Source organism: Stenotrophomonas maltophilia group sp. msm1 (assembly GCF_032025805.1).
Lineage (GTDB): Bacteria > Pseudomonadota > Gammaproteobacteria > Xanthomonadales > Xanthomonadaceae > Stenotrophomonas > Stenotrophomonas hibiscicola.
In genome coordinates, this window is the sequence record NZ_JAVSKH010000001.1 from 630,001 (window position 1) to 687,473 (window position 57,473).

A 57,473-nucleotide genomic window follows, 5' to 3' on the forward strand; every position below is an offset into this window, starting at 1 on the left:
GGGGGCGAATTCTAGAGATCCTGCAGATTTCGTCAAGGCTTTTTTTTCATGGTGATGACAGAAGCGCCGCGACTTCAGGCATGACGTACGCTCGAATATCACTGCGGCGTTGCCCGCGCGTTGCGCGGTCAACGCCGCAACGGCTATCAATGCACGGATGCAACAAGGAGAGACGGCAATGAACATGCAGGTGCGGCAAGCATGGTGGCGCGACCTTTCAGTGCCGGCCGTGGTCGCCGGCTTCATCACCGTGCTGGTCGGCTTCGCCAGTTCCGCAGTGATCGTGTTCCAGGCCGCACAGGCTGTCGGTGCCGACCAGGCACAGATCGCCTCATGGATGTGGGCACTGGGACTGGGCATGGGTGTCACCTGCATCGGGCTGTCGCTGCGCTATCGCGTGCCGGTGGTGACCGCATGGTCGACACCGGGCGCGGCGATGCTGGTGGTCGGTGCTGGTGGCGACTCGCTCGCTGAAGCCACCGGCGCATTCCTGCTCGCTGCGGTGCTTGCCATGCTGGCAGGCTTCTCCGGGGTGTTCGCACGATTGATGCAGCGGGTGCCGATGGCGCTGGCCGCCGGCATGCTGGCCGGCGTGCTGCTGCGCTTCGGTCTGGACGTGTTCGTGGCCATGAATTCCCAACTGGTACTGGCACTGGCAATGTTCGCCACCTGGCTGGCGGGACGCCGCTTGTTCCCGCGCTATGCGGTCATCGCCACACTGCTGGTCGGCATCGCGGTCGCAGCCAGCCGTGACCTGCTGCACGCACAGCAGGTGCAGCTGCAGCTGGCGGTGCCGCAATGGGTGACCCCGTCCCTGTCCTGGACTGCGGTAGCCGGCATCGCCCTGCCCCTGTTCGTGGTCACCATGGCCTCGCAGAACATCCCCGGTGTGGCAGTGATGCGTGCCTCCGGCTATGACGCGCCGGTGTCGCCGCTGATCGGCTGGATCGGCGTGGTCAATACGTTGCTGGCGCCGTTCGGTGCCTACGCACTGAACCTGGCCGCGATCACGGCCGCGATCTGCATGGGCCGTGATGCGCACGAGGATCCGGCACGGCGCTACACCGCCGCCATGGCCGCTGGGGCTTTCTATATTGTCATCGGGCTGTTCGGTGCCACCGTGGCCGCCCTGTTCGCGGCTTTCCCAAAGGAGCTGGTGGCCTGCGTGGCCGGTATCGCGTTGTTCGGCACCATCGCCAACAGCCTGGCCAGTGCGCTGGCAGTAGAGCAGGACCGCGAGGCGGCACTGGTCACCTTCCTGGTCACCGCCTCCGGCGTCTCACTGGCCGGCATCGGTTCGGCGTTCTGGGGCCTGGTGGCCGGTGCGCTGTGCCTGCTGGTGCTGCGGCCGCGTCAGGGCCGCTGACCTGTCCTACCCCGCCAGTGCGGCGCCGACGGTGCTCAACACCACCGAGATGACGATGGCGGCCAGTGTGGCGACCACGCTGGTGCCGCCGCGTGCGGTGAGCTCGCTGCGCAGCCGTGCGTCATCGCCGCCGCTGACGGCACGGGCTTGGGCGATCAGGCGTTGGCAGTGTGCCAGATACCAGGTGTTGCCAAAGGTGCCGGTGGTGACGCTGAGCGCGATGGTGATGACCAGCGACACGCCTTCGGGCACATCCAGCAAGGTCTCCACCACGCTGATCAGCAGCAGCAGGCCGACCCACATTGCCGCCAGGCGGTACATCCTGCGGTACATCATCCAGATCGGGCCGAGCAGGAAGGCCGGCCAGTGCCAGGTTCCATTGGCGGTGGCAATGCCCTGATCCAGTCGCCAGCGCTGGCGATAGATCGGGAAGTTGCCGCCGACCACGCTGGCGTACAAGGCCATCTCGCCCTCCAGCCCCGCGGCGGCAGCCGTATCCGGTGCAGCGGCGGGGGCTCGATACGGATCGGACGGATCGCCGACACTTGGCGCAACGACCTCAACCGGTGGGGCTGTGTCGATATCCGGAGCCGGCGACATCTCGATGGGCGTTGAATCCTGTTCCAGCTCCGCCAAGGGGCGCCACGAGGGCATGCCTTCGCGCCACAGCAGCGTGCGTGCCGTCACCGTGCCGTCCTGCTGCAGGCGACGCAGGGCGGCCAGGTCAACCGGTCCTTCGCTCTGCCTGCTGTTGGCGTACCACCACTGTGCGTCCTGCATGAAAACATCCTTGCTGCGTTGATTCGTTACCGGGTTACCGGTGTCCACGGTGCCGCGGACAATGTCTGTGACAGCACATGGCTGCCACCCGGCGGCAGGGTCACCACGTCGGGTCCGGCGTTGGCCGCTTCCAGGCAGACGTAGTCGCGCCAGCCCTCACCCACATCTGCCATCTTCGCTGCAGCCTCGGCACCGGGATTCCACGCCACCAGCGAGCGGCTTCCTTCCGTACGGATGTCGATGCGGCGTTTCAGCACCGGATCACGCAGGACATAGTGACCCTTGGCCTGCGTGTAGATGCGGTCGCTGCGCCCGGGATCACGGGGATCGCGCAACGTCCAGGCGCCCTGCTGCCGACGCGGCGTCGCATAGTTCTCGAACTTGTCCAGATAGTCCAGTCCGTCCACGCCGTCCACATCCACCGCGCTGGCATCACCCACGCGGAAATAGTTGTGCAGCGCCTGGGTGATGCTGGCAGGGGAACTGCCGACGTTCTCGGTGATCAGTCGCTGGGTCAACTGGCGGCCTACGCGCACAGTCATCCTCAATCGCAGGTCCAGGCTCTGCAGCACCGGGGGTGCCAGCGTGAGCTCGATGCTGCCGTCGTCCAGGCGACGGGCCTGTTGCAGTTCCCACGGCACGGTACGGACGAAACCGTGGGCGGGCACGTCGTTGCCCTGGCCTTGGCGGCCGAAGTACGGCCAGCAGACGGGGCTGCCTCCGCGGATCGGCGTGGGCAGTTCGGCGCGCCGGGGGGACAGCCACATCAGATCCGGCTGGCCCTTGGGCACGAAGGAAAGCAGCTGGCCGCCAAACACACTGATGGCCGCGCTGGCGTCGCCGGTTTCCACCAGCCAGGCATCGAGCCCCTGGTACTGCCCGCTGCGTACACCCTGGATCTGCTGCACGTGGGATCGACTCCGTATGGCCGGCGATTGCACGGCACTGTAGTTGCTGGGAAGCATGAAACGCGTGGGCACCGGTGCAGTGCGCGGCGCGTTCTGCAGAGTGCGAAGGATACGCTGTCCCGCGCGCCCATCTGCGTTGGCCCAGCCCAGGCGCTGCTGCTCGACCTGGATGGCGCGACGCGTGGCCGTACCGATCATGCCGTCGGCGCTTCCGATGTCGTGGCCGCGGGCCAGCAACAGGGTCTGCAGCTGGCGGCGCTCATCGCGGCCGATACCGGGATCATCGGTCGGCCAGGCCGTGGCCAGGCCCGTGCCGCCACGCAGCTGGTCGGCCAGCGTGGCGATCGCCAGCGCGTAGCTTTCGGCAGCGTTGTAGCTGTAGATCGCGTCGTAGTTGCGGAACACCAGCAACCCCGGGCCCTTGCCGCCCGCCGGCAGCAGCAGGGCCGCGCGCGCGTCGGCAGGCAGGTTGGCCGGGGCCAACGCGCTGCCATCCAATGCGGTCACACCTTGCGCACGCCAGTCGGCCAGCGCCCGACGCTGGGTACGCCCGGCCTGGCTGGCGTCGAAACCGGGCGGGATACGCACTTCCATGCCCCACGGCTCTCCGCTGCGCCAGCCGGCGCGCTTGAGGTAATTGGCGGTGGAGGCCAGCGCATCGGGAATGCTGCCGACCAGATCGCGGCGGCCATCGCCATCACCGTCCACGGCGATGCGTGCATAGGTGCTGGGCATGAACTGCGTATGCCCGAAGGCGCCGGCCCAGGAACCGGTGAGCCCCTGTGCCTGCAGGTCGCCGCGGTCGATCAACTTGAGCAGGGCCAGCAGCTCACCACGGAAGAAGGGCTGGCGGCGGCCGGCACAGGACAGCGTGGCCAGCGACTGCAGCAGCGGGCGCTTGCCGAACACACGGCCGTAGTCGCTCTCCACGCCCCAGACCGCGACGATGGTGGCCGGGTCGACGCCGTACTGGGCCGACACCCGATCAAGCAGGGCCCGATGCTGCTGCAGCAGGACGCGCCCATCGTCCACGCGCTGGCGATCGACCAGCGCGGCCAGGTAGTCCCAGATCGGCGTGGTGAATTCCGGCTGCGCGTCGAGCAGGCCGAGCACGCTGGGATCGGGGGTGAGCCCGGCGATAATCCCATTGAAGCGGTCGGCACTGATGCCCTGGCTGGCGGCTGTCGATTGCAGGACGGCCAGGCAGCGGCTGAAAGCGGCATCGCTGCTGGCCGCAGGCGCTGCTGTCGAAGCGGGTGCCGCGGCGAGCACGGCCGCCAGGCCGAGCGTGGTCAGAATGGGCATGGCGTCCTCCGTGTTGCCGTTGCAGGGCCATCTTAGGCGCAGCGTAGGCGAACCTGAAGCAGCGCGGGCTGGCGGCGGCTAAAGGGCGCGAAGCAGGCGCAGGCCATAGGCCGGGCTTTCAGCATCCCAGCGCCGCACGACCTGCAGGCCCGCTGGCAGCAGCAACGCTTCGAAGCTGTCGTCGGTGTACTTGTGGCTGTATTCGACGCGGATCGGCTCGTCGGCCTGGAAGTGGAAGGTGCGGCCATCCAGACGGACGTCCTGTGCGCGCTGGCTGACCAGATCGGTTTCGATGCGCAGCCGCGCGATGCTGTAGCGGGCGCGGTGGCGGAAGCCGTCCAGATCGAAGTCGCTGCCGATCTCGCGGTTCAGGCGCGCCAGCAGGTTGAGGGTGAATGCAGCAGTGATGCCCTGCACATCGTTGTAGGCGGCTTCGATCAATGCCGGGTCCTTGTGCAGATCGATGCCGACCAGGGCCAGGCCATCGCGGCCCATGGTCTGGCGCATCGCGCGCAGCAGTGCGACGGCATCCTCTTCGACGAAATTGCCCAACGTGGAGCCCGGGAAGAACAACAGGCGCCGCGCAGGCTCGCGTTCCGGTGCCGGGACGGCGACCGCGCGGGTGAAGTCGGCACAGACCGGCAGCATCTCGACGTCCGGCAGCGCCGGGGCCAGATGGTCGATGCTGGACAGCAGCGCGGCGCGCGAGATCTCGATGGGGGTGTAGGCCACGGGGTCCTGCAGTGCCGCCAGCAGCAGCGCGGTCTTGCGGCCACTGCCGCTGCCCAGCTCCACCACAAGAACATGAGGACCGACGCTGCGGGCGATGTCCGGCAGCACCCGCGCCAGCAGCGCCAGCTCGGTACGCGTGGGGTAGTACTCGCAGGTCTGCGTGATCTGCTCGAACAGGCGTGAGCCGCGTGCATCGTAGAAATACTTGGATGGCAGCTGGCGCGGTGTGCGCGACAACCCGGCCACCACGTCGGTGAGGATCTGCTGGCGGCCGGGGGTGAGGTCGGTCAACGCCTGCAGCGCGTCGTGCACGGTGCTCATGTGAGGTCCCTGGCCAGGCGCAGTCCGGAGAACTGCCAGCGCGCCGGCGGCATGAAGAAATTGCGATAGCTGGCGCGCACATGGCCCCGTGGCGTGACGCAGCTGCCGCCGCGCAGCACCCATTGGCCGCACATGAACTTGCCGTTGTACTCACCGAGGTTGCCCGCGAAAGGGCGGTAGCCGGGATAGGCACCATACGCGCTGTGAGTCCACTCCCAGACATCACCGAACAGCTGGCGCAGGCCGCTGCCCTGCCCCGCCTGCGGGTGCAGGTGATCGTCATCGGCAAAGTGGCCCCGCACCGCCTGAGACGCGGCGGCGGCCTCCCACTCGAACTCGCTGGGCAGGCGTGCCCCGGCCCAGCGGGCACAGGCATCGGCCTCGAAGTAGCTGAGATGGCAGACCGGCGCATGCGGATCCAGCTCGCGCCAACCGCCCAGGGTGTATTCGCGCTGCAGGGTGTCATCCCAGTACAGCGGGTGCTGCCAGTCCTCGGCTTCACGCAATGCCCAGCCTTCACTGAGCCACCAGCGCGGTTCGCGGTAGCCGCCGGCATCGATGAAAGCACGGTACTCGGCATTGCTGACGGGACGTTCGGCCAGAGCATGTGCCGGCAGCAGCACGCGGTGCGGCGGCGATTCGTTGTCGTAGGCAAACGCAGCGTGCTGCGGCCAGGCTGCAGCGCCGACGGTAACGATGCGCTCGGGTGATTCGATCCAGCCCTGTGCACTGGCAGCGCCAGGGGGGGTGGGCAGGTCCTCGCGGTAGGCCGGCTGCAGCGGATTGCACCAGAACGCGTGCTTGATGTCGGTCAACAACAACTCCTGATGCTGTTGTTCGTGCTGCAGGCCCAGCTGCAGGTTGTGCAGCGCGTGTGGGTCCAGGTCACCTGCCGATAGCCGCGACTGCACCTGTGCATCGACCTGCTGGCGATAGTCATGCACCTGCTGCAGCGAGGGCCGTGAGAGGAGGCCGCGCTGCGGCCGGGCATGGGCGGGGCCGATACTCTTGTAGTAGCTGTTGAACAAGTAGTCCCATGCAGGGTCATGTGCAGGCGCAGCCGGGAAGCCGGCCAGCACGAAGCGTTCGAAGAACCAGGTGGTGTGGGCCAGGTGCCACTTGCTGGGGCTGGCATCGGCCATGCTCTGCAGCATGGCGTCCTCGGCGCTGAGCGGGCCGGCCAGTTGCATGCTGCGCGCACGCACGCGTGCGAACTGGTGGGCGAGATCGTGCTGCGGGGCAGCGACGGCGGTGGGTACGCTGTCCATGCCGACAGCATCGGTGCCGGCGGGTGAGTGCGATGTCATGGTCCGGCGTCACTTCGTTCACATGGATGGGCCTGCCGCATTCAAGAAGCCGCCCCGAACGCCGCTAACGGCAATGCTGCGGCCGCGTCGTCACCGCGCTGGAATTCCTGATTGCCCCTGCATCCGCTCCGCCAGCCTGCGCACTACCTGTTCGTGCTGCCCGCCGTGCTGGTTGCCGTGGTGCTGTGGGCGGCGTTGGGCAACGAAGACGTGGCCAGTCCGGCCCAACGCGTTCTGCCCTGGCTGCTGGCCTGCCTCGGTGCCGGCCTGGCCCTTCTCTACCACCAGGTGCGTGCGCTCTGCCTGCTGTTGGTGGTGGCAGTCATGTTCGCGATGCTGCACCAGGATGTCGGCGGCTACCTGCGCAGCGGCCATGTCAGCGCGCTGACACCGCTGCGCTTCCATGCCATCTCGGCGTGGCTGCCGTTGCTGTTCGCCGGCCTGTCATTGTGGCCGGAGCGTGGGCGGCGCAGGCACGACCTGCTGTTGCGCTCCGTCGCCAGCAGTACGGCATTGCTGATCTTCCTGCTGCTGGCCGCGCAGCAGCCGCGCGGCATGCATGATCTGCTGTCGAACCGTCATTGGGCGTGGATCCCGGCCGACTGGAACGCGCTGGCGCAGCTGCCGGCGCTGCTGTTCCTGCTGGCCACGGCGGCGCTGGGTTGGCAGGCATGGCGGCATCCGCGGCCGCTGCACACGGCTATGCTGCTGGCGCTGCTGTGCCTGTGGTGGATGCTGCCGAGGGTCTTCCTGCAGCCGGTGCTGTTGCCTGCGCTGGCCAGTGCGGCCCTGCTGCTGATGCTGGGCGCGATGCTGCAGGAGTCGTTCCACATGGCGTTCCGCGACGAACTGACCGGCCTGCCGGGGCGCCGCGCCTTCAATGAGACCCTGCAACGGGCGCGCGGCACCTACAGCATCGCGATGGTGGACGTGGACCACTTCAAATCGTTCAACGACACCCACGGCCACGACACCGGCGACGACGTGCTGCGCCTGGTGGCCTCGCGGCTGGCGCGGGTCGGTGATGGTGGACGTGCGTTCCGCTACGGCGGCGAGGAGTTCGCGGTGGTGTTCCTGGGCCAGCCGGCCGACGCCTGCATGGATGCCGTGGAAGCCTTGCGGCAGAGCATCGAGGACACCCGCATGCAGCTGCGCGACCGCAGCACCCGCAGCCGCGACGATGACGCCGGGCGTCAGCAACGCGGGCGCGGCGGCAGCGGCCCGGTGGTGCAGGTGACGGTGAGCATCGGCCTGGCCGACAGCCTTGTGGACCCGCGCCCGGCAGCGGTGGTCAAGGCCGCCGACCGGGCGCTGTACGCAGCCAAGGACGGCGGCCGCAACCAGATCCGGGCGAACGCCGGACAGCGGGCTGAGGATCAGACTGCGTCGAGGTAGTACCAGCGACCGTCGATGCGCAGGAAGCGGCTGTGTTCGGTCATCTTCACCGCGCTGCCGCCGCCTACCCGGTAGCGGGCGGTGAACCTCACCTCGGCGCTGTCAGCGCCGGTGACGGTGTGCTCATGGACGGTCAGGCCCAGCCAGTGCGTACGCTGCCCGGGCGCGTCATCCAGCGACAACTCGACCGGACGCGTGTCCGGATGCCAGCTCTGGCGCAGGTAGCCTGCCAGGCCCCGCACGTACGCGCTGTAGCGCGAACGCATGAGGCGTTCGGCGTCGGGGACGGTGTCGCCGGCATGGAAACGGCCACAGCAGGCGGCGTACTCCGCGGGAAGCCCGCAGGGACAGGGATCGGCAGGTTTTCGGCTCATGCGCGCATTGTCGCGCGGGGCGCCGCCAGCATCCATCGGCGAAGGGCGTATGCTGTCGCGCCCCCACCTTGATTGATCGCCGTGCTGGAACTGGTTCCCCCCGAGTTGTGGTGGCTGGTGGTGATCGCCTTCATCGCCGGTCTTGTGGATGCCGCCGTCGGTGGCGGTGGCCTGGTGCAGCTGCCGGGACTGTTCACGGTGCTGCCGCAGCAGACACCGGCGATGCTGTTCGGCACCAACAAGTTCAGTTCGATGTTCGGTACCGGTGCGGCTGCCTGGCGTTACGCGCGCAACGTGCGTTTCCCGTGGAAGCCGGTACTGTTCGCGGCTGGTACCGCCTTCATCTTCTCCTTCGCCGGGGCCACTGCGGTAAGCCTGCTGCCCAAGGACGCGGTGCGCCCGCTGGTGCTGGTCCTGCTGATCGCGATGCTGGCCTACACGCTGTGGAAGAAGGACTTCGGCGCGTTGCACCGGCCACAGGAGATCGGCCGCCGCGAGCTGGTGATCGCACTGGCGATCGGTGCGGCGATCGGCTTCTACGATGGATTCTTCGGGCCGGGTACCGGCAGCTTCCTGATCTTCCTGTTCGTACGCTTCTTCGGGCTGGATTTCCTGCGCGCGTCAGCGGCATCGAAGGTCGTGAACCTGGCGACCAACGTGGCAGCGATCTCGTTCTTCGTACCAACCGGCAACATCCTGTGGCTGTTCGCGCTGCCGATGGCGGCCGCCAACATCATCGGTTCGGTGGCGGGCACGCGCCTGGCGTTGAAGGGCGGCACGCCGTTCATCCGCAAGCTGTTCGTGGGGCTGGTGGTGGTGCTGATCGCGCGGATGGCGTGGGACACGTTCCGCGGTTCGTGAATGCGGTTGCCGGCCAGCGGCCGGCACAGCCGGGTCGTGAACCCCGCCCATGGGTGGTGCCGGCCGCTGGCCGGCATTCCCCATTCGATCGGCCGGGTCAGGCCTCGGCTTCTTCCGGTTCGTTGGCCTGCTGGCGACTGCGCTCGGGCAGCTTCAGGCGCTTGCCTTCTTCGTCGTACTCGATCAGCAACACCCCGGAGTCGTGGCGGCCGCTGATTTCGACGAAGCAGGCGCCACCGATGAACGGCTCCAGCGTCATCACCGACTTCAGCGGGGTGGCGACCACCATCTGGAAGCCGAAGTTGTCGAAGATGTTCATCGCCAGGGCGGTGAACTCGTTGTCGGCCTTGTCGAAGGCCTCGTCGAGCACGACCGCGGCGTAGCTGGGCAGCTGGCTGTCAGCGCCGCCAAGCTGGTAGCGCAGCGCTGCTGCCAGGCAGGTGGTGGCCAGCTTCTGGCGCTGGCCACCGGACTTGCCGGCGCCGCTGCGGTAGATCTCGACCTGCTGGCGCGTTTCCGCATCCAGCTCGACGCCGATGAACTCCACGTGCATGCGCACGTCCAGCACCAGCTCGCGCCAGCGCTTGTCCTCGCCTTCCTGCGAGCCGAGGCGGTTGACCAGCTGGCGCAGCACGGTGAACTGCGATTCGGCCAGCTCGCGCTGCTCGGTCTGCTGCTGCGACAGCACCTCGCGCAGCTGCAGGTGGAACTCAGCGACCTCCGGCAGGCGGCGGTCGCTCAGTTCGATGGTCAGCAGCGTGCCACGGTTGAACGGCACCTGCTCCAGGCTGGCGTTCACCTCGTCCAGGCGCTGGCCGATCGACTTGCGGGCCTCTGCGCTGTGGCGCTGCAGGGCCAGCAGGTTGTTCTTGCTCTGGTTCTGCAGCAGGTCGAAGAAGCGCTCTTCGTGCTGTGGCAGGCCGTCGCGTTCCAGCCGTTCGAGGCGTGCGAGGAAGTCCTCGGCCGAGGCCACCGACACGGTGAAGTCGCCCGACTCCTCCGGCCACTGCTGGATGAAGCGACGGAAGCAGCCGATCAGCTGGTTCTCGATGCGGTTGAGGTCCTGCTGCGAGGACGACAACTGCTCGTTCAGCGCGTTGCTGACCTGGCGCATGTGCGCTTCGAGCGTTTCCAGGCTGAGCGGACCCTGTTCCTGCAGGCGCTCGGCGAGGCCGGCTTCCTGCTCCTGGGCCAGGCTCGGCAGCACCAGTGCACGGCTCTGCTGGCGTGCGCGGTCCAGGCGATCACGTTCCTTGACCAGCTGGCCGCGCTCGACGCGGACGTCTTCATAGGTGCGGCGGGACTGCTCGATGTCGGCGCGCACGGCGTCGATCTGCTTGGCCAGCCTGGCGAGATCGGCGTTGCCTTCGCGCAGGTCGCGCAGGGTGGCTTCGATATCGCTCAGGCGCTGCTGCGGAGCGGCGATATCGATCTCGTTCCAGCTGATGCTGACCAGCTCGTGGCAGGCCAGGCGGCGTTCGTTGTCGCGATCACGCTGGCCACGCAGGCGCGCGATGTCGGTCTCGCAGCCGGCGATGCGCTTGGCCAGTTCCTGTGCTTCACGCTCGAAGGCGCCGACCTTGTCGTGGTTGTTGAAGCCGAGAATCCAGCGACGGCGGTCACCCACCGCACTGCGGTCGTCCTTCTCGAAGCGGTCGCCCGGATGCTTGACCTGGCCTTCGCGGGTGATGCCGCGATCGACGTTGCGCAGCTGCTTGGCATCGACGCACTCGTAGTCGAAGCGCTTGCCAAGCTCACGGCGCAGCCAGCTTTCGAACACGTGCTCGCGCAGTTCCAGCTTGTGCAGCAGCGACTTCGTCGACGGCTCGCGCGCGAACGCATCATCGTTGCGGCGCACGCGGTAGTAGGTGAAGCGCATGCCCAGGTGGGTGCGGTTCACCCACTCGGCGACGTCGTTGTAATGCTTGTCATCGACCAGCAGCGACAGCGCGAAACCGCCCAGCACGCGCTCGATGGCACCCTGCCAGCCCTGCTCTTCGGAGCGGACCTGGATCAGTTCGCCAACGAACGGCAACGCTGCCTCGGCGATGCCGGTCTCTTCGGCCAGGCGCGCACGCAGCTTCTGCATCGGCGCCGGGATGTTGGACGGTGTGCGCTGCATCGCTTCGAGTTCGGCACGGACTTCGCCGAAACGGCGCTCGTCATCGCGCTTGCCACCGAGGCGATCACTGATCGCATCGTCCAGTGCCGAGGAGGCACGCTGGCGGTCCTGCAGCTCGTTCTGTGCGCGCTCGACCAGTTCGGCGAAGCCATGGGCGTCGTCCGGCAGTTCGGCCCCCAGTTGCTGCGCCGCCTGGCGTGCCTGCTCGCGCTTGGCCTGGCGGCGGTCACGCTCAGCTTCGGCACGGCCCTGCTCGCGTTCCAGTTCCTCGATGCGCTCACCGCCCTGCTGGCGGCGCTGCAGCTCCAGTTCGGCCAGGCGTTCGGTGTGATTGTCCAGTGCGGCACGGCGCTGGGCTTCTTCGCCGAGCAGGCCGCGGTCACGCACGTCCATCTCGCGCAGGCGCGCTTCGATCAGCGCCTGGCGCCGGCTTTCGCGGAAGCTGTCGACACCCAGCTTCAGTGCTTCGTCGTCGCCACGACGGCGGTGCATTTCCTTCAGGTCGTTGTAGTAGGCGCGCGCCGGCAACAGGGTTTCCACCTGGCGGCGGGCAGTGACCACCGCCTGGTGCGCGCCATCAAGCTCGGCGAAGTCGCTGACCAGGCGCTCGGCGGCGTCGAAGGTCTTCGGCGTGTCGAGCATGAAGTCGCGCAGGAAGACGTTGAGGTCTCCCAGGTTCTTCGCCGACTGCGTCTTGTGCAGCAGGCGCAGCGCCATCTCGTTGTCGATGCCGAGCAGGTCGCGGAAGCGCTCGGCGTAGCCGGAGAAGGTGTCGAAGTGGTGCAGGTCGGACAGCTTCTGCTTGAGCTTGCGCAGGTCCAGGTCGAAACCGCCGAGGTCCTTGGCGATGTCGAACGGGCGCTCGGCGATCATGTAGTGCTTGCGCACATCACCGGCCGAGGTGCCGTTGCCGGAGATCCACAGCAGGCGCACCAGGCTGACCACGCGGCCATCACCAGCACGGTACTCCAGCACCAGTGCGGTCCAGGTCGCGCCCTTGCGCAGGTACTGGGTGGCGATTTCGCCGGTGCCGCTGTCCTGCTGGTCGGCCCACGCGCCGCGCACGTAGGACACCAGGTTGCGGTCGCGGCCACTGCGCTCGGCTTCACGCGCAGCGGCGTTGAAGTCGACGATGGCCGGCGGCGTCAGCAGCGCGGACATGGCATCGAGCAGGGTCGACTTGCCCGAGCCGGAGCGGCCGACAAACAGGAAGCCGCGCTCGGCGATCGGCACTTCGGTCAGGCCGTTGAAGGTGCCCCAGTTGTGCACCTGCAGGCGGCGCATGCGGAACTGCTGCAGGCGCGGGTCCGGCAGGCCTTCGTTGAACAGTGCGGGAGTGTGCTTGGAGATAGCCATGCGATGGTCGGGTCTCTCAGGCCTCGGCGGCCGGGGTTTCGCGCAGCTGGCGGTACACCGCCGAAAGCTGGGACACGTCTTCGGCGGAGAACAGCAGCTTCAGCGCCGGCGAGACTTCGTGGCGGTCATCCTGGCCGCTGAGGCGGGTCAGGATGTGGTTGTCCTTCATCTTCTGCACCGCCGAGGCAACGCGGCGGTTGAAGCCGGCGCGGTCGGTGGACAGGTTCTTTTCATAGATGGCCAGCGCTTCGGCCATCTCGGCGTCGGCGACCACCGCGCGGTTGCCGCGTGCATCGGCCTCGGCCAGCTGCTGGCGCAGGTACAGCAGCAGCACCGAGTCGATGAAGGTCAGCGGCGAGGTGCGCAGCAGCACCGGCGCATCAACGTCTTCGGTATCGGCCTGGCGGGTGAACGCCACGCCGCTGTCGCGGTCGAGCACCAGTTCCAGGAACAGGTCCGCCAGCGATGAGCGGATGGCCGCTTCGCTGCGGATCAGCGCGGGCCACAGCTTGGCGTGGCGCAGCTGGTCGATGCTGGGGCCGATCAGCAGCTGGCACAGCGCGCGGCGCGCATCCAGCGGCAGGCGCCCGGTGTCGCCGAGGTAGTACACGTCGTTGCCACGGCGGGGCTGCGCCATGGTCGCCGCCGGCTCGGCCTCGTAGGCGTCTTCCGCCACGTCGGCCTGCGGTGCTTCGATGGGATCTTCATGCCAGCTCATGGCGTCTCTCCTGGGTGAACCAAACCAGCGGGATGCGGGCGCGGCGGATCTGGCCGTCGCCACCGCGCCATTGCGCAAGCTCCTGCTCGCCGGCGACCACGTTGCCGAAACGCGTGCCCAGCGACAGGTAGCCGATGACGCTGCCGAGGCCCTGCGGCGCTTCGCGCTGCGACAGGGCCTGGGCGATGCTGAGCCGCGGCTGTGCATCGAGCAGGTCGTGCAGGTCGCGGCGCAGGGTGCGGAAGTCGATTTCGGACGAAGCGACCAGATCGCCGACGCTTTCCAGACTGATCGCGGCCGCGTCGTTGTACTCGACGTTGCCATCGACCTGGGCACTGCGCGGATCGTGCAGCTTCCATTGCGACCACGAACGCAGGCGGCTGGTGGTCAGCTGCAGGTCACGGCCGATGCCGCGTTGTGCGGGGAACTCGTCACGCAGCGCCAGCGCTTCGGACTGCGCCTGCTTGAGCAGCTGGTTGAGGCGGCGCTGCTCCAGATAGCCACGGCTCTGTACGAAGCCGCGCAGGCTGCGCGCGAAGTGCTGCAGCACGTCGTGCACCTGGCCACCGCGCTCGAGCATGGTGCTGGTGAAGCCGCGCAGGAAGTTGCGCTCGTTGCGGTCCAGGCGCCGGGCAAAGCCACGCGCCAGCACCGCTTCCAGCGCGGCATCGAGCTGGGCGCTCTGCTCGGCGTCATTGAGCAGACGCCAGAAGGCCTGGAAGCTGCGCCCTGCATCACTCTCGCCGATCACGTCCACGCCTTCGAACAGCTGCGACAGCACGTCGCCGCGCTCGCCTTCATCGTCGATGATGCGTTCGCGGAACTCGCGGTTGAGCTGCTCGAAGTCATCGCGCACGCGCCGGAAATCCTCGGTCAGCTCGTCGGCCAGGCCGATGATCTGGCGCGCACGTTCCAGGGCGCGCTTGCCATCCAGCGCGGTGACGCGGCCGGCGCCGACGCGGGCGATCTCGGCGTCGATGCGGTCGCGCTCGTCGCGCAGCGCCGAGAGGCGGGCATCGGGGTCGGACTCGGTCTGCGCGGCCAGCTGCGAGAGCTGTTCGATGACCAGTGCCAGGCGGCTCTCGGTGGCGGCCACGCGAGCCTGCTCGAGGCCGTCGGCGAAGCGGATCGCCTGTAGCGCTGCGGTCGACAGCTCGTACTGTTCCTGGTCGGCGCCTTCGGGCAGGCGGCGCTCCAACCAGCCTTGGGCCAGCCAGTGCGCGATGTAGGCCTGCGCGGTCCGCGGCAGCTCGCGCGAGAGTTCATCGCCGGCCAGCTGGTCCAGCGCGCGCTGCAGGCGCTCGTTGAGCACCGACGAAGGCAACGTGCGCTCGCCGTCCATCAGCAGGCCCTGCAACAGGCCGATGATTTCCGGGGCATGGTCGGCGGCAAGCAGCTTCCACTGGGGCTGTTCGCGCAGGTGACGGTAACGGGCAATGCGTTCGCGATGCTTCATGCAGCGAAAAGAGTCATGAGGTCTGGTGGGGACAAGCAGCCACCCACGGCGGCTGCGTGGGCAGCCGTGGGCATGCCGGCCACCAGGGGCCGGCGCGGTGCGGGCAAGCGGCTCAGCGCTTGCCGCCCACTTCGATGAAGCGCAGGAACTCGGCGCGGGTGCGCGCGTCGTCGCGGAAGCTGCCCAGCATCTTGGAGGTGACCATGCTGACGCCGCGCTTGTGGATGCCGCGGGTGGTCATGCACTCGTGGGCGCCTTCGACGACCACGCCGACGCCGATCGGCTGCAGCACGTCCTGGATGCACTGGGCGATCTGCGCGGTCATCTTCTCCTGCACCTGGAAACGGCGGGCGTAGGCTTCGACGACGCGGGCCAGCTTGCTGATGCCCACCACCTTGCCGGCCGGCAGGTAGCCGACATGCACGCGGCCGATGATCGGCGCCATGTGGTGTTCGCAGTGGCTTTCGTACTCGATGTCACGCAGGACGATCAGTTCGTCGTAGCCGGCCACTTCCTCGAAGGTCCGCTCCATGTAGGCGCGCGGGTCGTCGCGGTAACCGCTGAACCAGTCGCCATAGGCTTCGGCGACACGGCGGGGCGTATCCAGCAGGCCTTCACGGGACGGGTCCTCACCGGCCCAGCGCAGCAGGGTGCGCACGGCATCCTCGGCCTGGTCCTGGGTCACGTCGCCCTGCGGGGCGGCCTTTTCGTTGTTCTTGCTCATTGCGTACAGCGTCCCGAACGGGGGGCGAGCATCGTACCCGACCGGGGGGTGGGTCGTCCTGTGGGGACGGTTCATCGGGGGGCGGGCGGCGCCTTGTTTGGTATCGGCTTGGATGGGGAAGGGCGGCAGGGCAGGACACGCCGTAAACCCATCCATGGGGGCTCGGTCGGCGCATCCATGCGCCTCACGGTCCTGCCCTGCCGCCCTTCCCCATCCCTGACAGTTTCCTGCGGGCGCGGCCGGACCGCCCGAAAGCGGGGGCAAAGGCGGGGGTTCATGGCTTCGGAAGCAGCGCGCCGCTGCTGTGGTGTCTTCTGCTTTGGTGGGTGCGGACCGTTGGTCCGCACTGCTTCTGCTCTTGCTTCCAAGAGCCAACCCACCGCGCTCGCGGGGTGATGGGAAGGCAGCGGGGGCCGGGCGGGGCAGGACCGTCCGCGGCATGGATGCCGCGGCCGAGCCTACAGGGACGTACTTGCGGCGTGTCCTGCCCCGTCCGGCCCCCGCCGCCCCACCCGACACCAGGCAGGCGCAACGCTTTCCTCAACACACCCACCCATTCATAAAAACCCATTGATAGGAATGAAATTAGTAGTATCCTATCTATCTCTTATGGACCGACCCCTCGACGAGCGCACCGTGCTGCAGATGCAGCTCAGCTCCGGCCTGCTGTACGCAGGGCGGCAGTGGCAGCGCTTGGCCGACAGTCGGCTCGGCAGCTACGGCATCTCCACCGCCTGCACCATGCCCCTGCTGATGATCGGCCGCTCCGGCGGTGGCATCCGCCAGGTGGCGCTGGCCCAGCAGCTGGGCATGGAGGGTCCTTCCCTGGTGCGCCTGCTGGACAAGCTGTGCGCCAGCGACCTGGTCCGCCGCGAGAGCGACGCCAGCGACCGCCGCGCCAACCTGCTGTGGCTGACCGACGCGGGCCATGCGCTGGTCAGCGAGCTGGAAGACCAGTTGATCGGCCTGCGCCAGGACGTGTTCGGCGAGCTTTCCATGGATGAACTGCACGCCGTGCTGAAGGCATGGCGCCTGCTGGCCGAGGCCGCCGACCGCATCACGTAAGACCGCTGCCCCCGAACACCGCCGCTGCCGTGCACACGCCAGCGGCTTTTGCCCGTTGCCGTTGTTCTGTTGTCCCTCCCCTCCCCCACCTCGCCCCCGCCCCTTCCGATGCCCGGTGAATTCAGTCTCCATGGAGTGTTCGTCCCGACCCTGCTCGGGTTGATGTTGTTGGCCTACTTGGTCAACAGCGGCCTGCACGCGCTGCTGCAGCGTGCCGGCGCCTATCGCCATGTATGGCACCCGGCGCTGTTCAACCTGGCGCTGTACGGGATCGTGCTGGGCCTGCTGTTCCACCTCCTGCGTTGGATGCAATCGTGAACAAGATCGTGAAGAAGACCCTGCCCATACTGCTGACCAGCGCAGCCGTGATCGTCGCCCTGCTGGTGCTGCGCCAGCTGTGGGTCTATTACATGGATGAGCCGTGGACCCGCGACGCCCATGTCGGTGCCGACGTGGTGCAGGTGGCACCGGACGTGTCCGGGCTGGTGGAAACGGTGAACGTGGCCGACAACCAGGCGGTGAAGAAGGGCGACGTGCTGTTCGTGATCGACCGCGCGCGCTACCGCATCGCGCTGGAACAGGCCAAGGCCAGCTTGGCCGAGCGCCAGGCCTCGGTGGCGCAGCTGCGCCGCGAAATCGGCCGTGACCGCAGCCTGCAGGATCTGGTCGCCGCCGAGGACGCCGAAGTGCGCCGCGCCAAGCTGCAGGCTGCACAGGCTGCGCTGGGCACCGCACAGGCGGCGGTCGACCTGGCCGAGCTCAACCTGGGCCGCACCGAGGTGCGCGCACCGGCCGATGGCCGGGTCAACGACCGCACCATGCGCGTGGGCGACTACGTGGTGGCCGGCAAGCCGGTGCTGGCGCTGCTGGACACCGGCTCGTTCCGCATCGACGGCTACTTCGAGGAAACCCGGCTGCGCGGCGTGGCCCCGGGGCAGCGCGTGGACATCCGCCTGATGGGCGAATCGGCGCCGCTGCGCGGCCATGTCGAGAGCATCGCCGCCGGCATCGAGGATCGCTACCGCAGCAACGGCAGCACCCTGCTGCCGAACGTGACCCCGGCCTTCGACTGGGTGCGCCTGGCGCAGCGCATTCCGGTGCGCATCGCGATCGACGAAGTGCCAAAGGGCGTTGAGCTGATTGCCGGCCGTACCGCCACGGTGACCGTACAGACCAACAGCACGAAGCATGCAGACAAGGTCGGCACCGCGCCGACACAGGCGGGCCTGTGAACGCCACCCTGCCCCGTCTCGGCCTGATCGTCGCACTGGCCAGCCTGGCCGCGTGCAAAACCGTCGGCCCGGACTATGCACTGCCGGAAGGCTCGGCGTTCAAGCGCCCGCAGGCCAATGCAGCCTTCATCGATACGCAGAACCCGCAGGTGGCCGCCAACCAGGCGCTGCCCGACCGCTGGTGGTCGCTGTACAACGACCCGGTGCTGGACGGCCTGATCACCCAGGCGCTGCGCGACAACGTGGAACTGAAGGCCGCCGATGCGCATCTGCGGCGTGCAGCCGCCGTTTACGAACAGGCGCTGGACGCCGGTGGCTTCGAGTACGAGGCCGAGGCCGGCGTCAGCCGCGCGCAGCTGTCGGCCGAATCATTCCTGCAGGAGCACGAGCTGCCGGTGATCAACCTGGCCGATGGCAAGTTTGCGGTCAGCTACCAGTTCGACCTGTTCGGCAAGCTCAAGCGCGGCGCCGAGGCAGCGCGTGCCGACGAGCAGTCGGTGGCGGCGGCGCGCGACCTGGCCCAGGTCAGCGTGGTCGCGCAGGTCGCCGACAGCTACCTGGAAATCTGCCACGCCAACCACGAACTGCACGTGGCCGAGCATTCGCTGCAGCTGCAGCAGCGCAGCCGTACGGTCACCGAGCGCCTGATCGCGGCCGGCCGCGGCACGCCGCCGGAACTGGCCCGCGCCAATGCGCAGGTGGCACTGCTGGAGGCGGCGCTGCCGCCGCTACGCGCGCAGCGTTCGGCGGCCGCCTATTCGCTGGCCGCGCTGCTTGGGAAAACCCCGGGCCAGCTGCCAGCCGGCGTGATCGACTGTGCGCACGCCCCCGGCCTGGCGCAGCCGCTGCCGGTCGGTGATGGCCGGGCGCTGCTGCAGCGCCGCCCGGACGTGCGCCAGGCCGAGCGCAAGCTGGCCTCGGCCACGGCGCGGATTGGGGTCGCCACCGCCGAGCTGTACCCGGACATCCGCCTGGGTGCCTCGGTGGGTGCCGCCGGCCTGCTGGAAGACTTCGGCACGCCGATGACCCAGCAGTGGTCGATCGGCCCGCTGATCTCGTGGACGCTGCCGTCCTCCGGCACGCACGCACGCATCCACGCCGCCGAGGCGGGTGCCGATGCCGCGCTGGCCGAGTTCGACCACACCGTGCTGCAGGCGCTGCGCGAGACCCAGACCGCGCTGGACCGCTATGCGCAGGACCTGCGCCGGCTGCAGTCGCTGCGCATCGCGCAGGAGCAGGCCGCACTGGCCGCCGAGCAGAACCGCCGGCTGTACCAGGGTGGCCGCACGCCGTACCTGTCCAGCCTGGATGCCGACCGCAGCCTGGCCACCAGCGATGCCACGCTGGCGGCCGCCGAAGCGCAGGTCTCGCGCGACCAGATCCATCTGTTCCTGGTGCTGGGCGGTGGCTGGCAGGCAAGCGCCACCGCGCCCAACGCCTCGACCGCAGCGAAGTAGGCCATGAACGCGCTGACCGACCGCCAGGCCTGGCTGTTCTCGATCAAGACCTACCTGGCCGCGGTGGCCGCGCTGTACATCGCCATGGCCGGCAACCTGTCGCGCCCGTACTGGGCGATGGGCACGGTCTACATCGTCAGCCAGCCGCTGCTGGGCCCAACCCGTGCCAAGGGCGTGTACCGCATCGTCGGCACCCTGGTGGCCGGCCTGGCCACCCTGCTGGTGCTGCCGGCACTGGTGGAAACGCCGCTGGTCCTGAGCGCGGCAATGTCGATCTGGCTAGCCGGCTGCCTGTTCATGGCCCTGCTCAACCGCGGCCCGCGCGGCTACGCGTTCCTGCTGGCCGGCTACACCACCGCCTTCATCGGCTTCCCCGCAGTGACCTCGCCGGAAACCATCTTCGACACGGTGGTGGCGCGCAGCGAGGAGATCATCCTCGGCACGGTGGTGGCGGTGCTGTTCGCCTCGCTGCTGTTCCCGGCCTCGGTGCGGCCGATGCTGCGCGCCCGCATCGGCAACTGGATGGAGGACGCCGCGCAGTGGTGCCGGCAGATCCTGGAACGTGGCCGTGCACACGCGCCACGCAACCGGTTGGCCGCCGATCTGGTGCAGTTCGAGGCGCTGATCGAATTCCTGCGCCGCGATGATCCACGCCATGCCGGTTCGGCAGTGTCGATGGAGCGCCTGCGCGAGCGCATGCTGCTGCTGTTGCCGGTGCTGTCCTCGATCGCCGACCGCCTGAGTGCGTTGCGCAGCGATGGCCAGGCGTTGCCGGAAGGCCTGCCGGAACTGATCGACGACATCCACGACTGGCTCGACGGGCCGACCAATGCCAGCGAGTACGCCCGCCTGCGCGCACGCATCAGTGCGCTGAAGCCGCAGGTGGACCGCGACCTGCAGCACCTGCAGCTGGCCAGCCTGCTGCTGCGCCTGGAAGAACTGGTGGACCTGTGGCAGGACTGCCGCACCCTGCAGCACGCCATCGACCACGGCACCGCGCCGCTGGACCGCGCGCACTACCGCATCCGCACCGAACGCGTGGCCGCCGACAAGCACGTCGACTACGGCATGGCGCTGTTCTCCGCGCTCAGTGCCGGCGTGGCGCTGATGAGCTACTGCGTGCTGTGGATCGCGCTGGGATGGGAAGGCGGCGGCAACGGCGCGATGATGGCCGCGGTGACCGCCGCGTTCTTCGCCGCACAGGACGATCCGGCACCGAGCATGGTGTCGTTCCTGGTGTGGGCGATGGTCGCCTCGGTGGTGGCCGGCGTGTACCTGTTCGGCGTGTTCCCGGCCGTGCACGACTTCGGCCTGCTGGCACTGGTGCTGGCGGTGGCGTTCCTGCCGCTGGGGCTGATGCTGCACCACCCCAAGAGCGCGTTGTTCGCGCTGCCGCTGACGGTGAACCTGGCCGCGCTGTTGAGCCTGCAGAACACCTACAGCGCCAACATCCAGACCTTCCTCAACTCGTCCATCGCGATGTTCATCGGCATTGGCTTTGCGGTGGTGATGACCCGCCTGTTCCGTTCGGTGGGTGCCGAGTGGACCGCACGCCGGCTGGTGCGGCAGGGCTGGACCACGCTGGCCGAAGCCGCCGAAGGACGCGGCCAGCAGGATCGGCAGCGCTTCGCCGCACGCATGCTCGACCTGCTGGGCCTGCTCGCCCCGCGCCTGGCGGCGACGCCCGAGGGCAGTGACATCGCCTCGGTGGACATGCTCAACGAGGCGCGCATCGGCCTGAACATCCTGCAGCTGCGCCGTGCACGGCTGGAACTGCCCGAGCGCAGCCGTGAGGCGGTCGAGCACATTCTTGAAGAGATCGCCGTGCACTACCGCCGGCAGATCGCTGCGCGCAAACCGATTGTGGCGGCCGACGCATTGCGCGAGCGGTTGGATACCTCGCTGGGACGGGTCGGCAGCGTGGGCGCCTGCAAGGCCCGCGACGAGGCGCTGATGGGCCTGATCGGGCTGCGCTTTGCGTTGTTCCCGGAGGCGAAGGCGTTGGCGCCGGGATGGGTAGGCGCCGAATCGCCGTCCGTGTAATGCGATCCGCCAAGCGCGGCCCGGCGCTACCATCGTGGCCCGGTAGCGCCGGGCCATGCCCGGCGGCCACTCGCGATCCCCACAGGACGGTTCAATGAGTTACGACATGATGGTGTTCGAGGCCAGCGCGGCCCCGCGCGAAGCGGCGGCCTTCATCGCCTGGTTCGAGAAGCAGACGCAGTGGAACGAGCGCCACGAGTACGACGACCCGGCGGTCAGCAGCCCGGCGCTGCAGGCGTGGTTCGCGGAGATGGCGCAGGAATTTCCGCCGCTGGACGGACCACTCAGCAACGACGATGACGATCGTGACGAAGTGACCGAGTACAGCATCGGCCGCGAAGTGATCTATGGCGCATTCACCTATTCGGTGGCCGAGCGCGCGCATGGTCGCGTGCAGGACCTGGCCGAGAAGCACGGCGTGGGGTTCTTCGATGTGAGCGCCGATGAAGCGGCGATCGTGTTCCCCGATGGCCTGGTGCTGATCGCGGAATGACGGGGGCGGCAGGGCTGCACCCTGCACCTGCCGAATCAACGTCAACGTCAAAAGCGGGTATTCCTTGGGATGGCGGGGTGGGTCCGGTTGAGGGGGACGCTGCAAGTACGTCCCTGTAAGCTCGGTCGCCGCATCATGCGGCTCACGCCCCCGCAACCGGACCCACCCCGCCTTCGACAGTTTCCCGCGATCTGTCGGAATGGCATGGCTTGCTTCTGGTGGGTGTCGACCTTGGTCGACACGGTAGATCCACGCCATGCGTGGATGAAGGTGCGCGTTGTGATTGGAGGAATTGGAAGGACTGAGGTCAGAACAGCTGGCCCTGCACCGTCGGTTCTTCGATCAGTGTCGATGGTGCTTCGATCACGTCTTCCGCACCCAAGCGCCAGGCCAGGCCACCCAACCGGCTGGCGTGGCGTTTCAACGCGGCCTGCAGCACCTCTGCGCTGCCCGCCACATGCAGCACCTGGCGGGCACGGGTCAGGCCGGTGTAGACCAGCTCGCGCGACAGCACGCGGCTGTCCTGGCGTGGCAGCTGCAACCACACTTCATCGAACTCCGAGCCCTGTGCCTTGTGCACGGTCATCGCAAAGGCGCTTTCGTGCGCGGGCAGCGCGGCCGGGTGGAAGGCGCGCGGCTGGTCGACGCTGTCGCCGGGGAACCAGGTCACCATCGCGCCTCTGCCATCGCGCAGGCAGATGCCGATATCGCCGTTGAACAGGCGGTGCCGGTAGCTGTTCTCGGTGACCAGCAGCAGGCGGCCCTGGAAGTAGCCCGGGGTGTTGCCAGCCAGCAGCTGTTCGATGCGGCTGTTGAGCCCGCGCGCACCCTGCGGGCCTTCGCGCAATGCGGTCAGCACGCGCAGGCGCCCGGCCTGCTGCAGGGCCCTTACCGGATCAGCGGCCTCGGCCAGCGCGCGCCAGTGGCCGAGCAGATGCTCGCGTTGGCCACGCAATGGATCGGCCTCGCCTTCGTGGAAATGCACGCCTGCCAGCGACCCACCGCGCAGCAGCTGCAATGCGGTGCTGCTGTCGCCTTCGCGCACGGCATGCGCCAGCGGTGCCAGATCCAGCGCATCGCTTTGCCGGTAACCGCGTTGCAGCTGCACGCGGCGGCCGGCGAAGGCGCGCGGCGCGGCCTGCGGCTGCAACGTGGCCGGTGCCAACAGACCCTGCAGTGCCTGCGCATCATCGGCGCGGGTGCCGATGCCATCACCGCTGGCGCGCAGGATCGCGCTGAGCACATCACCGGCTTCGACCGAGGGCAACTGATCGGGATCGCCGAGCAGGATCAGCCGCGTGCCACTGGCGATCGCATCGACCAGCTTGGCCATCATCGGCAGATCGATCATCGACGCTTCGTCGACCACCACCACATCCACCGGCAGTGGATTATCAGCGTGGTGGCGGAAGCGCGGTGAATCGGGAATCACGCCGAGCAGGCGATGCAGGGTGGTGCCGGTACTGGGCAATGCCGCGCACAACGTCGCATCCACTCCTTGTTCCTGCAGCCGTTGCACGGCGACGCGAAGGCTCTCGGCCATGCGCTCGGCAGCGCGACCGGTCGGCGCGGCCAACGCCACCCCGGGCAGCGGCTGGCCGGCATGCCGGGCCTGCGCCGCCAGCAGCAGCAACAGGCGCGCGATGGTGGTGGTCTTGCCGGTGCCGGGGCCGCCGGTGACCAGTGCCAGCGGATGGCGCAGGGTCACGCCGGCTGCGCGTGCCTGGTGATCTTCACTGTTCAATGCCTGCGGGAACAGCTGCGCGAACAGCGGCGCCAACGCCGTCATGTCCGGCGCCGGCAGCGGATGCCGGCCGATGCGCTGCAGCCCAGCCGCCAACTGGCGCTCGTACTCGCGATAGCGGCGCAGGTAGAGCAGGCCGTTCTCCAGCACCAGCGGCGCATCCTCGGCGATGGCATCGGCCTGCTCCGGCGTCGCTACCCAGGGCGATGCGCGCAGCTGCGCCAGCCAGTCCTGCGCGGCAGGCCACTCGGGCACGCCTTCCAGCAACCGCTGCGGCTGTGCCGGATCGAACGCGGCGTGGCCCTGCGATACCGCCAGCGAGGCCAGCGCCGCCGCCAGCGCCACACTCTCGGGCGTGTCGTCGCGCAGCCGCTGCAGGCTGGTCGCCAACGCGTGATCGAGGGTGCGCAGCAGGCCCTTCTGGTGCAGTTCCTTCAGCAGGCTCATGCGCTGGCCCCACGGGCACGTGCGGCCAGTTCGGCCTGGGCCTGTTCGCCACCTGCGAACAGCGCGTCGAGTGCATCCACCAGCGCGAACGGGAAGCGGTCCACATGCACGCCGTTGCCGGCAGCATCCAGGCCGCGGCAGAACAGGTAGCGGATGCCGCCCATGTCACGTTCGTAGTCGTAGGCCGCGCCCAGGCGGAAGCGCAACCAGCGATGCAGGGCCACGGTGTAGATCAGCGCCTGCAGGTCGTACTCGCTGTGCCGCATGGCAATGGCCAGCAGGTCCGGGCTGTAGCCGGGCAGGCGGTTGGACTTGTAGTCGAGCACGTACCAGCGCCCGTCGCGCACGTAGGTCAGGTCGATCATGCCGGTCATCAGCCCTTCCAGGCGGCGACGCTGGCCGAAGCCTCGACGACCACTGGAAACGCCGTGCGCATGAAGGACCTGCAGCAGCGCCGGCACCGTGGTCGGTTCGATGGCGAAATGGAAGTCGATTTCTGCGCGGCGCTCGCCTTCTCCCAGGCTGTGCAGCGCGCCGCCTTCGGGCAGCGGCACGGTCAGGGTGTGGCCAACCAGCGGCACCAGCACCGCCACGCCGTCGTCCAGGTCGACGTCGGCATAGCCTTCGTCGTGCAGCGCCTTGCGCAGTACCTCGGCCTGCCCCTCAGGGGCTTCCAGGCCCGGCTGCCAGTCACCCCATGCGGCGAAGTCGACGTTCTCCATTGCCTCATGCAGCACGTTGCCGAAGCGACTGCCCATGAAGCGCGGATCGAGCGGGGCGTTGTCCTCGGCGGCCGCGGTGGGTTCAGGCAGCGCCGGTTCCAATGGCAGTTCCGGGCCGGCCGGTTCGTCGGCGGCCGGTGCCGGCAGCTCGGTGGCGGCCGCTTCGATATCGCTGCCAACGCCTGCATCTGCGTGGGCCAGCTGGGTAAAGCTGTACACCCACCAGTCGTGCGGCACGCGCCGGGTCAGTGCACGCACGGCTGGAAGCTCACCTTCCACTTCGGCCGCCAGCTGCGGCAGCGTGGCCGGCGCCTCGCTGTCATCGATGTGCACATCGGCGAGCGCGCGCAGCGCCTGCAGGTCGCCCAGCAGCGGCGCCAGACGCGTCTTGCCCAGCCCGGCCAGATCACCCACGGCGATCCACAGCGCATGCTCGGCGCGGGTCAGTCCCACATACAGCAGGCGCGCATCCTCGGCGCGCTGCTCGCGTTCGCGCTGCGCGGTGGCCGCTTCCCAGGCCTCGTCCTTGTCCAGCTTCCAGTGTAGCTGGCGCTGGCCGCCCACATGCACCGTGCAGTGCGAGGCCGTGTTCGGTGCGCCGCCGTCGATGCCGACGAAGGGCAGGAACACCAGCGGATACTCCAGGCCCTTGCTCTTGTGCAGGGTGATGATCTGCACGCGGCGCGCATCCGATTCCAGGCGCAGCAGCTGCTGCTCGTCATCCTGGTCGGCGCTGGCCATCTGCCCCTGCAACCAGTCCAGCAGCCCGTGCATGCCCAGCGCCTGCGCAGAGGCTTCCTGCAGCAGTTCACCCAGCTGCAGGTAATTGGTGAGGCGGCGCTCGCCATCGATCAGCGCCAGCAGACGCTCGCCCTGTGCGGCACAGACATCGGCGATCACCGCGAACGGGCCGCCGCGCTGCCACCGCTCGCGCCAATGCAGCAGCTGCGCCTGGAACCCGCGTTGCAGGTCGCCGTCGCGCTCCATCGCCGCGATCGCACTGGCGCGCTGGCCGAGCAGTACCGTGGCCAGCGCTGCGCGCAGGCGACCTTCGTCAGCCGGCTGCAGCAGCGCCAGCAGCAGCGCACGCAGATCACGCGCTTCAGGCGTGGAAAACAGGCTCTGTTTGCCGGCTGCCACTGCCGGAATGCCGACCGCGGCCAGTGCGCGCTGCACCAGGGTGGCCTCGCGATGCGAGCGCACCAGCACCGCGATGTCACCGGGCTGCACCGGGCGCCCACGCAACACGGCATTGCCCGCACGCGCCTCGACCAGGATCTGGTGAATCGCGGCCACGCAGGCCTGGGTCGCCGCATCGCGCGAGGCATCGGCGCTCATCGCCTTGTCACCGCCACTGCGCAGCACGCGCAGGGTGAGCGCCGCGGCGGCATGGCCGTCGCGCTGGTAGTCCGCATCGCTGCGCACGCCACCGGGCCGCACCGGCTCGAACTGGATGTCGCGTTCGAGGAAGGCGTCTTCGCCAGCGTTGTCGTACAGCGCCTGCAGCGCGCGCAGCACAGCGGGTCGCGAGCGGAAGTTCTGGTCCAGTACCGGCGCCTGCTGCGCCACCTGCTTGGCCTTCAGGTAAGTGTGGATATCACCGCCGCGGAAACCGTAGATCGCCTGCTTGGGGTCGCCGATCAGGAACAACGCCGGTGCCAGGTCCAGCTCGCGCACCTCCGGCGAATCACCGAACACGGTGTGGAAGATGCCCCACTGGCGATCGTCGGTATCCTGGAACTCATCAACCAGCGCGATGCGGTACTGCGCGCGCAGCTGCCTGACCAGCGTCAGTCGCTGCGGGCCTTCCAGGGCGAGCGCTACGCCATCGATCAGATCGTCGTAGGTCTGCACCCGGCGGACGCGCTTCAGTGCCTGCAGCCGCTGCGTGGCGTCGGCGCGAAGCGCGTGCAGGAAATTCAATGCGGTGGCACGCAACCAGGCATCGCGTTCGGCCAGCAGCACGACATAGCGCGCCAACGGTGCCTGCAATGGCGACGACGGCGTGCGCTCGGCGAATTTCTTGTTGGTCTTGGCGGCCAACGCCTCCGGCAGCAGCGCCGGCAGGCGTTCGCTGATCAGCAGCTCGCGCGGGTCGGCGCGCTCGGCCCAGGCCAGCAGCTGCCGGCCCAGCGGATGCAGCCAGCCCAGCTTGTAGGACACGCCGTTGATCCACTTGTTATCGACGGCATCGCACAGGTCGATGAAGAACTGCTCGCCATGCTCGCGCAGCGCCTGCTGCAGTTCGGCGGCGGTGGCCTGCAATGCTGGGTGTGGATCGGCCAGCGCCACCGGCCGTGGCAACGGGTGCAGAGGCGGCGTAGCCAGCAACGCGCGCAGATCGGCCGCCAGCGCATCCGGGTTGGACCACAGCCAGGTCAGCGGCTCCAGCGTGGCCGGGTCGTTGGCATGCACGCGCCACAGATCGGCCGCGAGCTCCTTCAGCAGCTCACGGTCGCTGGCCAGCAGTTCCGGCGGATCAAAGGTGTGGCCGCTTTCCAGCGCATGCTCGCGCAGCACGCGGGTGCAGAAGCCGTGGATGGTGAAGATGGACGCCAGGTCGATCTCGTCTGCGGCCACCTGCAGGCGGCGTTTCAGTGCGGCGGCGCTCTCGGTGCCGCCCTGCAGATGGCGCTGCAGCACGTCGCGGGTCAATCGCACCTCCGGTGCTTCACCGTCGGCCGCTTCCAGGTCGACCAGGCGCGCGGCCAGCGCCAGGCGCTCGCGGATGCGCTTGCGCAGTTCCTGGGTGGCGGCATCGGTGAAGGTCACCGCCAGGATCTGGCCGATGCGCAGGCCCTGCTCCACCACCAGGCGGGTGAACAACGTGGCCAGGGTGAAGGTCTTGCCGGTGCCGGCGCTGGCTTCGATCAGCCGGATGCCCTCCAGCGGCAGCGCCAGATAGGGATCGCGGCTGAGGGATTCGATGCCGTCTTCGGCGATGGCGGTGTTCATGCGTTGCCCTCCTGGCGTGCTTCGGCGCCGAGAGCGCGGCCTTCGCGCACCGCGCTGAAGACCAGCTGGCTGTTGCGCAGCAGGTCGGCGTAGCCGGCATCGGTGGCGAACGGGTCGGCACCGCGCAGCAGCAGCTGCCACGCGTCACTTCTGGATTCCCCCCAGCTGCGGTCACTGCCGTGCCACTGCTTCCAGCCTTCGCTGCGCTGCTTTTCTGCCGGCGCGTTGTACAGCGCCCAGCCGGTGTACGGGGCAAAGCGCAGCGGCTCGCGCAGGCCACGCTGGCGCAGCTGCAGCAGCGCACGCAGCGCCGCACGTGCAGCGGGAACGCTCAATGCCGGCAGCACGTGCGGGCCGGGACCGGCATCGCCGCCGTCATGGAACTGCACAAGCGGCAGCGCATCGCCCGCCGCGTTCGCCAGCAGCCAGTCCAGGCCGTGGCGGATCACTGCATTGCCATTGAGTGTGCCGGCACGCAGGCGCACCAGCCCTTCGGGATGCCGATCGGCCACGCGGCCATGCAGGCGCACGCCATCGATGTCCACTTCGTAGCGACGGCTTTCCAGTGGTTCGCCCTGCATCCAGCCCAGCAGCGCACTGGCATACGGGCGTGTCTTCAACTGCTCCACCTCGAACTGGCGCTCGCCCAATGGACCCGACGGCAGCAGGCCACGCGCGCGCAGCCGCGGGTACAACGGCTCGGCATCGCCGCTGAGCGTGGCGCGTACCACCGCCGCCTGCACGCTGCGCTTTTCCGGCCCGCGCGAGGACAGCACCAGCGGTTCCAGGTCATCCACCTCCTCCACCTCGTCGGCCAGGCGCAGGCCCAGCGACTGAGCGAGGAACTGCCCGGCCGGGTCGCACAGGAAACGACGCAGGGTATCGAGTGCGACCTCGTCTTCCACCGCATCGTCGAGCGGCGGCGGCAACGGTGCATCGAACCACGGCTGCAGGTCGCCCCGCTGGCCGCTGAGGCGCCCGGCAGCCGGATGCCACTGGCGGCGATAGCTGAAGCGACGTGGATCGCCATCGCCGAAAGCAGCCGGTGAGAACGGCTGCAGTGCGTGGCGCACGGTGAAATCGCGGACCGCCGCCGGCGGATCGAGGTGATATGCGGCGGCGGCATCGATCAGTTCGCTGACCAGTACCGACGGCTCACGCACGCTGCCATCGCGCGGATCGGCGCCGAGATAGCTGAGATAGAACACCTCCTGCGCGGCGGCGAACAGCTGCAGGAACAGGAAGCGATCATCCTCGCGGGTGGAGCGGTCGCCCGGACGGCGGCGCGGCGTATCCAGCTCGGCGGTGAGCTGGTTGAGGCCCGCGGCCGGGTCCCGGCGCGGGAAATCGCCATCGTTGAGGCCGAGCACGCAGATCACCCGGAACGGCAGCAGCCGCATCGGCACCATGCGGCCGAAGCTGATGCCACCGGTCAGCAGCGGTGCGCGCGTGTCGGCCTCGCCCAATGCGCCGGCGAAATGTGCGCGGACCACTTCAGGCGGCACGCCGTCCTCGAAGCCGGCCTTGGCGGCATCGTCGGCAAACTGGTTGAGCAGCTTGCGCAGTCGCTCCAGCGCGCGCTGGCTGTTGGGTGAACCGGGCGCGGTGGGCAGCAGTGCATCCAGCAGCGACAGCAGGCGTTGCCGCCACTGCGCCGGTGTCAGCAGCTCGCCGAGGCGTCGCTGGTAGACCGTCAGCACGCGCAGCAGGCGCAGCAACCGGTCCAGCGCGTCCAGCGCGCCGCCTTCCAGTTCGATCCACGGCGCCACGCCGGCCACGTCGGCCTCGCTGCCGGTGGCATGGCCGAGTACCAGGCGATCCAGCGCGAACTGCCAGGTGTAGGCGTCGTCGGCCGGTGCCTGGTGCTGGTTGCGGTGTTTTGCGTCCAGGCCCCAGCGTGCGCCGGCCTGCTGCAGCCAGCCATGCAGGCGGTCGAAGTCCACCGCTTCCAGCCCGGCCGCTTCGGCCAGCGGGGCGCTGGCCAACAGGTCCAGCACTTCGTTCAGGCCAAAGCGCGAGACCGGCAGGCCCAGCAGATGCACGAACACATCGGCCAGCGGCTCGCCCGCCAGCGGACTGCTGTCGGCCAGGGCATACGGAATGTGTTCCTCCTCGCCGCCGCGACCGCCGAACACCGCTTCCAGGTACGGCACATAGGGATCGATGTCCGGCGCCAGCACCGCGATCTCGCGCGCCTGCAGCGGCGGGTCGAAGCGCGGGTCCTGCAGCAGGCTGCGCAGCTGGTCGTGCAGTACCTGCAACTCACGCAGGCGGGTGTGGCAGGCGTGTACCTGCAGGCTGGGGTCGTCGCTGCGCAGGCCGTCGCGCAGTTCACCCGAGGGCAGCGCGCGACGGTGGAACAGGTCACGCTGCAAGCGATGCAGCAGGCTGTCGGACAGGCCACCTTCGTCCAGGCTTGGCCCGGTGTCCTCCTCCGGATCGGAATAGGCGGCGATTTCGCCGGCCGGATGCACCACCTCGTAACTGCCCAGCACCGCCATGAAGTCGCGCCCGGCCGCACCCCACACTTCCAGCAGCCGGTTCTCGCCGGCCGCTTCACCGAAGGGATCCGGTGCGCCACTGCGCAGGCGCTCGGCCAGCGTCTGCAGATCTCCCCAGTACGACTGCACCGGGGTGGGCATATAGAAGTGCAGCTCGCCTACCCGGGCCTGGGTGGCCATCACCCGCAGCACGTCAGGCGAGATGTTGAGCGTTGCGAACGCGGACATGCGCGGCGGCAGGCCCTGCGGCAGGGGCTGGCCGGCGCCTTCGAAGCGGTCCAGGTACTCCTGGATGCGGCGGGCGCGGTAGTCGTGACCGCGGGTGATGGTGCGCCACAGGATCGCCTGCGGGTCGGCCGGATCGGCACCGGCTGCCCAGCGCAGCAGCCAGTCGCGGCGCCAGGCCTGGTACTTCTCGAACACCGAGGCCAGCTCGCCGGCCAGCGCCCACGGTTTCAATGCGTCATCGCCGGCAAGATAGGACTGCAGCGCGCGCATCGGCGGCTGCGCCAGCAGCGCCGGGTCGCGCAGTGCCTGATACAGCTTCCAGTGCAGGCCGGCCGCGTCCAGATCGTCCTGCTCGCCGCTGACGTTGGCCTTCAGCGCCCGCGCCACGAACTCGCCGGGGGTCAGGAACTGGAGGTTGGCGGCGACGCCGAATTCCGCGGCCAGTGTCGCCTGCAGCCAGCGCCGCATCGCCACCTGCGGGATCAGCACCACTTCCGGCGCCAGCAGCGGCTGGCCCTGCACCGGCGCACGCACGTTGCGCGCCAGCAGCGCGGCCAGCACGTCCAGGGAATTGGAATGGTAGAGGCGGAAATCGCTGCCCGGGTCACTCATCATGCACAGTGTGCAGCACGGCAGGCAGTATTCAATGGTTGGCCCGCCAGCGGTACGGATTGTTCCGGGCCGTCGGCCGATTGTCCCGGCCTCGCGAGGCCTTGCCGTGCAACAATACTGGACCGTCCAGTCTGCTTATGTTCAGCCGACGGGCCCGATCCTTCGATGTCTAAAAAACGTTAATGGTGCCCATGTCGGCTTCCACCTCCAGTCTGGTGCAGTTATCCAACGTCCGCATCGACCGGAGCGGACGCACGATCCTGCGCGACGTGTCGCTGCAGGTGCCCAAGGGCAGCATCACCGCGGTGCTCGGTCCGTCCGGCAGCGGCAAGTCGACCCTGCTGGCGGCGCTGACCGGCGAACTGCGCCCGGTCGCCGGCGAGGTCACCCTGTTCGGCAAGCCGATCCCGCATGACAGCGGCGCGCTGCTGGAAATGCGCAAGAGCGTGGGCGTGCTGTTGCAGGGCAACGGCCTGCTGACCGACCTCACCGTGGCCGAGAACGTCGCCCTGCCGCTGCGTACGCACACCCGCCTGCCGACCGCCGTGCTGCGCCGGCTGGTGCAGATGAAGCTGCATGCGGTGGGCCTGCTGGCCGCCGCCGATGCCTGGCCGCGCGAGCTGTCCGGTGGCATGGCGCGCCGTGTGGCGCTGGCCCGTGCACTGGCGCTGGACCCGCCGCTGATGATCTACGACGAGCCGCTGACCGGGCTGGACCCGATCGCCTCGGGGGTGATCATGAGCCTGATCCAGCGCCTCAACCACAGCCTGGGCCTGACCAGCATCATCGTCAGCCACCACGTGCACGAGACCCTGCCGATCTGCGACCAGGTGATCGCGATCGCCAATGGCGGCATCGTGTTCCAGGGCACGCCCGAGGCGCTGCAGTCCAGCCAGGACCCGCTGCTGCGGCAGTTCCTGCACGGCCAGCCCGATGGCCCCATCCCGTTCGATGCCGCGCCACGTGCGAGGGTTGCCTGATGCCGTTCGTCCAAGCCACCCGCTCGCTTGGCCGCGCCGGCCTGTTCTCGCTGACCGTGCTGCGTGGTTCGCTGCCGACCCGTGATTTCCTGGCCGAACTGACCCGCGAGATCTACAAGATCGGCGCGCGCTCGCTGCCGATCATCGCCGTCGGCGGTGCCTTTGTCGGCCTGGTGCTGACGCTGCAGGGCTACCGCACGCTGACCACCTTCGGTGCGGCCGACGCGCTGTCGACCCTGCTCGGCCTGTCGCTGTACCGCGAGCTGGCACCGGTGCTGACCGCGCTGCTGTTCATCGGCCGCGCCGGCAGCTCGATCGCCGCCGAACTGGGCCTGATGCGTGCCACCGACCAGATCAAGGCGCTGGAGCTGATGGCGATCGACCCGGTGGCCAAGGCGGTAGCGCCGCGCTTCTGGGCGGCGGTGCTGACCGTGCCGTTGCTGACCGGCATCTTCTGTTCGCTGGCGATCAGCGCCAGCTACTTCGAAGCCGTGCACGTGCTGGGCCTGGACAACGGCGTGTTCTGGTCGGCGCTGCGCAACAGCGTGGATTTCTGGGACGACTTCGGCGTGGCGATGCTGAAGTCGGCGATCTTCGGCGGCACTGCCGCGCTGGTGGCCGCCTATGTTGGTTTCCACGCCGAGCCGACCATTGAAGGCACTTCAGTGGCGACCACCCGTGCGGTGGTCAACGCCTCGCTGCTGGTGCTGATGTTCAACTTCGTGCTGTCGGCAATGTTGTTCACCTAACCCCTCCACCGGCGGTGCGCAGTCGCGCGCAGCCACCACGACTCGATCAGGTAATCCACATGGCCATCCGCGGTCCCAGACTCGAATTTTCCGTCGGCGCCTTCCTGCTGCTGGCTCTGGCCTCGTTGCTGGTGCTGGCCGTGGCCTCGACCAACCAGCGCTGGAGCTGGGGCAGTGAGGGCTATGACCTGAAGGCGCGCTTCTCCCAGGTCGGCCAGCTGCGCAAGCAGGCGCCGGTGAAGATCGGCGGCGTGACCGTCGGCCAGGTCGCTTCGATCGACCTGGACCCGGTGAAGTTCGAATCCATCGTGACGCTGCGCATGGACAGCAAGGTCAAGGACCTGCCGGCGGACACCTCGGCCGGCATCTTCACCAGTGGTTTGCTCGGCGAGAGCTATATCGGTCTGCAGCCGGGCGGTGACCCGGACGTGCTGAAGGCCGGCGACGAGATCGTCTTCACCCAGCCGGCCGTGGACCTGATCCAGCTGGTCGGCAAGTACATGTTCAGTGGCGGCGCCGGTGGCGGCGCTGCTCAGAAGCCCAACGATGGCGCGCAGGCGCCTGCAACGGAACCGCAACCATGAAAATGAAACTGATCCCGGCCCTGCTCGCCTCGGCGCTGCTGGCAGCCACCCCGTTCCTGGCCCAGGCCCAGGCCGCCGCACCTGCCGCTGCCGCAACGCAGAGCCAGGCCGGCAAGGTGGTGATCGATGCCAGCAGCCGCATCCTGTCCACGCTGCAGCAGCGCAAGAGCGAGTTCACCAGCAACCCGGCCAGCCTGCGCAGCTACATCGACAGCGAACTGACCCGCACCTTCGACCGCGACTACGCCGCGCGCCTGGTGCTGGGCCCGCACGCCCGCGGCGCTTCCGACGCCGACATCAAGCTGTTCGCCGATGCGATGGCCGACAGCCTGATGCAGCGCTACGGCTCGACCCTGCTCAACATCCAGGGCAAGCCAAGCTTCCGCCTGAAGGGTGAAAGCCCGCTGCCGGGCAATCGTGGCGTGCGCGTGAGCACCGAACTGGTGCGCGCCGGCAACGAGCCGACTCCGGTCGAGTACTGGATGCGCAACGTGAACGGCCAGTGGAAGATCTTCGACGTCAACATTGAAGGCATTTCCTACGTGCAGACCTTCCGCAACCAGTTCGATACCCCGCTGCGCCAGAAGGGCATCAAGCAGGTGGCCAGCGAACTGCACAGCGGCAGCATGCAGGCCGGGCCCGCGGGCAATGGCAAGTAACGCACTGGCACTGCTGGAAGGCGACACCCTGCGCCTGCGCGGGGTGCTCGACCGTGCCGCGGTGATCGCGCTGTGGCCGCAGCTGCAGGCCCTGCCGGCAAAGCTGTCACGGCTGGAGCTGGGCGAGGTGGACCGCGTGGACAGCGCCGGCCTGGCGCTGCTGGCCGAGCTGGCCGCACGCGCGAGCAGGAGCGGTCACCCACTGGTCGTCTCCGGCGCGCCGGCCGGCTACAACGAGCTGAGCGCAGCCTACCGGCTGTCGCCCGACCTGGATTTCAACGCTACTTCTGCTGCGAGCTGACATGAACGTCGTACGCACTCTCCCCCTGATCGTCCTGGCCGCCGCGCTGACCGCCTGCGCGGGCAAGCCCGCACGCAGCGATGCACCGGCAGCCAGTACCGTGGTCCCGGCCAGCACCATCGCCGAGGCCTCCGCCCCCACCGCCGATACCGCTACGATTGATGCCGCCCCGGCACCGGCCACGCCACCCTCCGTACCGGCCCGCGGCGCCGACACCGATGCGGCCAGGGCCGCAGCGGCGACCGCCCCCGGTGGTGATGACGACTTCGATGCCCTCTATGGCGGCAGCGGCAACACCGGCAGTGCGGCAGCCTACGACCCATGGGAACCGTTCAACCGCAAGGTGCACAAGTTCAACAACGCGGTCGACCGCGGCATTGCCCGTCCGCTGGCCACGGCCTACACCCACGTAGTGCCGCGCTTCGCCCGCACCGGCGTCAGCAACTTCTTCAGCAACCTGCGGGCACCGGTGACCATCACCAACCAGCTGCTGCAGGGCCGCGGTGCCGATGCCTGGGACAGCCTCGGCCGCTTTCTGATGAACAGCACGCTGGGCATCGGTGGCCTGTTCGATCCGGCGAGCAAGGCGATGGTGCCGCGCCGCAATGAAGACTTCGGCCAGACCCTGGGTGCGTGGGGCTGGCGGCGTTCGCGCTACGTGGAACTGCCGTTCTTCGGCCCGCGCACCGTACGCGATGTATTCGGCCTGGCCGGTGACATTCCGCTGTCGCCGATCCGCCGCATCGAGGAGGACAAGGTCCGCATCGGCCTGCAGGGCCTGCAGCTGGTGGATACCCGCGCGCAGCTGCTGGCGGTCGACGACCTGCGTGACACCGCCGTGGACGAGTACTCGCTGGTCCGCGATGCGTGGATGCAGCGCCGCAACTACCAGATCGAGAACGATCTGCGCAGCAAGCGCGACCGTGGCCACGACGATGCCAATTCGCCGATCCCGGTCGATGCGATGCCGATGCCGCAGTGGACGCACTGAGTCCAGCCTGCAGCGCATGAAAAACCCCGCTTCGGCGGGGTTTTTCTTTCCGGCAGATGCCAACCTCGGTTGGCACGCTTTCCTCAGGCCGCCAGCGCGGCCTCGATGGCGTCGCGCAGGCGCGCGTCATCGGCAGCCACGTCCGGGGCGAAGCGCGCGATGACCTTGCCGTCGCGGCCAACCAGGAACTTCTCGAAGTTCCACAGCACTGCCGGCGCTGCGTGGATCGGAATCTCCTTGCTCGCCAGGCGCTCACGCAGCGGACCCTCGCCGATCGACTGCGGCTGGGCGGCGGTCAGCTGCTGGTACAGCGGGTGGGTGTCGTCACCGGCCACGCTGATCTTGGAGAACATCGGGAAGCTGACGTCGTAGGTAAGCTGGCAGAACTGCTGGATTTCCGCCTCGCTGCCCGGCTCCTGGCCGAGGAAGTTGTTGGCGGGGAAGCCCAGCACTTCCAGGCCCTGCGCGTGCTTTTCCGAATACAGCGCCTGCAGGCCTTCGTACTGCGGGGTCAGGCCGCACTTGGAGGCGACGTTGACCAGCAGCAGCACCTTGCCCTGGTAGTCGGCAAGCGAGGACGGCTGGCCGTCGATGGTGGTGAGGGAAATGTCCTGGATCGGGGTGCTCACGTGGGGCTCCGGCAACAGCGGGAAATGGCCCACCAGCATAGCGCTGTGCGCGCGGTTGTAGAGCCGAGCCTACGCTCGGCTGCTGTGGCATCAGCCGAGCGTGGGCTCGGCTCTACAGGCAGGATTCAATCCACGCAGATCGTGCCCTGCGCCTTGCCGTCATCAATGCGCTGGCGGCAACCGAAGTTCTGGCGCACGTCGCGCTGGCAGGTACCGGTGACGGCACTGCCGGCGGCCACGTCGCCCGTGGCCAGGCACTGGCCGCTGCAGTCGCTCTTGCGGCTGCAGGCCTTGCCGGCGTCGGCATAGGGAATCACGCACTGCTCGCGCTGCAGCCGGCCGAGCCGCTGCAGGGTGCCACCGGCGGCCTGGCAGTCCACGTCGCGCGCTTCGCGGTACGCCTCGTCCGCTTCGGGGGTGCTGGAGGCGGCCTGCGTGGTCGTGTCCACGGTCGTTGGCGTGCTGCTGCAGGCGGCGAGCAGCGCGGTCAGGACAAGGCTGGTGAAGCGGGGCAGGCGCATGGCGGTACCTGGTCGAAGCGGACAGGCCGCCAGCATACCCATCGGCGATGCAGGCGGCGTGTCAGTGTGGCTCAGGCCTCGTCGCCCTCGCCGTCACTGCCTTCCTCCTCGGCCACCGCATCACCCTCGGCCAGGTCGCCGAGCAGCGACTGCGCCTGTTCGGACGCCAGCGACTCCACGCCACGCAGGCGGCGTTCGATGGTACGGGTCTTGCGGCTGGCCTCCCCGATGCTGCGGCCAACGGTAGTGATCTGCTTCTCGGCCTTTTCCAGGATGCCGGCGAACTTCCCGAACTCGCTCTTGACCGCACCCAGCAGGCCCCACACTTCGCTGGATCGCTTTTCAATGGCCAGGGTGCGGAAGCCCATCTGCAGGCTGTTGAGCAACGCGGTGACCGTGGTCGGTCCGGCCACCACCACACGGTGCTCGCGCTGCAGCAGGTCGACCAGGCCCGGGCGCCGGATCACCTCGGCATACAGGCCTTCGGTGGGCAGGAACATCACCGCGAAGTCCGTGGTGTGCGGTGGCACGATGTACTTGTCGCAGATCGACTTGGCCTGCACGCGCACCGCGCGCTCCAGCTGGATGCCCTGCAGGCGCACGCCCTCGGCATCGCCCTGTTCCTGTGCGTCCAGCAGGCGCTCGTAATCCTCGCGCGGGAACTTGGAGTCGATCGGCAGCCACACCGGCGTGTCGTCGCTGCTGCGGCCCGGCAGGCGCACGGCGATATCGACCATCTCGCCACTATCCGGGCGCACCCTCACCGCACGCGCGTACTGCTCCTGGGTGAGTGTCTGCTCGAGGATGTTCTCCAGCTGCACTTCGCCCCAGCTGCCGCGGTTCTTGACGTTGGTCAGCACGCGCTTGAGGTCGCCCACGCCGGTGGCCAGCTGCTGCATCTCGCCGAGGCCACGCTGCACCTGTTCCAGGCGCTCGGAGACCAGCTTGAAGGAGTTGCCCAGCCGCGTTTCCAGCGTCGACTGCAGCTTCTCGTCCACGGTGTGGCGCATCTGCTCCAGCTTCTGGGCGTTGTCGTTCTGCAGCGCGCGCAGCTGTTCCTCCAGCGTGGCACGCATCTCGGCGATGCGCTGCTCGTTGCGCTGGGTCAGTTCCTGCAGGCGCAGGCCCAGACTGTCGGTCAGGCGCTGCTGCGACTGCGCGCCCTCCTCGCGGCCCTTGCGTGCATCGTCCACCAGGGTCTGGCGCAGCGCCCCGAGCTGGGTATCGGTACGCGCAGTGAGCTCCTGCAGCTGCTGGCCAAACGCATGGATGCGTGCCTCCTGCTGCTGGCCGAAGGTCTCCAGCTGGCCGCGCAGTTCCTGCAGCCGCTGCCCCATCAACGCTGCGCCGCGCTGCTGGCTGTCGGCCACTTCAGCGCGGGCTTTGCGGGCATCTTCGCCCAGCGCTTCGCGCAGCAGGTCCAGGCGCTGGTCGGTGCGGGTGGACAGATCGGTCAGCGCGCGGGCGAAGCCATCGAGCTGTTCGCGCAGTTCGCTGCGCCCGGCGCGGGCCTCCTCGCGCACGGCCTGTTCCAGGCGGTCATGCGGCGGACGGCGCAGCAGGGCGACCAGTTGCAGGATGAGCACGGCCAATAGAAGGCCGGCAATGAGCAGGTATTCGGTTTGCATGGGGCAAGTGTAGGCTGGCCGAGTCTCAGCTGCTGCGTCAGGACCATGCCCGCTCTATACGGAAAGCCCACTTCCATCAACGTGCGCAAGGTACTGTGGCTGTGCGCGGGGCTGGATCTGCCCCTGCATCACGAGCCGGTCCCCCCACCTGATCTGCTGGCCACGCTGAACCCCAACCGGCAGGTGCCGGTGCTGCGCGATGGCGACTTCGTACTGTGGGAATCCAACAGCATCTGCCGCTACCTTGCCGCGCGCGCCGGACGCGAGGATCTGCTGCCACGTGCGCCGCAGGCCCGTGCGCGGGTGGAGCAGTGGATGGACTGGCAGGCCAGCGATCTCAACAGTGCCTGGCGCCACGTGTTCATGGCGCGCGTGCGCCAGCATCCGGACTATCCGGACGATGCCCGCGCCGAGGCCAGCCTGGCGCAGTGGAACCGGCTGATGGGTGTGCTTGAAGCCCAGCTGGCCGCCACCGATGCCTATGTGGCGGGCAGCACCTTCACCCTTGCGGATATCGTGCTGGGGCTGTCGACCCAACGCTGGCGCAGCACGCCGGGCAGCAAGCCCGCGCTGCCCCACCTCGTCGCATGGTTCGAGCGCCTGCGAGAGCAGCCCGGTTTCGCCGAACACGTCGACAACGGCGTGGCGTGAGCGGTGGCTCCCGCAGCTGTTGGTAGGTGTCGACCCTGGTCGACACGGCTGATCCACGCCATGTGTGGATGAAGCTCCGTAGAGCCGAGCCTATGCTCGGCTGACGCCCACGCGCGAACGGCAGCCGAGCGTGGGCTCGGCTCTACAGGAGCCTTACCAGCCTTCCAGCACGATCTTGCCCTTGGCGCGGTGGCTTTCCAGCAGCGCGTGGGCGCGGCGCAGGTTGGCCGCGTCGATGCGCCCGAAGTGCTCGCCCAGCGTGGTCTGCAGCACGCCGGCATCGATCAGCTCGGCCACCCGGTTCAACAGGTCGTGCTGGCGCTGCATGTCCGCCGTCCGGTACAGCGGGCGGGTGAACATCGATTCCCAGTGCAGTGACAACGCCTTGCGCTTGAGCGCCATCACATCCACCTGGCCCGGGTCATCGATCAGGCCGAACTGGCCCTGTGGCGCCAGCAGCTCCACGATCTGCGCGTAGTGCTGGTCGGAATGGGTCAGGCTGGCCACGTGCTGCACCTCGCTGATGCCCAGCCGCGCCAGGCCCTCGGCCAGTGGCAGGCGGTGGTCGATCACATGGTGGGCGCCCATCGCATACACCCAGTCCTGGGTCTCCGGGCGCGAGGCGGTGCCGATCACGGTCAGCCTGGTGAGCTTCCGCGCCAACTGCACCAGGATCGAGCCGACACCACCGGCAGCGCCGATCACCAGCAGGGTCTGGCCTTCGCCCCCGTCCTCGGGAATGCGCAGGCGGTCGAACAGCAGCTCCCAGGCGGTGATCGCGGTCAGCGGCAGTGCGGCGGCAGCGGCGTCATCGAGGCTGGCCGGCTTGCGGCCGACGCTGCGTTCGTCCACCAACTGGTACTGGGCATTGCTGCCCGGGCGATCGATGACGCCAGCGTAGTAGACCGCATCGCCGGGCTGGAACAGGGTCACCTCGCTGCCCACCGCATCGACGATGCCGACCGCATCCCAGCCCAGCACGCGCGGGCCATCGGTGGCCACGCCTCGGCGGACCTTGGTGTCGACGGGGTTCACCGCCACTGCGCGCACCGCCACGCGCAGGTCGCGCGGGCCCGGCTGCGGCAACTCCAGTTCGAGGTCGATCAGGGCCTGGGGATCATCGATCGGCAGGCCGGCTTGGGTGTAGGCAATGGCGCGCATGGCAGCGGTCCAGTGGGGGAGGAGGCGACAGGTTGCGCCGCACGCGGTCTCGCAGAAAGGCGCAGAATCGGGCAGCACTTTCACTCTGGCGATGAAGATGATCCGCTTCGACGATCTGCAGCTGTTCGTCCGCACTGCTGCGCTGGGCAGCTTTTCGCAAGCGGCCCGCGAGGCCGACCTGCTGCCGGGGCAGGTCGCCGCGGCAGTGGCGCGGCTGGAACGCGAGCTGGACCTGCGCCTGTTCGTGCGCACCACCCGCAGCCTGCGCCTGACCGGCGAGGGCGCGCTGTACCTGCCCTACGCACAGGACGTGCTGGCCACCCTGCGCGAGGGCCAGGCGCGCGTGCAGGCCGAGGACGCCGAACTGCACGGCACCCTGCAGCTGTCGGCGCCGTCGGACTTGGGCCGCAACCTGCTGCTGCCCTGGCTGAGCGCGTTCCGCGCGGCCCATCCCCGGCTGCGCCTGCACCTGCGCCTGTCCGATGAAGTGGCCGATGTGTTCCGCGACCCGGTCGACGTGGCCATCCGCATCGGCCACTTCGACGACGCCAACTACGTCGCCCTGCCCCTGCTGGAAGGCAATCGGCGCGTACTGGCGGCCTCGCCCGATTACCTGCAGCGACGGGGCACGCCGGTGCGCCTGGACGAACTGCGTGAGCACGATTGCCTGGTCTACCAGCTCAGCGGTCGTGCCTACGATCGCTGGTCTTTCGACGTCGATGGGCGTCGTACCGTGGTTGCCGTGCGCGGCCCCCTGGTCTGCGACGACGCCGATGTTGTAAGGCGCTGGGCCGTGGCCGGCGAAGGCATCACCTACAAGTCCTGGCTGGACCTGCGCGAGGACGTGCTGGCCGGGCGCCTGCAGCTGCTGCTGGGCGGTGTCGGCAGCGACATCCCGTTGCAGCTGGTGTGCCCGCACCGCAAGCAGTTCTCACCCGCGGTGCGGCAGCTGCACGCGCAGCTGCGCCAGCACCTGCAACCGCTGCTGTCTGGCATGCCGGTTGGCCCCACCGGCCCCCTGTCCTCCGCCGTGGTGCTGGCCGACAATGGCGGCCCCGCGTAAGAGAGAACACCGCCATGCCGTGGATGGGCATCCAGGACCTGTGGACGTTTCTGGTCGCCGTGCTGGTGTTTCTCGCCCTGCCCGGCCCCGGCACCTTCACCCTGCTGACCGCCACCGGCCGTGGCGGCGTGCGTGGCGGCTACACCGCATTGGCCGGCCTGCTGGTCGGCGACCAGATCCTGATGTGGCTGGCGCTGGCCGGCGTGGCCGCACTGCTCAAGGCCAACCCGCTGGTGTTCCACGCCGTGCAGTACCTGGGTGCGGCCTACCTGGTGTGGGTGGGCATCAGCCTGCTGCGCACGCCCAAGCACGAGGGCGGTGATGCTGGTCCGATCCGCATGCAGCCGGGCCGCTACTTCCAGCAGGCGATCCTGGTCAGCCTGCTCAACCCGAAGGCGATCCTGTTCTACATGGCCTTCCTGCCGCTGTTCATCGATCCGAAGGCGCACCAGGGCATCGCGACCTTCGCGGCCCTGGCCGGCATCATCCTGGTGGTCAGCATCGCCTACTGCTCGATGCTGATCGGCGTGGGCAACCTGGCCCGCCGCCGGTTGATCCAGCACCCGCGGATCAGCGATGTGCTGCGCCGCGTGGCCGGCCTGTTCCTGGTGGGGTTCGGCATCCGGCTGGGGTTGAACGGATGAACGGGCGGCTGCCGCTGCTCGGCCTGGCCCTGCTGTTCGCCGGCACCGCCTCTGGCGCCCCGGCCTGCTTTATGCCGATTCCGGCAGTCTGGTCGCGGTGCAGCGCGCGCGCCGGCAATCATGACCCCCGTCAGTGGTAATGCTGCGCTGCGTTCGGTCACACTCGGGAACTTGTCGTTCTAAGTCACCCCTTCCGAGGCCTGCATGTCCCTGTTCCGGCGCAAGTCCCTAGATTCCGTCACCGTCCACGAAGCCGGCAGGCGCCTGATCCCGACGCTCAGCTGGCCGCACCTGATCGCGCTGGGCATCGGCGCCATCGTCGGTACCGGCATCTACACGCTGATCGGCGTCGGTGCCAACCTGGCTGGCCCGGCCGTGCTGATCTCCTTCGCCATCGCCGGTGCGGTCTGTGCCTGCGCGGCGCTGTCCTACGCCGAGCTGTCGACGATGATGCCCGCCGCCGGCAGTGCCTACACCTACAGCTACAGTGCGCTGGGCGAGGTGTTCGCCTGGGTGGTGGGCTGGAGCCTGATCCTGGAGTACTCGCTGGTGGTGAGTACGGTGGCGGTGGGCTGGTCCGGCTACTTCGTCGGCTTCCTCGAATGGGTCCACACCCAGTTCGGCTGGAACGTGCACCTGCCGGCCTGGCTGGCGGCCGGCCCGCACGTGGAAGGCGGCATGATCAACCTGCCGGCGATCATCATCACCTGGCTGGTGGCCGGCATGCTGATGGCCGGCACCAAGGAAAGCGCCACACTCAACGCCATCCTGGTGGTGTTCAAGCTGATCGCGCTGGCCATCTTCGTGGCCGTGGCCCTGCCCGCGTTCGACAGCGCCAACCTGCAGCCGTTCATGCCGTACGGCTTCGCCAAGTCGATGGGCCCCGACGGCGTCGAGCACGGCGTGATGGCGGCAGCGGCGATCATCTTCTTCGCCTTCTACGGCTTCGATGCGATCTCCACCGCCGCCGAGGAAACCAAGAACCCGGGCCGCGACCTGTCGATCGGCATCATCGGTTCGATGATCGGCTGCACCATCGTCTACGTGCTGGTGGCGCTGGCCGCCGTGGGTGCGATGAGCTACGCGGTGTTCGGCCACAGCGCCGAGCCGCTGGCGCTGATCATGCGCCAGCTGGGCCATCCGACCGCGGCGATGGTGATCGGCGTGATCGCGATCATCGCCCTGCCGACCGTGCTGCTGGCCTTCCTGTACGGCCAGAGCCGCATCTTCTTCGTGATGAGCCGCGACGGCCTGCTGCCGCGTCGCCTGTCCAAGGTGAACGCACGTACCGGCACGCCGGTGGCAACCACGCTGTTCACTGCGGTCGTGGTTTCCGCGCTGGCCGGCGTGGCGCGCCTGGACGAGATTGCCGCACTGGCCAACGCCGGTACCCTGGCCGCGTTCACTGCGGTAGGCATCTGCCTGGTGGTGCTGCGGCTGCGCGAGCCGGACCGCGCGCGCACGTTCCGCACGCCGCTGGCCTTCGTGGTTGGCCCGCTGGCCGCGCTGGGTTGCATCTACCTGTTCATCAGCCTGCCGCACACCACCCAGCTGTACTTCCTGTTGTGGAACGTGGCCGGCCTGGTGCTGTACCTGCTGTACAGCCGACGCCATGCGCTGATCGCGAAATAGACCGATCACCGGTAGTGGGGGGGGGGGGGGGGGCCCCCCCCCCCGGGGGGGGGCCCCCCCCCGGGGGGGGGGCGGCACCACCGCAGGGCGTTTCAACCGCCCTGCTTTGCGGCGTAGTCCTGCGCCTGGCGCATCACCCGCAGCAGGTTGCCGCCCCAGATGCCGGCGATCTGCTTCTCGGTATAGCCCTTGCGCAGCAGCCACGCGGTGATCTTCGGCAGCTGGCTGACATCGGGCAGGTCACTCAGTCCGCCACCACCATCCCAGTCCAGGCCGATGCCCGCGTGCTCAGGGCCGACCACCGTGAGGATGTGGTCGAAGTGGGCGAAGAAGTCGTCCAGGCTGGCGTGCCGCACCGGGTGCTCGTGGTCCAGTGCCTGTTCGGCCTTCAGCAGGGCAACGCCTTGTTCGATGCCCATGCCTTCCCAGCCGCCCAGCTGCTTGCTCAGCGCTTCCTCGGCCTGTTTGCGCTCGGGCGTCTTCGCGGTGTCGATCAGGTAGCCGCCATAGGCGTTCACCTGGATCACGCCGCCGGCTTTGGCCAGCTTGCGCAGGCGCGCGTCGTCGAGATTGCGCGGGTGGTCGTAGACCGCCTTGGCCGAGCTGTGCGACAGCACGAATGGTACCGGCATCATTGCCAGCAGATCGTCGAACACCGCATCCGATGCATGTGACTGGTCGATCACGATGCCCAGCTTCACCGCCTGCCGCACCAGCTCCTTGCCGGCCGGGCTAAGTCCTTTCCATTCCGCACCCTTGGGATCGGTGGCCGAATCGGCGAACTCGTTGTTGGCAAAGTGCACGGTGCTGAGCAGGCGCAGGCCGGCGCGGTGGTAGAACGAGAGCAGGCTGGGATCGGCCACCAGCGGGCTGGCGTTTTCCATGCTGATGTAGACCACACGCTTGCCGGCCGCCTTGATCCGCGCCGCGTCATCGGCGGTCAGTGCCAGCGCGAACCGCTCGGGGTTGGCGGCCAGCATCTCGCGTATTTCCAGCAACCGCTGCAACCCGTGGTCACGTTCGGCCAGGTGAGCGGCGGGGCTGCGGTCGCCCTGGTCGGTGTAGATCGCCCAGAACCCGCCGTCCAGCGCGCCTTCGACCATGCGCGGGTAGTCCACCTGCGAGAGTGCGTTGCGGTCGTGGCGCTGTTCGATGTCGAAGCCGGTGCGGCCGAAATTGGCCGGCGTATCCAGATGGCTGTCGAGCGTGACCAGGCGCTGCTGCAGGGCCTTGGCGCGGGCCAGCTCCTGCGTGCTGAACTCGATGGCGTGGGCGGACAGTGGCGCGCACAGCGCCACGGCAAGCACGAAGGACAGGTGGCGCAACGATGGCATGGGCTCTCACCGGTGTTGGGAAGAGCCCGACCATAGCGCTGTGGCCCCCCGTTTTGTAGCGCCGGGCATGGGCTCGGCTGCCAGACAGATCAGCCGAGCGTGGGCTCGGCTCTACAGAGATCGGCAGTCACGCGGTCAATCCACCACGCGGCAGAACACGGCCTTGAGGTAACGCGATTCCTGCACGTGGGCCATGAACGGATGGTCCGGGCCGGCGCCGGCGACCTTCAGGATCTGGATCGTGCGGCCGGAGAAATAGGCCGCGCGGCGCAGCATGTCGAGGAACTGGTCCTCGGCCACCAGGCCGGTGCAGGAAAACGTGGCGAACAGGCCGCCCGGCTTCACCACGCCAAGCGCCAGCTTGTTCATGTCCAGGTACTTCTTCAGTGCGGTGATGACCTGGTCGCGGTCGCGGGTCATCTTCGCCGGGTCCAGGATCACCACGTCGTACTGCTCACCGCGGTTGGCGGCGTCGCGCAGCCACGGGAAGATATCGGACTGGATGAACTTCGGGCGCACGTTGTTCAGGCGCGAATTGCCCTTGGCGATCTGGATGACGTCCTCATCAATGTCGATGCCGACCACTTCCGAGGCACCACGCGCTGCTGCGTACACGGCGAAGCCACCGGTGTTGCAGCACAGGTCCAGAACGCTCTTGCCTTCCACCTGCTGGCTCAGCCACTCGCGGTTCTCGCGCTGGTCGGCGAAGAAGCCGGTCTTGTGTGCACCGGCCGGGTCGGCGCGGAACTTGATGCCGTACTCGGTGATCACCGCCGCTTCGGTGGTGGTGTTGCCGTGGAAGTCGAAGCTCTCCTGCTTCTGCACGTGTTCGTCGGCGAAGCTGTGGAAACGGCAGCCCGGGAACTGCTCGCGCAGGGCGTCGTAGATCCATTCGCGGTGGCGGAACATGCCGGCGGCGAAGAACTCGACCACCACCAGGTCGCCGTAGCGATCCACCACCAGGCCGGACAGGCCGTCGCCTTCGCTGTGCACCACGCGCCAGGCGTCGGAGACCGCGTCGAGCTTCAGCACCTCACGGCGCAGCGACACCGCCTGGGCGATCTTGCGCGAGAACCAGCCGGCATCGACCGGCACGTTCTGGTCGGTCTCAAGGATGCGCACGGCAATGCGCGAGTGCCCGTTGTAGAACCCGCGGCCAATGAACTCGCCATCGATGCCGACCACGTCGACGATGGAACCGGGCTTGGGCCGGACGGTCGGCTTCTCGACCAGTTTCTGGAAGATCCACGGGTGGCTGGAACGCCACGCATTCTTGAGGCGGACAATCGGAGGGGGGGTATTCATCCGGTCATTGTAGCCGGGGGGCACCGGGGGCCGGAAATCCAGGGCCCGGCGCGGCATTTGACGGCGGCCCGGCCAGGCCGCAGAATCGGCAGCAGAAGGGGAGTAGCTCCCAGACGTTGTCGCCGTCATTTCGAGCCCGCAGGCTCCGGTGCAACGGCAGTTCCAGCCGACTGGAACTGCGAGCGAGACCTTCGCCGTACTGGCGAAGCTCTGTCCCTGGATCCCCCTCCCGATCCTCCGTTGCAGATCCTCGCCGTCCGGCCTGGCATTCATCTTTCCAACGGACATTCCCAATGCAGACGATCGGTAACGTGTGGTTGTGGGGCGGCTTCGCAGCGGTGGTGGTCATCGCCCTGCTGGTCGACCTCGTGTTGATGCGCCATGGTGGACCGCACAAGGTCACCTTCAAGGAGGCCCTGTGGTGGTCCATCGGCTGGGTCGCGCTGGCCCTGCTGTTCAATGCCGGCCTCTGGTACTACCTGAATGAGACCGCCGGCCAGGTGGTAGCGAACAAGGTCGGCCTCGAATTCCTGACCGGCTACCTGGTCGAGAAGGCGCTGGCGGTCGACAACATCTTCGTGTTCCTGATGATCATGAGCTACTTCGCGGTGCCGGATGAGCAGCGCCAGAAGGTGCTGATCATCGGCATCCTGGGTGCGATCGTGCTGCGTACGATCATGATCTTCGCCGGCAGCGTGCTGATCAGCCAGTTCCATTGGCTGCTCTACGTATTCGGTGCTTTCCTGCTCTTCACCGGTTGGAAAATGTGGTTTGCCGCCGGCCAGGAGCCGGACCTGGAGACCAACCCGGCCCTGCGCTGGATGCGCAAGCACCTGCGCCTGCTGCCCGACTACGCCGGCAACGCGCTGAGCGTGAAGCGCGACGGCGTGCGCTGGTTCACCCCGCTGTTCGCGGTGCTGATCCTGATCGCGGTCACCGACGTGATCTTCGCGGTGGACAGCATCCCGGCGATCTTCGCGATCACCACCGACCCGTTCATCGTGCTCACCTCCAACGTGTTCGCGGTGCTGGGCCTGCGCGCGATGTTCTTCCTGCTGGCCGGCATGGCCGACCGCTTCCACCTGCTGCCGTATGGCCTGGCGCTGGTGCTGGGCTTCATCGGCATCAAGATGATGATCATCGACCTGTTCAAGATCCCGACCCCGGTGTCGCTGGGCGTGGTCGCGGTCATCATCGCCGCCACCGTGGTACTGAGCCTGAAGTACCCGCCGAAGGAAGGCTCCGGCCACGCCTGATCATGGCCGGCCGGCGGGATTGTCCCGCCAGCCGCACCCACTCTCCCGCAGCGGTGGCCTTGGTTTCGCGCCAGTCACCGCCATTGCTGAGGTATGGACAACAACGCGCCCCTGCCCGCCGGCGACGTGCCGGCCCCTCGCGATGACCGCTCGCGCATCCTGCGGGCGTTCAATCTCAGCCTTGCCGCTGTGCTGGTGCTGGTGGCCGTGTTCGCCCTGCAGGGCACCTTCGACTGGCGGCCGTGGGCGGTCGCACCGCTGGAAGCCAAGGGCCTGCTTGGCCTGATCGGTGGGCCGATGCTGCATGCCTCGGTCGAGCATATCGCCGCCAACAGCATCGCGATCCTGATCCTGGGCACGCTGGCTGGAAGTGTCTACCCGAAAGCAACCGTACGCGCCCTGCCCCTGCTGTGGCTGGGCTCGGGCATCGGCGCGTGGATGCTGGGCAATCCGGGCAGCGTGCACCTGGGCGCCAGCGGCGTGACCCACGGCCTGATGTTCCTGCTGGCCAGCCTGGGCCTGCTGCGCCGCGACCGCACCGGCATCGCCACCGGCCTGATCGGCATGCTGTTCTACGGCGGCATGCTGATGACCATCCTGCCACACGCCGATGGCGTGTCCTGGCAGTCGCACATGGGCGGCGCCTTCGCCGGCATCATCGCCGCGCTGCTGTTCCGCAACGCCGACCCGCTGCCGCCGCGCCCGCGCTACAGCTGGGAAGACGAAGAAGACGAGGCAGAACCGCTGGCCGACGACGAGCTGGAGCCGCCGTCGCCACAGCGCGTGCCGGTGCTGTGGCAGCCGCGCGAGGGCCAGGACTACGTGGTGATTCCGTTCCGCCGGCCGGACGAACCGCGCGGTTGAGAGGTGGGGTAGTGCCGGCCGCTGGCCGGCAACCCGGGAATTCCCACCGAAGGTTCATGAGGTTGCCGGCCAGCGGCCGGCACTACCGGGAGAATCAGTTCCCCGCCGCGCCCATGCCATCCACCGCCTGCCGGCCCAGCGCCGGATCATCGGTGAAGAACGCATCGATGCCGGTCGCCAGATAGGCGTGCATCTCGGCAATCGAACCTTCGGGATTGCGCGCGGTGTCGGCGCCCTTGCGCAGGTTGCTGGCCTGGAAGTGGTTCTCCGGCCGGAAGGTGTACGGAATCACCATCAGGCCCACCGCATGCGCATCGCGCACCAGCGTGGTCGGCGTGCCCAGTGCGCCCTTGGCATCCAGCGGAATGATCGAGCGCAGTTCCGGGCCGATGCCGTCGGCGTAGCTGGCGATGTCCTTCAGTCCGGCCGGGGTCATCATCTGCGCGTAGGTCAGCGTGCCACCGGCCTTGGCGATGTCGGCCGGCTGGGTGCCGCCCTTCCACAGCAGTTGCAGCAGGCGGATGTTGCTGCCGCGCGGGATCTTGCCGCGCAGGTAGCGCAGGTTGGCGGTCTCGAACGACTGGATGGTGACCGGGCCGACGTTGGTATAGGCATTGCCACGCAGCGCGGTCAGGAGCTTGTCTTCCATCGGCAAGCCGATCGACTGGAAGTAGGTCGGGTGCTTGATCTCCGGCACCAGGCCGATGCCACGGTTGGCACGCCCGGCCTGCTGGACAAGGAATGCGAGGATCTCGTCCAGGCTGGCGATGCGGAACTGGCCGTCATAGGCGGTGCTGCGCAGTTCCGGCAGGCGCTCGCGCGCGTACAGGGTCTTCAGCTCGGCCAGGGTGAAGTCTTCGGTGAACCAGCCGTCGACCTTCTGCCCGTCGATGACCTTGCTGGTGCGGCGGCTGGCGAACTCCGGATGCGAGGCCACATCAGTGGTGCCGCTGATCTCGTTCTCGTGGCGGGCCACCATCATTCCGTCCCTGGTCATCACCAGGTCCGGCTCGATGTAGTCGGCGCCATCGGCGATCGCCTGCGCATAGGCGGCCAGGGTGTGCTCGGGCAGCAACGCGCTCGCCCCGCGATGGCCATAGACCGACACCTTGTGCGCGGCCGGGGTGGAGGATTCAGCACTCATGGCCACCGATGGTGCCACGGCCAGCGACAACAGCAACGCACAACCCCACGACTTCACTGCGACTTCCCCAAGCGGTATGTGATGGGCGTCAGTATGCGGCGGCAATGTGACAGGTGGGGGAAGCCCGCACCTGTACAGCCGAGCATGGACTCGGCTGTATAGTTACTTGCCGATGCAGAAACTGGAGAAGATCCTTCCCAGCAGATCATCCGCACTCATCTGCCCGGTGATCTCGCCCAGCGCGTCATGCGCCAGCCGCAGCTCTTCGGCGGCCAGTTCCAGGTGCTCCTGCGCCAGCTCGCCGTCGGCGCGCTGCGCGTGCTCCTGCGCACGCTCGATTGCATCCACATGCCGCGTGCGCGCGGAGAACTCGCCATCCACCTGCTCCCCTGCCCCGGCCGAAGCAATCGAACGCAGACGCGCATGCAGATCGTCGAGCCCGGCGCCGGTGGCGGCCGAAACGAACACGCGGTCCGGATCGTCCAGCGACGGCAACGCCTCCAGCAGGTCCGACTTGTTGTGGATGTAGACCTTGTGCGGCACCGCCGCCACGGCCTCGCCCAGCGCCGCTTCGCCGGCCGCCGGATCGCGCGCATCCAGCACGATCAGCGCCAGGTCGGTGCGCTCGATTTCCACGTGGGCGCGGCGCATGCCTTCGCGTTCGATGGCGTCACCGCCGTCGCGCAGGCCGGCGGTGTCGACCAGGGTCAGCTCCAGGCCGTCCAGGCGGATGGTCTCGCGCAGAGTGTCGCGGGTGGTACCGGCGATGTCGGTGACGATGGCGCGTTCGCTGCCGGCCAGCGCGTTGAGCAGTGAACTCTTGCCGGCGTTCGGCGGACCTATCAGCACCGCATGCAGGCCATCGCGCAGGCGACGGCCACGTTCGGCGTCGCGGCGCAGCAGGGCCAGGTCGCTGCGCGCCTGTTCCAGCCCTCGCCGCACCTGCGCGCCGCCGAGCGTATCCAGCGGTTCGTCGGCGAAGTCGATGGCCGCTTCCACGTGGATGCGCAGCAGCACCAGCTGCTCGATCACGGCGTCGATGCGGCGCGAGAACACGCCGTCCAGCGAGCGACGTGCCGCGCGCGCCGCGCGGTTGTCGCCGGCCGCGATCAGGTCGGCGATGGCTTCGGCCTGGGCCAGGTCGAGCTTGCCGTTGAGGAACGCGCGTTCGCTGAACTCGCCCGGCCGCGCCTGGCGCGCGCCGAGCGCGATGCAGCGCGCGACCAGTTGCTGCAGCAGCACCGGGCTGCCATGGCCCTGCAGTTCCACCACCTCTTCGCCGGTGAAGCTGTTCGGTGCCGGGAACCACAGCACGATGCCATCGTCGATGACCTCGCCATCGGCGTCGCGCAGGCGCGCATAGTGCGCATGGCGCGGGCGCAGTGCAGGCGCACCCAACGCGTTGGCGATGGCCGCTGCGCGCGGACCGGACAGGCGCACCAGGCCGACACCGCCCGCGCCGGGGGCACTGGCGATGGCCACAATGGTGTCGGTGCGGATCGCGTCGTTCATGGCTCAGAGCTTCTCCAGCTGCGTGCGTGCCTGCGCGGCACCGCTGCCCTGCGGCTGCAGCGCCAGGTAGGTGGTGTAGGCCTGCTTCGCCTTGGCCTTGTCGCCGGCGTTGAAGTAGGCATCACCCAGGTTGAGATAGGCCACGGCGCGCGATGGGTCGATCTTCAGCGTGTTCTCCAGCCAGCGCGCCGCTTCGGCATAGCGCTGCTGGCGGTAGTAGACGAAACCGAGGTTGTTGGCGGCCTGGGCAAAGTCCGGACGCAGCTTCAGTGCTTCGGTGAACTGCGCGACTGCCTCGTCGTACTGCTTCTCGCGGTACAGCTGCAGGCCACGGTCGTTGGCCTGCTGCGCGCGCTGGCGGTCGGACGCCGGGCCGGCGGAGGGCACTACCAGCTTGGCCTTGCCGCCCTGCAGGTCAGCCACCGTCACCGGCGCCTGGCTGCCCTTGGCCTCGCTGGCGGCATCCACCTTGTTGTTCAGTGCGATTGCATCGGCGGTCAGCTGGCGCGTATCGGCGTTGAGGAATTCCTGGCTGTCCGGCACCTGGAGCACGAACTCGCCGCCCTGCGAACCGGGCAGGCTGCCGAAGGCCGGCGTCTGGTGCGAAACGGCCGAGACGGCCGGCGCCACGTAGGCGGCCAGTTCAGTACCGGTGATCAGGCCGTCGCCGTTGAGGTCACCCTTGCCGGCCAGCGCCTGCAGCAGCACCCAGGTGAACACCGAGTGGCCGTTGGGGCCGGCATCGGCCACCTGCTGGTCGGCGCCACCGGCGGTCAGCATCTGCCGCGCGCTGCGACGCGCGTTCTCGCGCAGGAACGACGACGACGACGGGCCGCCACGGGTCAGGCCCAGGCCGCTGTAGCAGGCATCCATCACGAACATCACGTGCTTGGCCTGCATGCTCTCGGCGATGTTCTGGATATCGGTCATCGCGATGGCATCGGTAGCGAATTCCTTCGGGTCCGAATCAACCGGGATGATGTAGCCGAGGTCGCGCCCTGAGGCGAGCTGGCGGGTCGCGCCGTGGCCGGCGAAGAACACGAACACGCGGTCGTTCCTGCCAGTGCGGTCATCGGCCAGGCGGTCGTGGAAGGCGGCCAGGATGTTGTTGCGGGTGGCCTGCTCGTTCTTCAGCACGATCACCTGCGAGGACGGGAAGCCGAACTGCCCGGTCAGGGTATCGGCCACCGCCTGCGCGTCGTGGCTGGCGTATTCCAGCTTCGGCCACTTGGCGTAGTTGTCGATGCCGACCACGATCGCCCACGACTTCTCGTAGCCGGTGGTGACGGTGGCGGCGCTGGCGTCACCCTTGCGCGCACGGGCGACCGTGAAGTCCCGGCCATTCCAGCCGGCGAACTGGTAGCCATCGGCGATCAGCCGGTCGAGGATCTGCGGCAGCGCCTTTACCGCACGATCGTGGATGTCATGGAACAGGATGATGCCGCGCTGTTCCTTGTTCACCTGGTCGAGCACGCGCTGCACGATCGATTCCGGCACCGGGTCGGCCCAGTCCATCGAATCGATGTTCCACATGATCGACTTCAGTCCGGCCTCGTTGAGCAGCTGCAGGCCTTCGGCGTTGCGCGCGCCATAGGGGAAGCGGAACAGCGGCGCGCGCTTGCTGTCGACATCCTTCAGCAGCGTGTCGGTGTCGAGCACCTGCTGGCGCAGCGCGTCACCGGTGGTGCGCGACAGTTGGGCGTGGGTCAGGCTGTGGTTGCCGACCGCATAGCCTTCTTCCATCAGGTTGCGGCTGATCTTCGCCATCGGGCCGAGGCTGACCTTGCCGTCGGCCTCGACCTTGCCCAGGTTGCGGCCCACTTCGAAGAAGACACCCGGCACGTCATAGCGCTTGAGGATGGCCACCACTTCATCGGTATAGGCCTTGTGCGGACCGTCGTCGAAAGTCAGCACCACGGTCTTGGCCGGCAGGTCGCGGCCGAAGATCTCGCGGTCGCTGTCCTTCATCGACATCGGATACGGCTCGATCACGCCGTAGTCGCGCAGGATCGCTTCGCGGCTGTAGTCCTTGTGCAGGTGGGCGATGTAGTCCTCCCACTTCTCGCGCTTCAGCGCGATGGCGCGGGTGCGCTCGAAGCGGCTGAAGATGCGGGTCAGTTCCTGGTTGTAGTTGCGCTCGATCTCATCGAGCGCCTCCAGGTCCTCGCCGATGCGCTGGTGCAGCTTCACCGCCGGCAGCGAGGAATCGGTGCTGACCCGCTCATGCAGATCACGCAGTACTTCGCGGAAGGCCAGGCGGTCGGCGTCGAACAGTTCCGGCGCCGACTCGATGTAGTCCAGCACGGTGCCGAGGGTGGCGAAGCGCTGCGGGCTGGAGCCGCGCAGCAGGGTGTCGAACTGCGCGGCGATCGCCGTGCGCTGTTCCAGGCCATCGTGGAACAGCTGCTGGCCCACACGCGTGGAGGTGCCGCGGTCGGCGGCCGACTGCTGTTCCTCGTCTGCCAGCAGCACGATGATCCGGCGGTAACCGTCGAGCTGTTTCTGCAGGGCCACCAGCATCGGTGCGGCCGCGGGATCGGCGGCGGTCGCGGCCTGCGCGCTCGCCTGGGTGACGGTGGTCGCCGGCGCCTTCGCATCCTTGTCGCCACAACCGGCAACGACCAGGGTCAACAACAGCGAGGGCAGGAACAGGCGGAACGACGACGCACGCGGCATGGCGGACTCGAGGGCGGGAGGGACGATGTGCCGGCGATTCTACCGCCGCATGCGAAAAGCCCGCCTTGCGGCGGGCTTTTGCTGGGGTCAGCCGGCCAGCGGCCGGCTCTACCGATTACTTCTTCTTGACCGGGGCCGGAGCGGTGGTGGCCGGGACCAGCTCGCCGCCATGGCGCTTGGTCATCCACCACTGCTGCAGCAGGCCCAGGCCGCCGTTGACCACCCAGTACAGGACCAGGCCGGACGGCATGAAGGCCATCATGACGCCGAACACCAGCGGCATGAACTGCATCATCTTCTGCTGCATCGGGTCCATGCCCGGTGCCGGGGTCAGCTTCTGGGTGAACCACATCACTGCCACGTTGATGACCGGCAGGATGAAGTACGGGTCGCGTGCGGTCAGGTCCTGGATCCAGCCGAACCAGGGCGCCTGGCGCAGTTCGACCGATTCCACCAGCACCCAGTACAGGGCGAAGAAGATCGGCATCTGGATGAGGATCGGCAGGCAGCCGCCCATCGGATTGATCTTTTCCTTCTTGTACAGCTCCATCATCGCGGTCTGGAACTTCTGGCGGTCATCGCCATAGCGTTCCTTCAGCTGCGCGATGCGCGGCTGGAAACGACGCATCTTGGCGCCGCTCTTGTACTGGGTTGCCGACAGCGGGTACAGCACCAGCTTCAGCAGCACCACCAGCCCGACGATCGCCCAGCCCCAGTTGCCGACCAGCTTGTGCACCTGGTTGAGCACCCAGAACAGGCCCTGGCCGATCACCGCCATCATCGAGAAGCGGCTGTAGTCGACCACGCGGTCCAGGCCCGGCACATCTTCCTTGGCGATCAGGTTGACCAGCTTCGGGCCGACCCACAGGCGGGCTTCGGTGCTGGTCGACTGGCCCGGCGCCACGGTGAAGGCCGGGCCACGCGCTTCGATCAGGTCACGACCGGCCACCTGCGAGAGCACGTAGTGTGCGGTCTGGTCCTTCTGCGGGATCCAGGCGGTGAAGAAGTGGTGCTGCAGCATCGCCAGCCAGCCGCCGGTGATGTTCTGGTTCAGCGTGCCGTCTTCCAGGTAGTCCTTGAACGCACGACGCTGGTACTTCTTGTCATTGTCGTACCAGGTGGCACCGTTGAAGCTGAAGGAATCCGGGTTGGTCATGCTCCGCGACAGGATGGTCGGGGTGCGGTCCAGGGTGCGATAGACGTAGCCGTTCCACGGCGCGGTGCCGGCGTTGCTGACTTCGTCCTTGAAGCGCACGGCGTACTCGTTGCGCGAGACGGTCAGGGTGCGCTTGATGGTCACGCCGTTGTCGGCGGTCCACACGAACGGGATCTGCAGTTCGTTCTGGCCTTTGGCCAGCACGAAGTCGGTGGTGTCACCCACCAGCTTGAAGCCGTCGGCGCCGGGAACCGGGGTGTTCTTGTCTTCGCTGGCCCAGCCACTGATCGCGCTGTACGGGTGGGCGGGGTCTTCGGTCAGCAGGCGGACCGGCGGACTGCCTTCGTCCTTGGTCTGCGGGAACTGCAGCAGCTCGGCGTCGAGCACGCGGCCGCCGTCGAGCACCAGGCGCAGCACGTCGGTGGTGACCGTCACGCGCTGGCTGGCCGGGGTAGCGCTGGCCTGGGTCTGTGCGGCGGCCTGGCCGGGGGCGCCCGGCACCTGGGCGCTGGGGATGGCGCCGGGGTTCGCGCCCGGAACACTCTGTGCGGCGGCCGGGGCCGACGTGGTGGTTGGTGCCGGGGTCGGAGCAGCCTTTTCACGGCTCCACTCCATCCACAGCAGCACGGCCACCATCAGCCAGGCAAAAATGAGGAATACGCGGGTCTGGTTCATCAGCGGACAGGCTCGGCGGGGCCGGGACGCGATGCCGGCTCGGTCAAAGAAGGAGTTGCGATGCCATCAGGCGGCGGCATTGTGCCGTCCACGCCCGGCGTGGGCAATGCACGCAGGCGACGCAGCAGGCGCAGGAAGGCCTGGCGGATCTCGTCGTTGCTGGCGGAACGCGCAGCACTACGAGCCACGACGACAAAGTCGCCTGGCTGGATGTCGGTACGTGTCTGACGCAGGATGTCGCGCAGGACGCGCTTGATCCGGTTACGCCCGACGGCGTTCGGATCGACCTTGCGGGAAACCGCCAGACCCAGCCTGGCCGGCCGGTCAGCCGGCAGCCAGTGCAGGGTCATCAGCGGATCGGACACACGGCGGGCGCCGTTGAAGACCGTTGAGTATTCGGCACGCGTGCGAACCCGCGCAGAGCGAGGGAATCGCTTGCGCGGGTCTGCAGTATTCACTGTCGAAGGGATTGCGTCTGCCGCGATGTGCGGCATGGCAATCAGGCGCTCAGGACTTTGCGGCCCTTGGCGCGGCGACGCGACAGGATCTTGCGGCCGTCAGCGGTCTTCATACGGGCACGGAAGCCGTGGTCGCGCTTACGCTTGAGGTTGCTGGGCTGGTAGGTGCGCTTCGTGGCCATTGGGGGCCTCTCGTATGAATGGGACGGAAAGAACCGGAAATTCTAGAGAGGTCTCCCCCCTCACGTCAACCCCTGGGGACTACGCGAATTCACCGGGCTGTGCAATAGCTGTGGATGTTTTTGTGAATAAGTAGGGGACAAGCATTCCGAAGGCGGGCGCTCGGTGGTAGTCTGAGCCATCCATTTCCCCCCTTTCCGGCCTGTGTCTGGGCGCCTTGTCGCGTCCATGCACCGGCCACCGGACGATTATTGCTGATGGATGCCTGGTCCCGTAGTCTCGAGCGCCTCGAAGCGGAGTTCCCGCCGGAAGACGTTCATACCTGGTTGAAGCCGCTGCAGGCCGATCTGCGCGTGGACAGCCTGGTGCTGTATGCACCCAATGCCTTCATCGTCGACCAGGTCCGCGAGCTGTACCTGGCCCGGATCCGCGAACTGCTGGCTCACTTCGCCGGTTTCAGCGACGTTTTTCTTGAAATCGGCTCGCGCCCGCGCCCTGTGGAGACGCAGAACGCGCCGGTTTCCACTTCGTCGGCGCCTGTGTCCAGCGAACCGCAGGTGCCGTTTGCCGGCAATCTGGACAATCACTACACCTTCGCCAACTTCGTCGAAGGCCGCAGCAACCAGCTGGGCCTGGCCGCCGCCTTCCAGGCAGCGCAGAAGCCGGGCGACCGCGCGCACAACCCGCTGCTGCTGTACGGAGGCACCGGGCTGGGCAAGACCCACCTGATGTTCGCCGCCGGCAACGCCATGCGCCAGGCCAATCCGGGCGCGAAGGTGCTGTACCTGCGTTCGGAACAGTTCTTCAGCGCGATGATCCGGGCCCTGCAGGAAAAGACCATGGATCAGTTCAAGCGCCAGTTCCAGCAGGTCGACGCGCTGCTGATCGATGACATCCAGTTCTTCGCCGGCAAGGACCGCACCCAGGAAGAGTTCTTCCACACCTTCAACGCGTTGTTCGATGGCAAGCAGCAGATCATCCTGACCTGCGACCGCTATCCGCGCGAGGTCGAAGGCCTGGAAGCGCGCCTGAAGTCGCGGCTTGCCTGGGGCCTGTCGGTCGCGATCGAACCGCCGGACTTCGAGACCCGCGCCGCGATCGTGCTGGCCAAGGCGCGCGAACGTGGCGCCGAGATTCCCGATGATGTTGCGTTCCTGATCGCCAAGAAGATGCGCTCCAACGTGCGCGACCTCGAAGGTGCGCTCAATACCCTGACCGCCCGCGCCAACTTCACCGGCCGCGCGATCACCACCGAATTCGCCCAGGAAACCCTGCGCGACCTGCTGCGCGCCCAGCAGCAGGCGATCAGCATTCCCAACATCCAGAAAACCGTTGCCGACTACTACGGCCTGCAGATCAAGGACCTGCTGTCGAAGCGTCGGACCCGCTCGCTGGCCCGCCCGCGCCAGGTCGCCATGGCCCTGACCAAGGAACTGACCGAGCACAGCCTGCCCGAGATCGGCGACGCCTTTGCCGGTCGCGATCACACCACGGTG

At 68.0% G+C, this 57,473-nt stretch carries 46 protein-coding genes (1 of these 46 running past the window's edge); 22 read left to right on the forward strand and 24 right to left on the reverse strand.

The annotated features are described in order from the left end of the window. The first annotated feature begins 178 nt into the window (after nt 1-178). Nucleotides 179-1,366 (forward strand): benzoate/H(+) symporter BenE family transporter, encoded by a 1,188-nt coding sequence (locus ROV95_RS02820; protein ID WP_312542827.1) that lies wholly within the window; start codon nt 179-181, stop codon nt 1,364-1,366. Between the two features lie 6 nt (nt 1,367-1,372). Here ROV95_RS02820 and ROV95_RS02825 read toward each other — a convergent pair whose 3' ends face one another. The 4 genes from ROV95_RS02825 to egtB form a co-directional block, all read right to left on the reverse strand. Continuing rightward, on the reverse strand, nt 1,373-2,146 hold the full coding sequence (locus tag ROV95_RS02825; RefSeq protein ID WP_312542829.1) for a DUF2628 domain-containing protein: 774 nt from the start codon (nt 2,144-2,146) through the stop codon (nt 1,373-1,375). 26 nt (nt 2,147-2,172) lie between these two features. Beyond that, entirely contained in the window at nt 2,173-4,359 is a 2,187-nt protein-coding gene (locus ROV95_RS02830) for a lytic murein transglycosylase (RefSeq protein WP_312542832.1), read from the reverse strand. A gap of 78 nt (nt 4,360-4,437) precedes the next feature. Next, nucleotides 4,438-5,412, reverse strand: coding sequence for an L-histidine N(alpha)-methyltransferase (gene egtD, locus ROV95_RS02835; RefSeq protein WP_312542833.1), 975 nt, complete (start codon nt 5,410-5,412; stop codon nt 4,438-4,440). Next, complete coding sequence (gene egtB, locus ROV95_RS02840) at nt 5,409-6,680, reverse strand: ergothioneine biosynthesis protein EgtB (protein WP_312542834.1); 1,272 nt, start codon at nt 6,678-6,680, stop codon at nt 5,409-5,411. The genes egtD and egtB overlap by 4 nt, the downstream gene beginning before the upstream one ends. 150 nt (nt 6,681-6,830) lie before the next feature. Between egtB and ROV95_RS02845 the strand changes: the two genes are divergently transcribed. Further along, on the forward strand, nt 6,831-8,114 hold the full coding sequence (locus tag ROV95_RS02845) for a GGDEF domain-containing protein (RefSeq protein WP_312542837.1): 1,284 nt from the start codon (nt 6,831-6,833) through the stop codon (nt 8,112-8,114). Here the strand turns inward: ROV95_RS02845 and ROV95_RS02850 are convergent. After that, the gene (locus ROV95_RS02850) at nt 8,096-8,488 is read right to left on the reverse strand and encodes a YchJ family protein (protein ID WP_026346891.1); all 393 of its coding nucleotides are present in this window, start codon (nt 8,486-8,488) and stop codon (nt 8,096-8,098) included. The genes ROV95_RS02845 and ROV95_RS02850 overlap by 19 nt on opposite strands. 81 nt (nt 8,489-8,569) lie before the next feature. Here ROV95_RS02850 and ROV95_RS02855 point away from each other — a divergent pair, with 81 nt between their 5' ends. Further along, a complete protein-coding gene (locus ROV95_RS02855; protein ID WP_134732508.1) occupies nt 8,570-9,349 on the forward strand; it encodes a TSUP family transporter in 780 nt (259 codons plus the stop codon). Between the two features lie 97 nt (nt 9,350-9,446). On the opposite strand, the gene ROV95_RS02860 is transcribed toward ROV95_RS02855, so the two are convergent. The 4 genes from ROV95_RS02860 to folE all read right to left on the reverse strand — a co-directional run bounded on the left by ROV95_RS02860 (nt 9,447) and on the right by folE (nt 15,725). Next, a complete protein-coding gene (locus tag ROV95_RS02860; RefSeq protein ID WP_312542843.1) occupies nt 9,447-12,827 on the reverse strand; it encodes an SbcC/MukB-like Walker B domain-containing protein in 3,381 nt (1,126 codons plus the stop codon). Between the two features lie 16 nt (nt 12,828-12,843). Then, the gene (locus tag ROV95_RS02865; protein ID WP_019658765.1) at nt 12,844-13,545 is read right to left on the reverse strand and encodes a DUF4194 domain-containing protein; all 702 of its coding nucleotides are present in this window, start codon (nt 13,543-13,545) and stop codon (nt 12,844-12,846) included. Beyond that, on the reverse strand, nt 13,532-15,001 hold the full coding sequence (locus tag ROV95_RS02870; protein WP_019658766.1) for a DUF3375 domain-containing protein: 1,470 nt from the start codon (nt 14,999-15,001) through the stop codon (nt 13,532-13,534). The genes ROV95_RS02865 and ROV95_RS02870 overlap by 14 nt, the downstream gene beginning before the upstream one ends. A 112-nt stretch (nt 15,002-15,113) precedes the next feature. Then, nucleotides 15,114-15,725 carry a GTP cyclohydrolase I FolE gene (gene folE / locus ROV95_RS02875; RefSeq protein ID WP_004141296.1) on the reverse strand — a complete coding sequence of 204 codons (612 nt, stop codon included), beginning with the start codon at nt 15,723-15,725 and terminating at the stop codon, nt 15,114-15,116. A gap of 609 nt (nt 15,726-16,334) precedes the next feature. On the opposite strand from folE, the gene ROV95_RS02880 reads away from it, so the two are divergent. From ROV95_RS02880 to ROV95_RS02905, 6 genes are all read left to right on the forward strand, one after another. Further along, complete coding sequence (locus ROV95_RS02880; RefSeq protein ID WP_012481667.1) at nt 16,335-16,790, forward strand: MarR family transcriptional regulator; 456 nt, start codon at nt 16,335-16,337, stop codon at nt 16,788-16,790. A gap of 108 nt (nt 16,791-16,898) precedes the next feature. Further along, nucleotides 16,899-17,108, forward strand: coding sequence for a DUF1656 domain-containing protein (locus tag ROV95_RS02885; RefSeq protein ID WP_010487502.1), 210 nt, complete (start codon nt 16,899-16,901; stop codon nt 17,106-17,108). Further along, nucleotides 17,105-18,022, forward strand: a complete 918-nt coding sequence (locus tag ROV95_RS02890; RefSeq protein ID WP_043403026.1) for an HlyD family secretion protein — start codon at nt 17,105-17,107, stop codon at nt 18,020-18,022. The genes ROV95_RS02885 and ROV95_RS02890 overlap by 4 nt, the downstream gene beginning before the upstream one ends. Continuing rightward, nucleotides 18,019-19,479: an efflux transporter outer membrane subunit gene (locus tag ROV95_RS02895; protein ID WP_312542846.1), complete on the forward strand. Its 1,461-nt coding sequence runs from the start codon at nt 18,019-18,021 to the stop codon at nt 19,477-19,479. The genes ROV95_RS02890 and ROV95_RS02895 overlap by 4 nt, the downstream gene beginning before the upstream one ends. A gap of 3 nt (nt 19,480-19,482) precedes the next feature. Further along, nucleotides 19,483-21,522, forward strand: a complete 2,040-nt coding sequence (locus ROV95_RS02900; protein ID WP_312542848.1) for an FUSC family protein — start codon at nt 19,483-19,485, stop codon at nt 21,520-21,522. 94 nt (nt 21,523-21,616) lie between these two features. Beyond that, a complete protein-coding gene (locus ROV95_RS02905) occupies nt 21,617-22,015 on the forward strand; it encodes a hypothetical protein (RefSeq protein WP_312542850.1) in 399 nt (132 codons plus the stop codon). Between the two features lie 307 nt (nt 22,016-22,322). On the opposite strand, the gene recD is transcribed toward ROV95_RS02905, so the two are convergent. From recD to recC, 3 genes are read right to left on the reverse strand one after another with little or no spacing between them, the layout of a single operon-like run. After that, nucleotides 22,323-24,206, reverse strand: a complete 1,884-nt coding sequence (gene recD, locus ROV95_RS02910) for an exodeoxyribonuclease V subunit alpha (protein ID WP_312542852.1) — start codon at nt 24,204-24,206, stop codon at nt 22,323-22,325. After that, entirely contained in the window at nt 24,203-27,883 is a 3,681-nt protein-coding gene (recB, locus tag ROV95_RS02915) for an exodeoxyribonuclease V subunit beta (RefSeq protein WP_312542855.1), read from the reverse strand. The genes recD and recB overlap by 4 nt, the downstream gene beginning before the upstream one ends. Beyond that, on the reverse strand, nt 27,880-31,227 hold the full coding sequence (recC, locus tag ROV95_RS02920) for an exodeoxyribonuclease V subunit gamma (RefSeq protein WP_312542858.1): 3,348 nt from the start codon (nt 31,225-31,227) through the stop codon (nt 27,880-27,882). Before recC ends, recB begins: the two co-directional genes overlap by 4 nt. A 188-nt stretch (nt 31,228-31,415) precedes the next feature. Between recC and ROV95_RS02925 the strand changes: the two genes are divergently transcribed. The 6 genes from ROV95_RS02925 to ROV95_RS02950 are packed head-to-tail and all read left to right on the forward strand — an operon-like array spanning nt 31,416 to nt 35,488. Then, nucleotides 31,416-32,204, forward strand: coding sequence for an ATP-binding cassette domain-containing protein (locus tag ROV95_RS02925; protein ID WP_010487485.1), 789 nt, complete (start codon nt 31,416-31,418; stop codon nt 32,202-32,204). After that, nucleotides 32,204-32,953: an MlaE family lipid ABC transporter permease subunit gene (locus tag ROV95_RS02930; RefSeq protein ID WP_005414955.1), complete on the forward strand. Its 750-nt coding sequence runs from the start codon at nt 32,204-32,206 to the stop codon at nt 32,951-32,953. Before ROV95_RS02925 ends, ROV95_RS02930 begins: the two co-directional genes overlap by 1 nt. 59 nt (nt 32,954-33,012) lie before the next feature. Continuing rightward, nucleotides 33,013-33,537 carry an outer membrane lipid asymmetry maintenance protein MlaD gene (mlaD, locus tag ROV95_RS02935; RefSeq protein WP_058983117.1) on the forward strand — a complete coding sequence of 175 codons (525 nt, stop codon included), beginning with the start codon at nt 33,013-33,015 and terminating at the stop codon, nt 33,535-33,537. After that, nucleotides 33,534-34,196, forward strand: coding sequence for an ABC transporter substrate-binding protein (locus ROV95_RS02940; protein ID WP_021203288.1), 663 nt, complete (start codon nt 33,534-33,536; stop codon nt 34,194-34,196). The genes mlaD and ROV95_RS02940 overlap by 4 nt, the downstream gene beginning before the upstream one ends. After that, nucleotides 34,186-34,497 (forward strand): STAS domain-containing protein, encoded by a 312-nt coding sequence (locus ROV95_RS02945; RefSeq protein WP_058983118.1) that lies wholly within the window; start codon nt 34,186-34,188, stop codon nt 34,495-34,497. Before ROV95_RS02940 ends, ROV95_RS02945 begins: the two co-directional genes overlap by 11 nt. Before the next feature lies 1 nt (nt 34,498). Next, the gene (locus tag ROV95_RS02950; protein ID WP_312542867.1) at nt 34,499-35,488 is read left to right on the forward strand and encodes a VacJ family lipoprotein; all 990 of its coding nucleotides are present in this window, start codon (nt 34,499-34,501) and stop codon (nt 35,486-35,488) included. An 83-nt stretch (nt 35,489-35,571) separates the two neighbouring features. Here the strand turns inward: ROV95_RS02950 and ROV95_RS02955 are convergent, their stop codons facing one another. From ROV95_RS02955 to rmuC, 3 genes are all read right to left on the reverse strand, one after another. Beyond that, entirely contained in the window at nt 35,572-36,117 is a 546-nt protein-coding gene (locus ROV95_RS02955) for a glutathione peroxidase (RefSeq protein WP_058983272.1), read from the reverse strand. 125 nt (nt 36,118-36,242) lie between these two features. After that, nucleotides 36,243-36,638 (reverse strand): hypothetical protein, encoded by a 396-nt coding sequence (locus ROV95_RS02960; RefSeq protein ID WP_019658780.1) that lies wholly within the window; start codon nt 36,636-36,638, stop codon nt 36,243-36,245. A 71-nt stretch (nt 36,639-36,709) separates the two neighbouring features. Beyond that, complete coding sequence (rmuC, locus tag ROV95_RS02965) at nt 36,710-38,266, reverse strand: DNA recombination protein RmuC (protein ID WP_019658781.1); 1,557 nt, start codon at nt 38,264-38,266, stop codon at nt 36,710-36,712. A gap of 45 nt (nt 38,267-38,311) precedes the next feature. On the opposite strand from rmuC, the gene ROV95_RS02970 reads away from it, so the two are divergent. After that, entirely contained in the window at nt 38,312-38,917 is a 606-nt protein-coding gene (locus tag ROV95_RS02970; RefSeq protein WP_312542875.1) for a glutathione S-transferase family protein, read from the forward strand. A 153-nt stretch (nt 38,918-39,070) separates the two neighbouring features. Here ROV95_RS02970 and ROV95_RS02975 read toward each other — a convergent pair whose 3' ends face one another. Continuing rightward, nucleotides 39,071-40,078 (reverse strand): zinc-binding alcohol dehydrogenase family protein, encoded by a 1,008-nt coding sequence (locus ROV95_RS02975; RefSeq protein WP_164145137.1) that lies wholly within the window; start codon nt 40,076-40,078, stop codon nt 39,071-39,073. Between the two features lie 91 nt (nt 40,079-40,169). Between ROV95_RS02975 and ROV95_RS02980 the strand changes: the two genes are divergently transcribed. From ROV95_RS02980 to ROV95_RS02990, 3 genes are all read left to right on the forward strand, one after another. After that, nucleotides 40,170-41,141, forward strand: a complete 972-nt coding sequence (locus tag ROV95_RS02980; RefSeq protein ID WP_188250468.1) for a LysR family transcriptional regulator — start codon at nt 40,170-40,172, stop codon at nt 41,139-41,141. Nucleotides 41,142-41,155: 14 nt separating this feature from the next. After that, nucleotides 41,156-41,785 carry a leucine efflux protein LeuE gene (leuE, locus tag ROV95_RS02985; protein ID WP_135275630.1) on the forward strand — a complete coding sequence of 210 codons (630 nt, stop codon included), beginning with the start codon at nt 41,156-41,158 and terminating at the stop codon, nt 41,783-41,785. Between the two features lie 204 nt (nt 41,786-41,989). Next, nucleotides 41,990-43,417 carry an amino acid permease gene (locus tag ROV95_RS02990; protein WP_019658787.1) on the forward strand — a complete coding sequence of 476 codons (1,428 nt, stop codon included), beginning with the start codon at nt 41,990-41,992 and terminating at the stop codon, nt 43,415-43,417. A 92-nt stretch (nt 43,418-43,509) separates the two neighbouring features. Here the strand turns inward: ROV95_RS02990 and ROV95_RS02995 are convergent, their stop codons facing one another. Next, entirely contained in the window at nt 43,510-44,751 is a 1,242-nt protein-coding gene (locus ROV95_RS02995) for a dipeptidase (protein WP_019658788.1), read from the reverse strand. 135 nt (nt 44,752-44,886) lie between these two features. Next, nucleotides 44,887-46,056 carry a class I SAM-dependent rRNA methyltransferase gene (locus ROV95_RS03000; protein ID WP_312542893.1) on the reverse strand — a complete coding sequence of 390 codons (1,170 nt, stop codon included), beginning with the start codon at nt 46,054-46,056 and terminating at the stop codon, nt 44,887-44,889. A 293-nt stretch (nt 46,057-46,349) separates the two neighbouring features. On the opposite strand from ROV95_RS03000, the gene ROV95_RS03005 reads away from it, so the two are divergent. Then, entirely contained in the window at nt 46,350-47,312 is a 963-nt protein-coding gene (locus tag ROV95_RS03005) for a TerC family protein (RefSeq protein ID WP_019658790.1), read from the forward strand. 93 nt (nt 47,313-47,405) lie between these two features. Then, nucleotides 47,406-48,176, forward strand: coding sequence for a rhomboid family intramembrane serine protease (locus ROV95_RS03010; protein WP_312542895.1), 771 nt, complete (start codon nt 47,406-47,408; stop codon nt 48,174-48,176). A 94-nt stretch (nt 48,177-48,270) separates the two neighbouring features. On the opposite strand, the gene ROV95_RS03015 is transcribed toward ROV95_RS03010, so the two are convergent. The 6 genes from ROV95_RS03015 to rpmH form a co-directional block, all read right to left on the reverse strand. Beyond that, a complete protein-coding gene (locus ROV95_RS03015) occupies nt 48,271-49,377 on the reverse strand; it encodes a glycerophosphodiester phosphodiesterase (RefSeq protein WP_312542897.1) in 1,107 nt (368 codons plus the stop codon). A 105-nt stretch (nt 49,378-49,482) separates the two neighbouring features. Then, nucleotides 49,483-50,832, reverse strand: coding sequence for a tRNA uridine-5-carboxymethylaminomethyl(34) synthesis GTPase MnmE (mnmE, locus tag ROV95_RS03020; protein ID WP_312542899.1), 1,350 nt, complete (start codon nt 50,830-50,832; stop codon nt 49,483-49,485). 3 nt (nt 50,833-50,835) lie between these two features. Next, nucleotides 50,836-53,508 (reverse strand): polysaccharide deacetylase family protein, encoded by a 2,673-nt coding sequence (locus tag ROV95_RS03025; protein ID WP_312542901.1) that lies wholly within the window; start codon nt 53,506-53,508, stop codon nt 50,836-50,838. A gap of 115 nt (nt 53,509-53,623) precedes the next feature. Further along, nucleotides 53,624-55,339 (reverse strand): membrane protein insertase YidC, encoded by a 1,716-nt coding sequence (yidC, locus tag ROV95_RS03030; RefSeq protein WP_312542903.1) that lies wholly within the window; start codon nt 55,337-55,339, stop codon nt 53,624-53,626. Then, nucleotides 55,339-55,833 carry a ribonuclease P protein component gene (rnpA, locus tag ROV95_RS03035; RefSeq protein ID WP_021203275.1) on the reverse strand — a complete coding sequence of 165 codons (495 nt, stop codon included), beginning with the start codon at nt 55,831-55,833 and terminating at the stop codon, nt 55,339-55,341. The genes yidC and rnpA overlap by 1 nt, the downstream gene beginning before the upstream one ends. Nucleotides 55,834-55,838: 5 nt before the next feature. After that, complete coding sequence (gene rpmH, locus ROV95_RS03040) at nt 55,839-55,979, reverse strand: 50S ribosomal protein L34 (RefSeq protein ID WP_005411729.1); 141 nt, start codon at nt 55,977-55,979, stop codon at nt 55,839-55,841. A 255-nt stretch (nt 55,980-56,234) separates the two neighbouring features. Between rpmH and dnaA the strand changes: the two genes are divergently transcribed. After that, nucleotides 56,235-57,473, forward strand: the 5' portion of a protein-coding gene (dnaA, locus tag ROV95_RS03045; RefSeq protein WP_019658797.1) for a chromosomal replication initiator protein DnaA. The gene runs 93 nt beyond the window's last position; 1,239 of the gene's 1,332 nt are visible here — the first part of the coding sequence; the start codon lies at nt 56,235-56,237; the stop codon falls past the right edge of the window.

Bases quoted from the DNA above. Each gene is read 5' to 3' on its own strand.
- ROV95_RS02820 (WP_312542827.1), top strand. From the start codon at position 179: ATGAACATGCAGGTGCGGCAAGCATGGTGGCGCGACCTTTCAGTGCCG.
- ROV95_RS02825 (WP_312542829.1), bottom strand. From the start codon at position 2,146: ATGCAGGACGCACAGTGGTGGTACGCCAACAGCAGGCAGAGCGAAGGA.
- ROV95_RS02830 (WP_312542832.1), bottom strand. From the start codon at position 4,359: ATGCCCATTCTGACCACGCTCGGCCTGGCGGCCGTGCTCGCCGCGGCA.
- egtD (WP_312542833.1), bottom strand. From the start codon at position 5,412: ATGAGCACCGTGCACGACGCGCTGCAGGCGTTGACCGACCTCACCCCC.
- egtB (WP_312542834.1), bottom strand. From the start codon at position 6,680: ATGGACAGCGTACCCACCGCCGTCGCTGCCCCGCAGCACGATCTCGCC.
- ROV95_RS02850 (WP_026346891.1), bottom strand. From the start codon at position 8,488: ATGAGCCGAAAACCTGCCGATCCCTGTCCCTGCGGGCTTCCCGCGGAG.
- ROV95_RS02860 (WP_312542843.1), bottom strand. From the start codon at position 12,827: ATGGCTATCTCCAAGCACACTCCCGCACTGTTCAACGAAGGCCTGCCG.
- ROV95_RS02865 (WP_019658765.1), bottom strand. From the start codon at position 13,545: ATGAGCTGGCATGAAGATCCCATCGAAGCACCGCAGGCCGACGTGGCG.
- ROV95_RS02870 (WP_019658766.1), bottom strand. From the start codon at position 15,001: ATGAAGCATCGCGAACGCATTGCCCGTTACCGTCACCTGCGCGAACAG.
- folE (WP_004141296.1), bottom strand. From the start codon at position 15,725: ATGAGCAAGAACAACGAAAAGGCCGCCCCGCAGGGCGACGTGACCCAG.
- ROV95_RS02880 (WP_012481667.1), top strand. From the start codon at position 16,335: ATGGACCGACCCCTCGACGAGCGCACCGTGCTGCAGATGCAGCTCAGC.
- ROV95_RS02885 (WP_010487502.1), top strand. From the start codon at position 16,899: ATGCCCGGTGAATTCAGTCTCCATGGAGTGTTCGTCCCGACCCTGCTC.
- ROV95_RS02900 (WP_312542848.1), top strand. From the start codon at position 19,483: ATGAACGCGCTGACCGACCGCCAGGCCTGGCTGTTCTCGATCAAGACC.
- ROV95_RS02905 (WP_312542850.1), top strand. From the start codon at position 21,617: ATGAGTTACGACATGATGGTGTTCGAGGCCAGCGCGGCCCCGCGCGAA.
- recD (WP_312542852.1), bottom strand. From the start codon at position 24,206: ATGAGCCTGCTGAAGGAACTGCACCAGAAGGGCCTGCTGCGCACCCTC.
- recB (WP_312542855.1), bottom strand. From the start codon at position 27,883: ATGAACACCGCCATCGCCGAAGACGGCATCGAATCCCTCAGCCGCGAT.
- recC (WP_312542858.1), bottom strand. From the start codon at position 31,227: ATGATGAGTGACCCGGGCAGCGATTTCCGCCTCTACCATTCCAATTCC.
- ROV95_RS02925 (WP_010487485.1), top strand. From the start codon at position 31,416: ATGTCGGCTTCCACCTCCAGTCTGGTGCAGTTATCCAACGTCCGCATC.
- ROV95_RS02930 (WP_005414955.1), top strand. From the start codon at position 32,204: ATGCCGTTCGTCCAAGCCACCCGCTCGCTTGGCCGCGCCGGCCTGTTC.
- mlaD (WP_058983117.1), top strand. From the start codon at position 33,013: ATGGCCATCCGCGGTCCCAGACTCGAATTTTCCGTCGGCGCCTTCCTG.
- ROV95_RS02940 (WP_021203288.1), top strand. From the start codon at position 33,534: ATGAAAATGAAACTGATCCCGGCCCTGCTCGCCTCGGCGCTGCTGGCA.
- ROV95_RS02945 (WP_058983118.1), top strand. From the start codon at position 34,186: ATGGCAAGTAACGCACTGGCACTGCTGGAAGGCGACACCCTGCGCCTG.
- ROV95_RS02950 (WP_312542867.1), top strand. From the start codon at position 34,499: ATGAACGTCGTACGCACTCTCCCCCTGATCGTCCTGGCCGCCGCGCTG.
- ROV95_RS02960 (WP_019658780.1), bottom strand. From the start codon at position 36,638: ATGCGCCTGCCCCGCTTCACCAGCCTTGTCCTGACCGCGCTGCTCGCC.
- rmuC (WP_019658781.1), bottom strand. From the start codon at position 38,266: ATGCAAACCGAATACCTGCTCATTGCCGGCCTTCTATTGGCCGTGCTC.
- ROV95_RS02970 (WP_312542875.1), top strand. From the start codon at position 38,312: ATGCCCGCTCTATACGGAAAGCCCACTTCCATCAACGTGCGCAAGGTA.
- ROV95_RS02975 (WP_164145137.1), bottom strand. From the start codon at position 40,078: ATGCGCGCCATTGCCTACACCCAAGCCGGCCTGCCGATCGATGATCCC.
- ROV95_RS02980 (WP_188250468.1), top strand. From the start codon at position 40,170: ATGAAGATGATCCGCTTCGACGATCTGCAGCTGTTCGTCCGCACTGCT.
- leuE (WP_135275630.1), top strand. From the start codon at position 41,156: ATGCCGTGGATGGGCATCCAGGACCTGTGGACGTTTCTGGTCGCCGTG.
- ROV95_RS02990 (WP_019658787.1), top strand. From the start codon at position 41,990: ATGTCCCTGTTCCGGCGCAAGTCCCTAGATTCCGTCACCGTCCACGAA.
- ROV95_RS02995 (WP_019658788.1), bottom strand. From the start codon at position 44,751: ATGCCATCGTTGCGCCACCTGTCCTTCGTGCTTGCCGTGGCGCTGTGC.
- ROV95_RS03000 (WP_312542893.1), bottom strand. From the start codon at position 46,056: ATGAATACCCCCCCTCCGATTGTCCGCCTCAAGAATGCGTGGCGTTCC.
- ROV95_RS03005 (WP_019658790.1), top strand. From the start codon at position 46,350: ATGCAGACGATCGGTAACGTGTGGTTGTGGGGCGGCTTCGCAGCGGTG.
- ROV95_RS03010 (WP_312542895.1), top strand. From the start codon at position 47,406: ATGGACAACAACGCGCCCCTGCCCGCCGGCGACGTGCCGGCCCCTCGC.
- mnmE (WP_312542899.1), bottom strand. From the start codon at position 50,832: ATGAACGACGCGATCCGCACCGACACCATTGTGGCCATCGCCAGTGCC.
- ROV95_RS03025 (WP_312542901.1), bottom strand. From the start codon at position 53,508: ATGCCGCGTGCGTCGTCGTTCCGCCTGTTCCTGCCCTCGCTGTTGTTG.
- yidC (WP_312542903.1), bottom strand. From the start codon at position 55,339: ATGAACCAGACCCGCGTATTCCTCATTTTTGCCTGGCTGATGGTGGCC.
- rnpA (WP_021203275.1), bottom strand. From the start codon at position 55,833: ATGCCGCACATCGCGGCAGACGCAATCCCTTCGACAGTGAATACTGCA.
- rpmH (WP_005411729.1), bottom strand. From the start codon at position 55,979: ATGGCCACGAAGCGCACCTACCAGCCCAGCAACCTCAAGCGTAAGCGC.